The organism is Bradyrhizobium yuanmingense, assembly GCF_025200905.1.
Classification (GTDB): Bacteria; Pseudomonadota; Alphaproteobacteria; order Rhizobiales; family Xanthobacteraceae; genus Bradyrhizobium; species Bradyrhizobium yuanmingense.
Genome location: NZ_CP104173.1, coordinates 4150290 through 4206819, shown reverse-complemented (window position 1 = coordinate 4206819; position 56530 = coordinate 4150290). Strand labels below are relative to the sequence as shown.

The 56530-nt window shown below is 64.7% G+C and carries 54 protein-coding genes (2 of these 54 only partly in view); 24 read left to right on the top strand and 30 right to left on the bottom strand.

The features are described 5' to 3' along the window. From N2605_RS19775 to N2605_RS19765, 3 genes are all read left to right on the top strand, one after another. Positions 1-632: the 3' portion of an alpha/beta fold hydrolase gene (locus N2605_RS19775; protein ID WP_036015213.1), read on the top strand. It extends 229 nt beyond the left edge of the window; the window shows 632 of its 861 coding nt (coding positions 230-861); its start codon lies beyond the left edge, outside the window; the stop codon is at positions 630-632. Between the two features lie 144 nt (positions 633-776). Then, complete coding sequence (locus N2605_RS19770; RefSeq protein WP_036025619.1) at positions 777-1526, top strand: hypothetical protein; 750 nt, start codon at positions 777-779, stop codon at positions 1524-1526. Between the two features lie 70 nt (positions 1527-1596). Then, complete coding sequence (locus N2605_RS19765) at positions 1597-2322, top strand: DnaJ domain-containing protein (RefSeq protein ID WP_109143484.1); 726 nt, start codon at positions 1597-1599, stop codon at positions 2320-2322. Positions 2323-2553: 231 nt separating this feature from the next. On the opposite strand, the gene N2605_RS19760 is transcribed toward N2605_RS19765, so the two are convergent. After that, a complete protein-coding gene (locus N2605_RS19760; protein ID WP_260342209.1) occupies positions 2554-4404 on the bottom strand; it encodes a D-alanyl-D-alanine carboxypeptidase in 1851 nt (616 codons plus the stop codon). A gap of 386 nt (positions 4405-4790) precedes the next feature. On the opposite strand from N2605_RS19760, the gene N2605_RS19755 reads away from it, so the two are divergent. Next, positions 4791-5129 carry a phasin family protein gene (locus tag N2605_RS19755; protein ID WP_028135884.1) on the top strand — a complete coding sequence of 113 codons (339 nt, stop codon included), beginning with the start codon at positions 4791-4793 and terminating at the stop codon, positions 5127-5129. A 72-nt stretch (positions 5130-5201) separates the two neighbouring features. On the opposite strand, the gene N2605_RS19750 is transcribed toward N2605_RS19755, so the two are convergent. Then, positions 5202-6563, bottom strand: a complete 1362-nt coding sequence (locus tag N2605_RS19750) for a vWA domain-containing protein (RefSeq protein ID WP_074448011.1) — start codon at positions 6561-6563, stop codon at positions 5202-5204. A gap of 478 nt (positions 6564-7041) precedes the next feature. Between N2605_RS19750 and clpS the strand changes: the two genes are divergently transcribed. Together clpS and clpA are read left to right on the top strand one after the other, a co-directional pair. After that, positions 7042-7374: an ATP-dependent Clp protease adapter ClpS gene (gene clpS / locus N2605_RS19745; protein WP_036015195.1), complete on the top strand. Its 333-nt coding sequence runs from the start codon at positions 7042-7044 to the stop codon at positions 7372-7374. Positions 7375-7660: 286 nt separating this feature from the next. Then, complete coding sequence (gene clpA, locus N2605_RS19740; RefSeq protein WP_057029801.1) at positions 7661-10069, top strand: ATP-dependent Clp protease ATP-binding subunit ClpA; 2409 nt, start codon at positions 7661-7663, stop codon at positions 10067-10069. Positions 10070-10147: 78 nt separating this feature from the next. Here the strand turns inward: clpA and N2605_RS19735 are convergent, their stop codons facing one another. From N2605_RS19735 to N2605_RS19720, 4 genes are all read right to left on the bottom strand, one after another. Then, positions 10148-10597, bottom strand: a complete 450-nt coding sequence (locus N2605_RS19735; protein WP_260342199.1) for a PEGA domain-containing protein — start codon at positions 10595-10597, stop codon at positions 10148-10150. Positions 10598-10720: 123 nt separating this feature from the next. Beyond that, positions 10721-12142, bottom strand: coding sequence for an MFS transporter (locus N2605_RS19730; RefSeq protein WP_036025608.1), 1422 nt, complete (start codon positions 12140-12142; stop codon positions 10721-10723). 132 nt (positions 12143-12274) lie between these two features. Further along, positions 12275-13300 (bottom strand): aldo/keto reductase, encoded by a 1026-nt coding sequence (locus N2605_RS19725; RefSeq protein ID WP_036015181.1) that lies wholly within the window; start codon positions 13298-13300, stop codon positions 12275-12277. A 149-nt stretch (positions 13301-13449) separates the two neighbouring features. Then, on the bottom strand, positions 13450-14406 hold the full coding sequence (locus N2605_RS19720; RefSeq protein ID WP_260342197.1) for an AraC-like ligand-binding domain-containing protein: 957 nt from the start codon (positions 14404-14406) through the stop codon (positions 13450-13452). 194 nt (positions 14407-14600) lie between these two features. Here N2605_RS19720 and N2605_RS19715 point away from each other — a divergent pair, with 194 nt between their 5' ends. Further along, entirely contained in the window at positions 14601-15617 is a 1017-nt protein-coding gene (locus N2605_RS19715; protein ID WP_225150152.1) for a carbon-nitrogen hydrolase family protein, read from the top strand. A gap of 28 nt (positions 15618-15645) precedes the next feature. Next, positions 15646-16686: a phenylacetaldoxime dehydratase family protein gene (locus N2605_RS19710; protein ID WP_036025605.1), complete on the top strand. Its 1041-nt coding sequence runs from the start codon at positions 15646-15648 to the stop codon at positions 16684-16686. On the opposite strand, the gene N2605_RS19705 is transcribed toward N2605_RS19710, so the two are convergent. Beyond that, complete coding sequence (locus tag N2605_RS19705; RefSeq protein WP_225148399.1) at positions 16683-17321, bottom strand: HAD family hydrolase; 639 nt, start codon at positions 17319-17321, stop codon at positions 16683-16685. The genes N2605_RS19710 and N2605_RS19705 overlap by 4 nt on opposite strands. Positions 17322-17409: 88 nt before the next feature. On the opposite strand from N2605_RS19705, the gene N2605_RS19700 reads away from it, so the two are divergent. From N2605_RS19700 to tsaA, 4 genes are all read left to right on the top strand, one after another. Beyond that, the gene (locus N2605_RS19700; protein WP_109143489.1) at positions 17410-18363 is read left to right on the top strand and encodes a lytic transglycosylase domain-containing protein; all 954 of its coding nucleotides are present in this window, start codon (positions 17410-17412) and stop codon (positions 18361-18363) included. 157 nt (positions 18364-18520) lie between these two features. Further along, positions 18521-19261 (top strand): AzlC family ABC transporter permease, encoded by a 741-nt coding sequence (locus N2605_RS19695; RefSeq protein WP_225148400.1) that lies wholly within the window; start codon positions 18521-18523, stop codon positions 19259-19261. Beyond that, positions 19258-19608 (top strand): AzlD domain-containing protein, encoded by a 351-nt coding sequence (locus N2605_RS19690; RefSeq protein ID WP_036015173.1) that lies wholly within the window; start codon positions 19258-19260, stop codon positions 19606-19608. The genes N2605_RS19695 and N2605_RS19690 overlap by 4 nt, the downstream gene beginning before the upstream one ends. Before the next feature lie 32 nt (positions 19609-19640). Further along, a complete protein-coding gene (gene tsaA, locus N2605_RS19685) occupies positions 19641-20132 on the top strand; it encodes a tRNA (N6-threonylcarbamoyladenosine(37)-N6)-methyltransferase TrmO (protein WP_036015171.1) in 492 nt (163 codons plus the stop codon). Between the two features lie 142 nt (positions 20133-20274). On the opposite strand, the gene N2605_RS19680 is transcribed toward tsaA, so the two are convergent. The 4 genes from N2605_RS19680 to N2605_RS19665 all read right to left on the bottom strand — a co-directional run bounded on the left by N2605_RS19680 (position 20275) and on the right by N2605_RS19665 (position 23414). After that, positions 20275-20700, bottom strand: coding sequence for an HIT family protein (locus tag N2605_RS19680; protein ID WP_109143492.1), 426 nt, complete (start codon positions 20698-20700; stop codon positions 20275-20277). A gap of 53 nt (positions 20701-20753) precedes the next feature. Further along, a complete protein-coding gene (locus tag N2605_RS19675) occupies positions 20754-21995 on the bottom strand; it encodes a GNAT family N-acetyltransferase (protein ID WP_260342179.1) in 1242 nt (413 codons plus the stop codon). Between the two features lie 198 nt (positions 21996-22193). Continuing rightward, positions 22194-22940: a glycerophosphodiester phosphodiesterase gene (locus N2605_RS19670; RefSeq protein ID WP_260342177.1), complete on the bottom strand. Its 747-nt coding sequence runs from the start codon at positions 22938-22940 to the stop codon at positions 22194-22196. Positions 22941-22946: 6 nt separating this feature from the next. After that, entirely contained in the window at positions 22947-23414 is a 468-nt protein-coding gene (locus N2605_RS19665; protein WP_036015166.1) for a RidA family protein, read from the bottom strand. 230 nt (positions 23415-23644) lie between these two features. Between N2605_RS19665 and N2605_RS19660 the strand changes: the two genes are divergently transcribed. Together N2605_RS19660 and N2605_RS19655 are read left to right on the top strand one after the other, a co-directional pair. Continuing rightward, complete coding sequence (locus N2605_RS19660) at positions 23645-24490, top strand: cell envelope integrity EipB family protein (protein ID WP_225150144.1); 846 nt, start codon at positions 23645-23647, stop codon at positions 24488-24490. 224 nt (positions 24491-24714) lie between these two features. Further along, positions 24715-25116 carry a RidA family protein gene (locus N2605_RS19655; protein WP_018646938.1) on the top strand — a complete coding sequence of 134 codons (402 nt, stop codon included), beginning with the start codon at positions 24715-24717 and terminating at the stop codon, positions 25114-25116. A 101-nt stretch (positions 25117-25217) separates the two neighbouring features. Here N2605_RS19655 and N2605_RS19650 read toward each other — a convergent pair whose 3' ends face one another. Genes N2605_RS19650 through N2605_RS19640 form a run of 3 tightly spaced genes read right to left on the bottom strand, consistent with a single transcriptional unit; the run spans position 25218 to position 27222 of the window. Beyond that, a complete protein-coding gene (locus tag N2605_RS19650; protein WP_260342168.1) occupies positions 25218-25625 on the bottom strand; it encodes an ACT domain-containing protein in 408 nt (135 codons plus the stop codon). Next, on the bottom strand, positions 25625-26914 hold the full coding sequence (locus N2605_RS19645) for a DNA polymerase IV (protein ID WP_109143495.1): 1290 nt from the start codon (positions 26912-26914) through the stop codon (positions 25625-25627). The genes N2605_RS19650 and N2605_RS19645 overlap by 1 nt, the downstream gene beginning before the upstream one ends. After that, positions 26911-27222 carry a DUF3572 domain-containing protein gene (locus N2605_RS19640; RefSeq protein WP_036015155.1) on the bottom strand — a complete coding sequence of 104 codons (312 nt, stop codon included), beginning with the start codon at positions 27220-27222 and terminating at the stop codon, positions 26911-26913. The genes N2605_RS19645 and N2605_RS19640 overlap by 4 nt, the downstream gene beginning before the upstream one ends. Positions 27223-27464: 242 nt before the next feature. Here N2605_RS19640 and N2605_RS19635 point away from each other — a divergent pair, with 242 nt between their 5' ends. Both N2605_RS19635 and N2605_RS19630 read left to right on the top strand, forming a co-directional pair. Beyond that, complete coding sequence (locus tag N2605_RS19635) at positions 27465-27830, top strand: response regulator (RefSeq protein ID WP_008566616.1); 366 nt, start codon at positions 27465-27467, stop codon at positions 27828-27830. Between the two features lie 14 nt (positions 27831-27844). Further along, the gene (locus N2605_RS19630; RefSeq protein ID WP_036025582.1) at positions 27845-29218 is read left to right on the top strand and encodes a PleD family two-component system response regulator; all 1374 of its coding nucleotides are present in this window, start codon (positions 27845-27847) and stop codon (positions 29216-29218) included. Positions 29219-29564: 346 nt separating this feature from the next. On the opposite strand, the gene N2605_RS19625 is transcribed toward N2605_RS19630, so the two are convergent. After that, positions 29565-30173, bottom strand: coding sequence for a TetR/AcrR family transcriptional regulator (locus N2605_RS19625; RefSeq protein ID WP_311735306.1), 609 nt, complete (start codon positions 30171-30173; stop codon positions 29565-29567). Positions 30174-30303: 130 nt separating this feature from the next. On the opposite strand from N2605_RS19625, the gene N2605_RS19620 reads away from it, so the two are divergent. Together N2605_RS19620 and N2605_RS19615 are read left to right on the top strand one after the other, a co-directional pair. Then, positions 30304-31542 carry an MFS transporter gene (locus tag N2605_RS19620; protein WP_036025577.1) on the top strand — a complete coding sequence of 413 codons (1239 nt, stop codon included), beginning with the start codon at positions 30304-30306 and terminating at the stop codon, positions 31540-31542. A 435-nt stretch (positions 31543-31977) separates the two neighbouring features. After that, on the top strand, positions 31978-35370 hold the full coding sequence (locus N2605_RS19615; RefSeq protein WP_225113847.1) for an adenylate/guanylate cyclase domain-containing protein: 3393 nt from the start codon (positions 31978-31980) through the stop codon (positions 35368-35370). Between the two features lie 240 nt (positions 35371-35610). On the opposite strand, the gene N2605_RS19610 is transcribed toward N2605_RS19615, so the two are convergent. Continuing rightward, positions 35611-36519, bottom strand: a complete 909-nt coding sequence (locus tag N2605_RS19610; RefSeq protein WP_036025575.1) for a LysR substrate-binding domain-containing protein — start codon at positions 36517-36519, stop codon at positions 35611-35613. Between the two features lie 107 nt (positions 36520-36626). Here N2605_RS19610 and N2605_RS19605 point away from each other — a divergent pair, with 107 nt between their 5' ends. Together N2605_RS19605 and N2605_RS19600 are read left to right on the top strand one after the other, a co-directional pair. Then, entirely contained in the window at positions 36627-38000 is a 1374-nt protein-coding gene (locus tag N2605_RS19605; protein ID WP_036025574.1) for an FAD-binding oxidoreductase, read from the top strand. A 274-nt stretch (positions 38001-38274) separates the two neighbouring features. Continuing rightward, complete coding sequence (locus N2605_RS19600; RefSeq protein WP_260342135.1) at positions 38275-39003, top strand: GNAT family N-acetyltransferase; 729 nt, start codon at positions 38275-38277, stop codon at positions 39001-39003. A gap of 96 nt (positions 39004-39099) precedes the next feature. On the opposite strand, the gene N2605_RS19595 is transcribed toward N2605_RS19600, so the two are convergent. From N2605_RS19595 to topA, 8 genes are all read right to left on the bottom strand, one after another. Continuing rightward, positions 39100-39315 carry a DUF3551 domain-containing protein gene (locus N2605_RS19595; RefSeq protein ID WP_244429338.1) on the bottom strand — a complete coding sequence of 72 codons (216 nt, stop codon included), beginning with the start codon at positions 39313-39315 and terminating at the stop codon, positions 39100-39102. Positions 39316-39359: 44 nt separating this feature from the next. After that, the gene (locus N2605_RS19590) at positions 39360-39590 is read right to left on the bottom strand and encodes a DUF3551 domain-containing protein (RefSeq protein ID WP_074448008.1); all 231 of its coding nucleotides are present in this window, start codon (positions 39588-39590) and stop codon (positions 39360-39362) included. A 278-nt stretch (positions 39591-39868) separates the two neighbouring features. Further along, positions 39869-40036, bottom strand: coding sequence for a 50S ribosomal protein L33 (gene rpmG, locus N2605_RS19585; protein WP_007603295.1), 168 nt, complete (start codon positions 40034-40036; stop codon positions 39869-39871). Positions 40037-40161: 125 nt separating this feature from the next. Beyond that, positions 40162-41487 (bottom strand): LLM class flavin-dependent oxidoreductase, encoded by a 1326-nt coding sequence (locus tag N2605_RS19580; RefSeq protein ID WP_260342083.1) that lies wholly within the window; start codon positions 41485-41487, stop codon positions 40162-40164. Positions 41488-41734: 247 nt separating this feature from the next. Continuing rightward, positions 41735-42487 (bottom strand): NUDIX hydrolase, encoded by a 753-nt coding sequence (locus N2605_RS19575; RefSeq protein ID WP_036015119.1) that lies wholly within the window; start codon positions 42485-42487, stop codon positions 41735-41737. A 29-nt stretch (positions 42488-42516) separates the two neighbouring features. Beyond that, positions 42517-42957, bottom strand: a complete 441-nt coding sequence (locus N2605_RS19570; protein WP_036015117.1) for a DUF983 domain-containing protein — start codon at positions 42955-42957, stop codon at positions 42517-42519. Further along, on the bottom strand, positions 42951-45299 hold the full coding sequence (gene rnr, locus N2605_RS19565; protein ID WP_225187498.1) for a ribonuclease R: 2349 nt from the start codon (positions 45297-45299) through the stop codon (positions 42951-42953). The genes N2605_RS19570 and rnr overlap by 7 nt, the downstream gene beginning before the upstream one ends. A 20-nt stretch (positions 45300-45319) precedes the next feature. Next, positions 45320-48076 carry a type I DNA topoisomerase gene (topA, locus tag N2605_RS19560; RefSeq protein ID WP_225148407.1) on the bottom strand — a complete coding sequence of 919 codons (2757 nt, stop codon included), beginning with the start codon at positions 48074-48076 and terminating at the stop codon, positions 45320-45322. Between the two features lie 228 nt (positions 48077-48304). On the opposite strand from topA, the gene N2605_RS19555 reads away from it, so the two are divergent. Further along, positions 48305-48544, top strand: coding sequence for a hypothetical protein (locus N2605_RS19555; protein WP_036025554.1), 240 nt, complete (start codon positions 48305-48307; stop codon positions 48542-48544). A 156-nt stretch (positions 48545-48700) separates the two neighbouring features. On the opposite strand, the gene N2605_RS19550 is transcribed toward N2605_RS19555, so the two are convergent. Then, a complete protein-coding gene (locus N2605_RS19550; protein ID WP_057029781.1) occupies positions 48701-49168 on the bottom strand; it encodes a winged helix-turn-helix transcriptional regulator in 468 nt (155 codons plus the stop codon). Between the two features lie 119 nt (positions 49169-49287). Between N2605_RS19550 and N2605_RS19545 the strand changes: the two genes are divergently transcribed. Further along, positions 49288-50061 carry an SDR family oxidoreductase gene (locus N2605_RS19545; RefSeq protein WP_260342082.1) on the top strand — a complete coding sequence of 258 codons (774 nt, stop codon included), beginning with the start codon at positions 49288-49290 and terminating at the stop codon, positions 50059-50061. A gap of 61 nt (positions 50062-50122) precedes the next feature. Here N2605_RS19545 and N2605_RS19540 read toward each other — a convergent pair whose 3' ends face one another. Next, positions 50123-50731: an FMN-dependent NADH-azoreductase gene (locus N2605_RS19540; protein ID WP_260342081.1), complete on the bottom strand. Its 609-nt coding sequence runs from the start codon at positions 50729-50731 to the stop codon at positions 50123-50125. An 83-nt stretch (positions 50732-50814) separates the two neighbouring features. Between N2605_RS19540 and N2605_RS19535 the strand changes: the two genes are divergently transcribed. After that, positions 50815-51255: a winged helix-turn-helix transcriptional regulator gene (locus N2605_RS19535; protein WP_260342080.1), complete on the top strand. Its 441-nt coding sequence runs from the start codon at positions 50815-50817 to the stop codon at positions 51253-51255. A 142-nt stretch (positions 51256-51397) separates the two neighbouring features. Here N2605_RS19535 and dprA read toward each other — a convergent pair whose 3' ends face one another. Further along, positions 51398-52540 carry a DNA-processing protein DprA gene (gene dprA, locus N2605_RS19530; RefSeq protein WP_260342079.1) on the bottom strand — a complete coding sequence of 381 codons (1143 nt, stop codon included), beginning with the start codon at positions 52538-52540 and terminating at the stop codon, positions 51398-51400. 91 nt (positions 52541-52631) lie between these two features. Between dprA and N2605_RS19525 the strand changes: the two genes are divergently transcribed. Next, a complete protein-coding gene (locus N2605_RS19525; protein ID WP_036025548.1) occupies positions 52632-53876 on the top strand; it encodes an amidase in 1245 nt (414 codons plus the stop codon). Here the strand turns inward: N2605_RS19525 and N2605_RS19520 are convergent. The 3 genes from N2605_RS19520 to N2605_RS19510 form a co-directional block, all read right to left on the bottom strand. Further along, positions 53868-55058 (bottom strand): patatin-like phospholipase family protein, encoded by a 1191-nt coding sequence (locus tag N2605_RS19520; protein ID WP_260342078.1) that lies wholly within the window; start codon positions 55056-55058, stop codon positions 53868-53870. The genes N2605_RS19525 and N2605_RS19520 overlap by 9 nt on opposite strands. 310 nt (positions 55059-55368) lie before the next feature. Beyond that, complete coding sequence (plsY, locus tag N2605_RS19515) at positions 55369-55965, bottom strand: glycerol-3-phosphate 1-O-acyltransferase PlsY (RefSeq protein WP_036015094.1); 597 nt, start codon at positions 55963-55965, stop codon at positions 55369-55371. Positions 55966-56012: 47 nt separating this feature from the next. Next, a protein-coding gene (locus N2605_RS19510; protein WP_036015131.1) for a dihydroorotase crosses the window boundary here: on the bottom strand, positions 56013-56530 show its 3' end. The gene runs 784 nt beyond the window's last position; 518 of the gene's 1302 nt are visible here — the last part of the coding sequence; the start codon falls outside the window, past its right edge; it ends in the stop codon at positions 56013-56015.

The window sequence follows — 56530 nt, the reverse complement described above, 5'->3', positions numbered from 1 at the left end:
AGAACACCGAATACGGCTTCCTCGCCAACATCTTCGCTGCGCGCGGCTACATGGTCATGAGCCCGCAGCACGATCTGCCGACTGATCCTCCGATGGTCACCAAGCCCGGCGAGCTCTATGTCGGCCGGCTGCCGCAGATCCTGCGCGGCGTCGCCAACATCCATCTCGCCGTGCACGAGATGAAGAAGGTTCAGCCCAACGCCGATTACGACAAGGTTACGATGGTCGGCCATTCCATGGGCGGCGACATCACCATGTACTTCGCCAAGCAGTATCCGGATGAGGTCAAGAAGGTCGTCACCCTCGACAATCTGCGCGTGCCCTTCGTTACCGCGGGCAAGTTCAAGATCCTGTCGTTCCGCTCCCAGGATCCGCAGTTCAAGGCCGACGCCGGCGTGATTCCAACCGACGAGGAATGCGAGCAGGCAGGCATTCAGGTCGTGAAGACCGAGTTCCAGCACAACGACATGCGCGATACCGGTCCGGATGTGGCGAAAAGCTCGATCCAGAGCATGCTCGACAAGTTCCTGAGCGCGACCGACAGCGAGATCGCACCGGTCGACACGCAGTCCGCCCCGCCCAAGATCCTGGAGCCGGGCCCGGTCGCCCTGATGGCTCCTGCCAAGAGCTGACGTCCAAGAGCTTACCGAGCTGACGTCGTCGCAAGGCTGCACCAATCGTCGAAGCCTCCGCCGGCGCCCGCCCGCGGAGGCTTTGCGCATTGACCGGGCCGCATGCGCTGACCACATTAGCTGCTGACGCAAGGTGTAGCTGCGATGTCGGGCGAACCCATCAAACCGCGCGGCCGCGATACCGTCTCGGCGCGAGCAGACGGCGTGCTGCCGCAAGCGCAAACCTCGACCTCGGAAGACATCGCCGCGTTCGTTGCCAAGGCGCGGACCCTCTCGCCGCATGCCCCGGGCGCGAGGGGGCGGCTGATCTTCGCGCTGGATGCGACCATGAGCCGGCAGCCGACCTGGGACATGGCCTGCGCGCTCCAGGCCGACATGTTTCGCGAGACCGCAGCGCTCGGCAGTCTCGACATCCGGCTGGTCTACTATCGCGGCCTCAACGAGTGCCGCGCCACGGCTTGGATTTCAGACAGCGCCAGGCTGGCGACGCTGATGAGCAAGATCGATTGCCGCGGCGGCGATACCCAGATCGGCAAGGTCCTGAGCGAGGCTAGGCGCGAGGCAGTCGCATCCGGCGTGCGGGCCGTGGTCTTCGTCGGCGATGCCATGGAGGAAGACATCGACGAGCTCTGCGCCAAGGCCGGCGAGCTCGGCATGCTCAAGGTGCCCGTATTCGTCTTTCAGGAGGGCCATGACGCGGTCGCCGAACAGGCCTTCCGCGAGATGGCGCGGCTGACTGGCGGTGCCTGGTGCCGGTTCGATCCCGGTGCGGCAGCGCAGCTGCGCGAGCTGTTGCGGGCAGCTGCGGCCTATGCCGCGGGTGGACGTGAGGCGCTGTTGAAGCTGGCTGGAAGCGTGAGTGGCGCGGCGAAGCTGATCAGCCAGATGAAATAGCGGCCCGGCCGGTGCGGCTTGCGGCGCTGGGCGCCATGCTTTTTGACAACAGCACGACTATATTCCGGCCATGACCCTGATCGCCGGCGCTGTCGCCGTTATCACGCTGTACCTGCTGCTCCAGATGTTCCGCTCCGCCAATCCAGCGGTGCTGGCGCGCACCCTCAAGTTCGGCGGCGGCGTGCTGGCGCTGGTGGTTGCGGCCTTCACCGGCTTGCGCGGCGAGCTGGCGGTTGCGATCCCGCTCGGAATTTTCGGCGCGGGCCTGCTCGGCTGGACACCACTCGCGAATGCCGGCTTCGGCAATGTTGGCGGGCTGTTCGGCGGCGGTGCGACGCGCCCGTCCGGGCAGGCCTCGCGGGTGCGCTCGCAATTCCTGGACATGCGGCTCGACCACGATTCCGGCCAGCTTTCTGGCCAGATCGTTGCGGGGCCTCATGCCGGGCGCAATCTCGACGAATTCGATCTCGCCGGCTTGCTCGCGATGGTCCCGACGTTCGACGCCGAGAGCGTGGCCCTACTTGAAAGCTATCTGGACCGCCGGTTTCCCGCTTGGCGTCAGAACGCGCAGGGCGATACGGCAGGGCGGCAGCGCCGCACGGCGGCGAGCAGCAAAATGACGGCGGAGGAAGCCTATCAGATCCTTGGCTTGCAGCCGGGAGCGGGGCGCGACGACATCAGCCGGGCCCACAAATCCCTGATGAAGAAACTCCATCCCGACCAGGGGGGCTCGACGTATCTCGCTGCCCGGGTAAACGAGGCCAAGGATACTCTGCTTCGCACGCATAACGGCTAACTCCGGCACCAACGCTACAAACGCCCGTACCGCGTGAGCTCCGTTTGCTCTGTCTGCCGTCGCCCGCCCTTGTCGGCGTGGTCGATCCCCTTGAGCAAAGTTTTAACCGTAAATCCTTGACGAGAGGTTGTCGTGGAACAGCCTTGTCCGGAACAGCCTTCGCATCACCGCCTCACCAAAACGAAAATGCCCGCGCAAGGCGCGGGCATTTGGTCTGGAGCGGAGAAGAAATCAGTTGCGAACGGTGATGCAGGAGATCTCGGCACGTTTCAAGGTGCGGCAGACGGCTTCGGCCTGATCGCGCTCGAGCCCGGCGAAGCGGGCGCGGTAAAGCTTGCGATTATCCTTGGCGACGACGGGCTCGGTGAACGGGTCCGCCTTGCTGAGCAGGCCGCGGGCCGAGTTGCGGGCCGCGTCGATGCGCTGCTGAGCTTCGTTCTCGCTCTCGAGCGCACCGACCTGGACGATCCAGCCGCTGTGGATGACGGCGGGCTTGGTGGTGGCGCTCATCTGGATCGGCTGCGGCGCCGGGTCGGCCGAGGCGAGCTTCGGAGCGGCGGGAGCCGGTGCGGCGGGGGTTGCGGCCGGCAGCACGCCAAGGATGCCGTTGCCGGTACCGAAGCCCGCCGGCTGCCGCGGCAGTTCGGTGCGGGCCATCTCGGCCTTCGGCGCGTCCGGCTGGCTCACCGCCTCCGGCTTGTTGATGAGATCTGCCCTGGCGACGACGGCACCTGAGGTTTCCGCGACCTCGGAACGGGGCGGGACGGTGCTGGTGACCGGCGGCGCAACGACCTGGACACCACCCTGGGCCGGAGCCGCGGAGGCTACCTTCACGGCGCCGGCCTTGACCTGAACGGTCTTGACCCGAACCGGCTTCATCGGCTCGGAAGAGCCGGGGATGATGGAGAGCGGCTGGCTCGAGATCACGCCGTTGGTGAGCGGCGCCGGCTCCACCTTGGATTCCGTCGGACGAGCTTCGGGTTTGGAGTGAGCGGGTGGCATCGCCGCAGTCGCTGCGGCCAGCGTCGACAGACGCGAGGCAAGGCGCGAAGGGGCGGCTTCGGGAGCAGGGGCCGCCGCGGCCTGGACCGGCAGGGCCGGCCGTGCCGGCGTATCCGAGGCATCGGCGACATCGACGTTGGCTTCAGTGCCGTTGCGCTCCGTGACTGCGGCGACGGTGCGGACGGTCGCGCCCTTTTCGATGTTCTCCGCGAGCAGGTTGCGCATGATGGCGTCGCGCGAGCCACCGCTGCGGCCGCCGAGCACCACGCCGATCAGGTGGCGGTTGCCGCGGCGGATCGAGCTGACGAGGTTGAAGCCGGAAGCGCGGGTGTAGCCCGTCTTGATGCCGTCCACGCCTTCGACACTGCCGAGCAGGCGATTGTGGTTGCGGATCGACTGTCCGCGCCAATTGAACGTCGAGGTTGCGAAATAGCGATAGTAGCGGGGGAAGCGCTCCTGAATGGCGCGACCCAGCGTGGCCTGGTCGCGCGCGGTCGTGACCTGCTCGTCGTTGGGCAGGCCGTTGGCATTGCGGTAGACCGTCCTGGACATGCCGAGCGAACGCGCCTTGCGCGTCATCATCCGGGCGAAGTCGTCCTCGTCACCGGCGATCGCTTCCGCAATCACCACGGATGCGTCGTTGGCCGAACGGGTGACCAGGCCCTTGATCGCGTCCTCGACGCGAATGGTCTGGCCGGCACGCAGATTCAGCTTGGTCGGATCCTGGTCGGCGGCGTGCTTGGACACCGGCATTTCGGTGTCGAGCTTCATCTTGCCGGATTCGAGGCGCTCGAACAGCAGATAGAGCGTCATGATCTTGGTCAGCGAGGCCGGGTGGCGGATCGCGTCAGGGCTCGTCGCCTGGAGCACTGCGCCGGAATTGCCGTCGATGATGATGGACGCGAATTTCGAGCTGGAGCTCTCGGACACGTCGTGCTGCACCCGGTGGTGCGCGTAATGTCGACGATGGCGCCGTGCCTCGGCTGCATCGACGGTGAAGATGACTGCGGTGGTGACCGTAAGAAGCCCGAAAACGCCAACCCGCGCCCAGCGCGAGGCAGACAAGTTTTTACGAAGCATGGAACCCCGTCCCCGTTTCTGACTTGATCACCGGCTCGTGAGGCGAAATTGTGCCCGACGGACCCGGGATCATTACCTGCTCAGGCTGTCCCTCCGCTGGTGTTGGCCGCGGGGGACGTTGGACCCGAGCCGCTGTTCTGGCTAAGGTGATGTTCTCAAACGGCTTTTGGCCGCTCGCGGAAGTGACCACGTCCAGGGAATCAAGGTAGGGTGGCCCGGTTTCCAAAAGCTTAAGGAACCCTTGCGGGAAACCCCGGGAATCTCTGCGATTTGCGCCGGATTTGTGCGACGCACAAGATTCTTGACTTTTTTGTGCGTTGCACTAATTTTGGGCGGAGTCAGGGAGCCGGGGCTTCCCGACGCGAGCCAGGGAAAAGGATTCCGAAATGTTCAAGGTTGAAGACTTCCAGAGCTACGGGAAAGAGCAGTTCGAGCAGTGCGTTGCCTCCGCGACCTCGGTGCAGCACGGCCTCCAGGCGATCGCCAGCGCCTATGGCGACTACACGAAGAAGTCGTTCGAAGACACCAAGTCCTTCGTCGAGAAGCTTTCCGGCGTGAAGTCGCTGGACAAGGCGATGGAAGCGCAGACCGATTTTGCCCGTTCCGCCTATGAGACCTTCGTCGCGGAATCGCAGAAGATCGCCGGCCTCTACAGCGACCTCGCCAAGCAGGCGTTCAAGCCGGTCGAGACCATCGTGTCGAAGTTCACCCCGGCCGCTCAGTAACGTCTCGAGACATCCTGGAATCGAAAAGCCCGGCTGAACCAGCCGGGCTTTTTGTTGTGAGCGATGCGACCGTCAGCGTGCGACGCGCAGCTTCGACAGCGAAGTGCCGATATCCTTGAACACCGAGACCGTCTGGCTCGCCGAAGTGACCAGATAGAACTTGTCGCTGCCGCTGGCGCAATATTGCAGCACGCTCGAGGTCGGATCGCCGCCGGTGTTCACCTGCACCGTATAGATCGTGATGTTGTTGGGCTGGGCCTTGGCGTTGTCGCAGAGGACCTTCTGGCGAGCGTCGATCTGCGAAGCACCGCTGTACCAGCGGTTTTGCGTGTTGAGACCGTCGGAGAGCAGGACGATCGCATCCTTGTAGGTGTAGTTCGTGTCCTTGGCCGGGGCATTCATGGGGTCGCCCATCGACAGCGTCATCCAGCCCCAGGCAAGGCCGATGCCCTGGTTGGTGTTGCCGGTCGGAACCAGCTTGTCGATCAGAGATTTGAGCGAGGTCCAATCGTAACTGAGCGGCATGACCGGCTGGATGTAGGCCGAATTGCTGGAGTTGCAGTAGGAATATTGCTCGGCCGGGAAAAGCGTAGCCGAATTGCTGCTCACTGGAGTCGTGTTCTTGGTGTCATAGTCCTGGTCACGATCGGTGACGCACCCGTTCCACGTGTTGTGGTTCCTCGGTGTCCAAATCTTGCCGTTGTTAACGCAGGTCCACTGTCTCGTGTAGGATGTGTTGCTACAGGTCCCGTTCACGGCCTCCCAGTCGGACCAGTCGATCCAGCTCTTCGTGTAGTTGCTGCTGCCGACGTTGACGTCCTTGGCGAACGGCACGATCGAGATGTAGACGTCGCCGTTGGTCTTCGCGAGCGCGCTGAGCTGGTCGACCAGGTTCTTCGCGGCCGTTTTCATCGCCGGCATCTTGTCGTCGTACGCCATCGATCCCGTGACGTCGAGCACCAGGGCCACGCGCATGCGCGTCAGGCCCCAGGCGCTGGTGGATGAGGTGCCGACGTCGAGGGTCGGGAAGCCGGCGATCTTCATGAAGCTCGTCGTGTAGGTGCCGGTTCCGGTCAGCTGGATCGTCGAGCCGATACTGGTGCTCGCGTTGTAGGTGGCGCCGACGCTGACCGAGGGCAGGGTCTTGGTGTCCGTGAACAGGGCGTTGAAATAGGATTGGGCCTTGGTGGAGATCTGAGACGTCGAGATGGTGCCGGCGGACAGGTCCCGTGACAGCATCAGCGCGGTGGAATCGAGGGCCGACTGCATCGCGGTGCGCGCCTGGGCCGCGCGGCTATAGTCGATCGCCGCGCCGACGAAGCTCAGCACTGGAACGAGCGCAATGGCGAAGATCACTGCGATATTGCCTTGCTCGGCCGCTGCGAAACGGGCGAGTTGTCGACCAAGGCGGCTGACGAGGGGCAGACCAGACATGACGATCCCGAAATCTGTGTTTTGCCCGATTTCGCGCCATGCCATTGAATGGCAGGTAAATTGGACCGTAGAAAAACGGAGCGTTTTGCGGAAAACCGTCGCGGCCGGGTTAACGGCCGGGTTCCTGGTCAACACGTTCTAAACGTGCCGGGCGGAAATTTTTGTCAAATCGCTCCGGATTGATTAACCTGATCAGGATCGCCCGGACCGGGAATCGGGACTGCTGCGACCGCATGGGCTGAACCCCCGCGTGCTTGCGGCGGGCCGGGGGCAGGGCCATATTGCTGGCGAGCGATCCGGCCTCGACCGCATTTGCCGGGAGAGGCGATCCAAGGCGGTGCGCCTGCGCCAGGCTCCGAAGGGCGGGGTCGCGCGGTGACCGCCATTCGCTTCCGTGGGGAATTTGAACGCCTGTGCCATGCTGCAATTGACTTCCAGCCTCGATCTGTCCGCGCCAGCCGCTGCCGACGCGCCTCGCATGAGCAATGACGACAACCGTTCGGGTACTCCCTCGGGTCCGAGCACGTCGGTCATCACCAAGGTCAAGCCCAAGACCAAGCGGCCCAACCTGTATCGCGTGCTGATCCTCAACGACGACTACACGCCGATGGAGTTCGTCGTTCACGTGCTGGAGAAGTTCTTCAACAAGGACATCGAAGCCGCGACCAAGATCATGCTGCACGTCCATCATCACGGGATCGGCGAGTGCGGCGTGTTCACCTATGAGATCGCCGAGACCAAGGTGACGCAGGTGATGGATTTCGCCCGCAAGCACCAGCACCCGCTGCAATGCGTGATGGAAAAGAAGTAAGACGGCTTGCGGCGCGTTTGAAGCCGGCTCTTGTACAAGCCGCAGTGTGATTGTCGCGTTGCGGCTGCGCGCGGTGGGCTGCAGCCGGCAAAACTACGGAATTCTGCGCCGGCGCCGATCCCGCCCAAATCGGAACGGGTTTTGCATCGAAAATGCCGCAAGTGTGTCGCCGCCGAGTCGCGGAACCGGTCTTTCGCCGCGGTCTTGTATAACTATATGTGACAAAGGTTGTTGTTGCCTGACCGGGCGATGACGATCATGATGGTGGGGGCCATAGAGGACGCGAATGCCGACTTTTTCCCAAAGCCTTGAACAATCCCTGCATCGTGCGCTGGCGATCGCAAATGAGCGTCATCACCAATACGCGACGCTCGAGCATCTCTTGCTCTCCTTGATCGACGACTCCGATGCAGCCGCCGTCATGCGCGCCTGTAGCGTCGATCTCGACAAGCTCCGTACGAGCCTCGTCAACTACCTTGAGACCGAATTCGAGAACCTGGTGACGGATGGCGCCGACGACGCCAAGCCGACCGCCGGTTTCCAGCGCGTGATCCAGCGCGCGGTGATCCATGTGCAGTCGTCCGGTCGCGAAGAGGTGACAGGCGCCAACGTGTTGATCGCGATCTTCGCCGAACGCGAGAGCCATGCCGCGTATTTCCTGCAGGAGCAGGACATGACGCGTTACGACGCCGTCAACTACATCAGCCACGGCATTGCCAAGCGGCCGGGCGTCTCCGAGGCGCGGCCGGTGCGCGGCGTCGACGAGGAGACCGAGACCAAGGGTAACGAGGACGCCAAGAAGAAGGGCGAGGCGCTCGAGACCTATTGCGTCAACCTCAACAAGAAGGCGCGCGACGGCAAGATCGATCCGGTGATTGGACGCAATTCCGAAATCAATCGCGCGATCCAGGTGCTGTGCCGCCGGCAGAAGAACAACCCGCTGTTCGTCGGTGAAGCCGGCGTCGGCAAGACCGCGATCGCAGAAGGGCTTGCCAAGCGCATCGTCGACAGCGAAGTGCCGGAGGTGCTGGCGGCCGCCACCGTGTTCTCGCTGGACATGGGCACGCTGCTTGCCGGCACGCGCTATCGGGGCGACTTCGAGGAGCGCCTGAAGCAGGTGCTCAAGGAGCTCGAGGCGCATCCCAACGCCATCCTGTTCATCGACGAGATCCACACCGTGATCGGTGCGGGCGCGACGTCGGGCGGGGCGATGGACGCCTCGAACCTGCTCAAGCCGGCGCTGGCCTCGGGCACGATCCGTTGCATGGGCTCGACCACCTACAAGGAATATCGCCAGCACTTCGAGAAGGACCGCGCGCTGGTGCGGCGCTTCCAGAAGATCGACATCAACGAGCCGACGGTCGAGGACGCCATCGCGATCCTCAAGGGCCTCAAGCCGTACTTCGAGGACTATCACCGGCTGAAGTACACCAATGAGGCGATCGAGGCGGCGGTGCAGCTCTCATCGCGCTACATCCACGACCGCAAGCTGCCCGACAAGGCGATCGACGTGATCGACGAGTCCGGCGCGGCGCAGATGCTGGTCGCCGAGAACAAGCGCAAGAAGACCATCGGCATCAAGGAAATCGAGACCACGATCGCCTCGATGGCGCGGATCCCGCCGAAGAGCGTGTCGAAGGACGACGCCGAGGTGCTCAAGCATCTCGAGCAGACCTTGAAGCGCACCGTGTTCGGGCAAGATAAGGCGATCGAATCGCTCGCCGCCTCGATCAAGCTGGCGCGCGCCGGCCTGCGCGAGCCGGAGAAGCCGATCGGCTGCTATCTGTTCTCTGGCCCCACCGGCGTCGGCAAGACGGAGGTCGCCAAGCAACTCGCGGCGACGCTCGGCGTCGAGCTGCTGCGCTTCGACATGTCCGAGTACATGGAGCGGCACACCGTGTCGCGCCTGATCGGCGCGCCTCCCGGCTATGTCGGCTTCGACCAGGGCGGCTTGCTCACCGACGGCGTCGACCAGCATCCACATTGCGTGGTGCTGCTCGACGAAATCGAGAAGGCGCATCCCGACCTCTACAACGTGCTGCTCCAGATCATGGACCACGGCCGGCTCACCGACCACAACGGCAAGCAGGTCAACTTCCGCAACGTGATCCTGATTATGACCACGAATGCCGGCGCGGCGGATCTCGCCAAGCAGGCGTTCGGCTTCACCCGATCGAAGCGGGAAGGCGACGACCACGAGGCGATCAACCGGCAGTTCGCGCCGGAATTCCGCAACCGTCTCGATGCCATCGTCTCGTTCGGCCATCTCAGCGTCGAGGTGATCGGCACCGTGGTCGAGAAGTTCGTGCTTCAGCTCGAGGCGCAGCTCGGCGACCGCGACGTGACCATCGAGCTGTCCGAGCCGGCGAAGGCCTGGCTGGTCCAGCACGGCTACGACGAGCAGATGGGCGCACGTCCCATGGCGCGCGTGATCCAGGAGCACATCAAGAAGCCGCTGGCCGATGAGGTGCTGTTCGGCAAGCTGAAGAGCGGCGGCCACGTTCGCGTCGTGCTCGTCAAGGACGAGGCCGACGAGACCAAGGAGAAGATCGGCTTCGAATTCGTCGAGGGCCCGGTCACGCCGAAGCAGGAGAAGCTGCCCGGCACCCGCAAGCGCCCGCCGGGCAAATCCAAGCCGGGTGGCCCCGGCGGCTCGAAGGGGCCGACCTCCAAGGGGCCGCTGGTCAAGGTTTGATCGGCACAGGTGACAAATCGAAAAGGCCGGCTGCAAAGCCGGCCTTTTTGTTTGCACCGATGTCTGCGCGAGGAGGCCTTACGTTCCGGCCTGCGGTTCGCGCGGCGGCCGCGGCTTTCTCGGTGCGCGCGGTGCTGCGTGCAGGACCGACGGCTGCATCGTCACGATGACCGGATTCGGCTTGTGATCGGTCGCGGCTCCGGTCGCTGCGTCGACGCCCATGCCGACGATACCGCCCAACAGGAGATTGCCCGCAAAACCCGCGGCTCCGCCCGTCTGGACGTCCCGGCTGAGCGGAACGATTTGCGGCTGATAGCCTTCCTTCTGGAAGGTGATCGAGATGTCGGCGTTCCGCTTGACGACCACGGAGCAAGGGGTCGTGCAGGTGGTCGGAACGTCCATTCCGCTGACGACGGCTTCCACGCCTGATGGTGTCGATGAAATGCTGATATTCTCCGTCGTACCGCGCGTGACCGACGCGCAGCCGCCCAGCATGACGCTGAGCGCCACAATTCCAAATGAACGCATGAAATGCCCCTTGTCCCACCGCCACTATGCGCAACCGGGGCGGGAGGGCAATAGGCCATTGCTCCGAATAGTTAAGCCACGCGGAGGTTGTGCACGACTACGCGCGAACCGGGTCGGGTCCGGCTATTCACCCCGCAGGCGCTGATCGTCCTGCACGCGGACGTGCTCGGCACCGCGCGCGCCGGCTGTGGAAAGCCGCAGCATGCTCAGCATCGCGCCGCACAGCGCAAATCCAACGCCGACAAGGAGCGCCAGCCTGGTCCCCTCAAGCGGATACCGTCCGAGCAACAGCGCCACCAGCGCCGCTCCGGTGGTCTGGCCGAGCAGGCGCGCCGTCCCCAGCATGCCGCTGGCGCCGCCGGCGCGCTCGCGCGGGGCGGCTGCGATCATGGTGCGGTTATTGGGGGTCTGGAACAGACCGAAGCCGGCGCCGGCGAGCGCCATCCGCCAGATCACGTCGAGCGGCGTTGGCGTCGCCGGCAGGAAGGCCAGCGCGCCAAGGCCGCAGGCGAATAGCGTGAGCCCAATACCGCCGAGCAGGCCGGCCGGATAATGCTCGACCAGGCGGCCGGCGAGAGGGGCCGCAAACGCCAATGCGATCGGCCATGGCGTGATCAACAGGCCCATATGCACGGCCGAATAGCCGAAGCGGCTCTGGAGATAGAAGGGGATCGCGACGAAGGCCAGCATCTGCCCGCAGAACGATGCGATCGAGGTCGCAATCGACAGCGCGAAAACGGGGATGCGCAGCAGGTCGATCGGCAAGAGCGGCGAGGTCATGTGAGTCTCGCGATAGATCAGCAGCGCACCCGCGGCGATCGCGATGACGAATTGCACGAGACAAGTGATCGCGGCCTCGCCATGACCGACGTTGTCGACCGCCGCGATGCCGACGCCGAACGTGATCGCCGACAGCCCTGCGCTCTGCCAGTCGAAGGAGCGGCTCGCGGGCTTGGTGTGCGGCAGGCTGCGCAGGCCCAGCACCAGCGTCACCACGCCGAGCGGCACGTTGATCGCGAACAACCAGGGCCAGCTTCCCACCGCGAGGATGCCGGCGGCGAGTGTCGGGCCGATCGCGGCCGAGAAGGCGACGACGAGCGCGTTGAGCCCGATGCCGCGGCCGAGCAGGCTGCGCGGATAGGTGAAACGCACCAGCGCGGCGTTGACGCTCATGATGCCGGCCGCGCCAAAGCCCTGGAGGATGCGCGCGATCGTCAGCAGCGGCAGCGTGTGGGCCAGCGCACAGAAGGCCGAGGCCAGCGTGAACAGCGCCAACCCGACCAGATAGACGCGGCGATAGCCGACGATCTCGCCGAGCGAAGCCAGCGGCAGCAGCGAGATCGTGATCGCGAGCTGGTAGCCGCTGACGATCCAGATCGACAAGGCCGGGGTCGCATCGAGATCGGCCGCGATCGTCGGCAGCGCCACATTGACGATGGTGCTGTCGACCACCGCCATGACGATGCCGAGCGCAATGGTCAGCACCGCCTGATTGCGTTGCGGCTGCGGCAGGCCGTCGGCATGCTCAATGGTGACTGTCGACATCGTGAGCGGCGTATCGTTGGCGAATCGGACTCGGCCAAATGCCGAGTATTGCGCCAACAGGGCAGGGCCGCGATAGTTCCGGAACCGGCCGCCAGCGCGCCGGCTTACCCAAGCGCGCTTGATGCAGCTGTCCTACACCGCCGGTGGATTGCGGTCGCTGAAGGTCACGCGCTGGTGCCAGTAGGGATAGGGCAGCGTCACCGTGCTCGCGGCATCGAGCTTTGCGACCTGGTCCTTGGTCAAGGACCAGCCAACCGCGCCGAGATTTTCGCGCAGCTGGGTCTCGTTGCGTGCGCCGATGATCAGCGTCGAGACCGTCGGACGCTGCAGCAGCCAGTTCAGCGCGATCTGCGAGACGCTCTTGCCGGTCTCCTTGGCGATCTCGTCGATCGCATCGACGACACGGTAGACGTGCTCGTCCGAGACGGGCGGTCCGAATTCGGCCGTCTTGGGCAGGCGGCTGACTTCCGGTTTCGGCTGACCGCGGCGGATCTTTCCGGTGAGGCGCCCCCAGCCGAGCGGCGACCAGACCACGGCGCCCAACCCCTGGTCGAGGCCGAGCGGCATCAACTCCCATTCGTAGTCGCGCCCGATCAGGGAATAGTAGGTCTGGTTGGCGACGTAACGCGGAAAACCGTGCTTGTCGGCGACGCCGAGCGACTTCATCAGGTGCCAGCCCGAGAAATTCGAGACGCCGACATAGCGGATCTTGCCGGCGCGCACGAGCACGTCGAGAGTCGAGAGCACCTCTTCGGACGGCGTGAAGGCGTCGAAGCCGTGGAGCTGGAAAAGATCGATATAATCGGTGCCGAGCCGGCTCAACGAACCGTCGATGGCTTTGAGCAGGTGCTCACGCGACGAGCCGATATCGTTGGGACCGTCGCCAAAGCGGAAGGTCGCCTTGGTCGAGATCAGGACCTTGTCCCGGCGACCCTTGATGGCCTCACCGAGCACCCGCTCGGACTCGCCGAGCGAATAGACATTCGCGGTGTCGAACATCGACACGCCGGCCTCGAGGCAGATGTCCAGAAGACGCCGCGCCTCGGTCGCGTCCGTCGTGCCCCATGCCGCAAGGCGGCCGACGCCGCCGAACGTGCCCGTTCCCAGGCTCAAGGCAGGCACCATAAGGCCGGACCGGCCCAAGCGTCGGTATTCCATCGATCTGCTCCTTGGCTGGCCGCTGATGATCGTGGCGGCCTTGGCGGCGGAAGATACTGCAAGCAGGCGCCGTGTCCTATCACCTGCTCACATACCGGCCCTGCTCGGCATGACCTGATCGTGCAGATGACAGCCGACTGGAATGCACCTCAATGCCGCAACTGGCTCTGCCGGAAGTCGCGCGGCGACATCCCGAAATGCTCGCGGAAGACGCGGCCGAAATGCGAGAGGTCGTTGAAGCCCCAGGCGAAGGCGATCTCGCTGATGTGGCGATGGGCGAGCAGAGGCGAGGCGAGATCCCTCCGACATCGGGCGAGGCGTTCGGCAAGGACATGACGCTGGAAGGAGGTGTCCTCGTCTGCGAGAAGATCGTTGACATAGCGCGGCGAGATGCCGAACGCGGCTGCGGTTTCAGCGACCGAGAGATCGGGATCGGCGAGGTGCGCGCGGATGTGCGCCTTCACTCGGTAGAGCAGGGCCGAGCGGTGGGTCGAGGACGGCAGCGATGACTTGCCGAGCCGCTCGCTCAATGCCATCGCAAGCAGATCAACTGCCTGCTCCGACAGCGCCGTAGCCGTATCCAGAGCCAAGCTATCCGCATTTTGGCAGAGCCGGACAATGAAATCATAGGCGAGCCGCTCGAGCGGTGCGTCGGCGCCAAATGACATTGCTGTCAGCGTCTCGGTGCCGCCGAGCCGCCGCTGCAGCATCTCGCGTGGGACCTTGAAGATGGTCTGCGTAAATCTGTCGTTGAACTTCAGCTCGTACGGGCGCGTCGTGTCGTAGAGCGCGAACTCGCCGGGGTGGATCACGGTCTCGCGGCCGTCCTGTACAACGCCACCGTTGCCGCGATTGCCGAGTGCGACTAGGACGAAACCCTGATCCGAGCGCGCGATGCGCGACGGTGTGCGGAAGACGTGCTGGCGGTCCGAGCAGACCTCGGAGCACACGGCCTTGCCGAGCGAGGCCTGCGTGACCGAGCCATGAAAGGCGCTGCCGAGGTCGGACTTGCAGTCGAGCCCGACGAAGACGTCGCAGACGATGTCCTGCCAGAGCGCGAGCCGCCGGTAGCCGGGACTGCCGTCTGTCGTGAACTGGATTGGCATCAGGACAGCCTCCCTTTCACATCCTGCAAAACCGCATGTTGGCGCAGATCGAGCCTGACCGGAGGCAAATTCCGTACCGGGCGATCCCTTCCAGTCGAGTTTTTGTTCCGCCGTGGTCGAGCGCCTGGCCGCCCAGCTTGGCCAAATAGACTGCATCGGACGTGGCTTGCGATCAACCGGCAATGGAGGCGGCAATGGGCATCGAACATCCGAAATACAAGGTTGCGGTGGTGCAGGCGGCACCGGCCTGGCTCGATCTCGACGCCTCGATCGACAAGTCGATCGCGCTGATCGGGGAGGCCGCGGAAAAGGGCGCCAAGCTGATCGCCTTTCCTGAAGCTTTCATCCCCGGCTACCCCTGGCACATCTGGCTGGACTCCCCGGCCTGGGCGATCGGGCGGGGCTTCGTGCAGCGCTATTTCGACAATTCGCTGTCCTATGACAGCTCGCAGGCCGAACGCCTGCGCGAGGCCGTGCGCAAGGCAAGGCTCACCGCCGTGGTCGGCCTGTCCGAGCGCGACGGCGGCAGCCTCTACCTCGCGCAATGGCTGATCGGCCCTGATGGCGAGACCATCGCAAAGCGCCGCAAGCTGCGGCCGACCCATGCCGAGCGCACGGTCTATGGCGAAGGCGACGGCAGCGACCTCGCCGTGCATGTGCGGCCCGACATCGGCCGGCTCGGCGCCCTGTGCTGCTGGGAGCATCTGCAGCCGCTGTCGAAATACGCGATGTACGCTCAGAACGAGCAGGTCCATGTCGCGGCCTGGCCGAGCTTCTCGCTCTACGATCCCTTCGCGCCGGCATTAGGGGCCGAGGTCAACAACGCGGCTTCGCGCGTCTATGCGGTGGAAGGCTCCTGCTTCGTGCTCGCGCCTTGCGCCACCGTCTCGCAGGCCATGATCGACGAGCTCTGCGATCGGCCGGACAAGAATGCGCTGCTGCATGCGGGCGGCGGCTTTGCGGCCATCTACGGCCCCGACGGCAGTCAGATCGGGGAGAAGCTGGCGCCCGATCAGGAGGGCCTGCTGATCGCCGAGATCGATCTCGCCGCCATTGGCGTTGCCAAGAATGCTGCCGATCCCGCCGGACATTATTCGCGGCCCGACGTCACACGGCTGCTGCTCAACAAGAAGCGGTACCAGCGGGTCGAGCAGTTCGCGCTGCCGGTCGACACTGTCGAGCCTATGGACATTGCGGCGGCGGCAAGCTGAACGCGGCGATCACGGGGAGGGCATCGCTATGGAATCCGCAATTCCTGCGCATCTCGAAACGCCACGCACGCGCCACAAGCGCGTGCCGGACGATTACCAGCCGCCATATCCGTCCTTCGTGGCGCGCTACAAGCCTTCGGTCAGCCGGGTCGTGATGGCCTATTTCGGTGTTCAGTATGGCGGTGCGGCACCGGAGGCAGCAATTGACGCGTTGAAAGAACTCGCAGGACTGTTCGCAATGGATGGCGGTCCGTCGCATTGGGACCGGGCAAGCTATAGAGATCAGTCCGGCAGCGAGAATGTTGTCACGGTCGCTTATTGGGACGATCTCGCACGCTTTGATGCCTGGTTCGCGCAGGCTCGCGAGATGTGGACCGGGCGGCAACGCGAAGGCATCGGTACCTTCGTCGAGGTGCTGCGTCCTATTGTGGCCCGTCACGAGACGCTGTTCTCCTCGCCCGATCGGCCGGAAGGTGTCGCCGTCGTTGCGGAGGGCATGAGCGGCGAGGTGCAGGAGCACGCCTATTGGGGCGGGATGCGCGACCGTATCCCGCTGTCGCAGACTGATGCGATGGCGCCTGGTGGCGCGCCTGAGCTGATTTGCGACGGCCCGCGGCTGAGAGTCGTGGCGCACGATAATCTCTGCCTGATCCGGTCCGGGCAGGACTGGAGCGATACGGAAGCATCCGAGCGAAAGCTCTATCTCGACGACGTCGAACCGGTGCTACGCGAAGGCATGGACTTTCTGCGCGATGATGGCCTCGCGATTGGCTGCTATGCCAACCGCTACATGCAGGTGCTGGCGGCCGACGGAAGCGCGAGCGAAAAATCCTACGGGCAGAGCTGGTGGAAGAGCCTCGCCGCGCTCGAACGCTGGGCGGAGTCGCATCCGACCCATGTCAGGATCTTCGGCGCGGCCATGAAATATCTGTCGACGCTCGGGCCGTCAGCCAAGCTGCGGCTCTATCACGAAGTGACGGTGGCGGCCGCCGACGAACAGTTCTTCGAATATCTGAACTGTCACCCGAAGACAGGCATGCTAGCGGCGGTCGAAACTGTCAGCACCTAAGCGACACAATGGCCGAGCAGCTCGGGATGTGCCGCGCAGATGTGATGCGCGCCGGCCTCCCGCAGCTCGCTTTCGCTGCCATAGCCGTAGAGCACGCCGATGGCGGTCATGCCGTTGGTGCGGGCGCCGACCACGTCGTGGCTGCGGTCGCCGATCATGAGCGCGCTGTTCGCATCGACGCTGGTCTCGTCGAGCGCGTAGCGAAGCAGGTCGCGCTTGTCGACACGCGTGCCGTCGAGCTCGGAGCCGAACACGCGTTCGAAATACGGCTTCAGGCCGAAATGATCGACGATGCGGCTGGCGTAGACGGCGGGCTTGCTGGTCGCCACGAACATGCGCTGACGTGTCGCTGCGAGCGAAGATAACGTGTCCGTAATTCCGCTGTAAGCCTCGTTCTCGAACAGGCCGATATCGCTAAAGCGCTCGCGATAGAGCAGCAGTGCTCGGTCGGCGAGCTCATCGGCTCCGGTGAGCTTGCGAAGGCTGGCAAGCAGCGGAGGGCCGATGCACCAGGTCAGTTCGTCCTCGCTCGGCACGGGAACGCCGAGCCGTTCCAGCGCATATTGGATCGAGCGGGTGATCCCGGGCTTCGGGTTCGTCAGCGTGCCGTCGAGATCAAAAAAGATTGTCACCATCGGGCATGACCGGTGTTGATACTGCCGTCTGTTGCTAGTTGGCTCTGGTTCCAAGTCAAGGTCCGATTTGTCCGATAGCGTCAATGCCATGCGAATAGCTCGGGTCATTACTGTGTTGTGCCAGGCTTTGCTGCTGGCACCGGCGCTCGCGGAGGAGGCACCCTCCACCGATGCGCCTCCGAAGGCCGAGGAACCCGAGAAGCCAGCGGAGAAACCGAAAGATGCCCGCGAGAGCGACACGCGGGAGTCGATCTGCCTGATCGTGGAGGCGGCCGCGCGCGACAATAACCTGCCGCTGGAATTCTTCGCGCGCGTGATCTGGCAGGAAAGCCGCTTCCAGGCCGATGCGGTCGGGCCCATGACGCGCAGCGGCCAGCATGCGCAGGGGATCGCGCAGTTCATGCCGGGCACTGCCAGCGAGCGCGGTCTGCTCGATCCGTTCAATCCGGTGCAGGCTTTGCCGAAGTCGGCCGAATTCCTGAATGAGCTGCGCAACCAGTTCGGCAATCTCGGCCTTGCCGCGGCCGCCTACAATGCCGGCCCCCGGCGCGTGCAGGAATGGCTCGCCGGCACCGGGCCGATGCCGGAGCAGACCCGCAATTACGTGTATGCCATCACCGGCACCAGCGTCGATGCCTGGGCCAAGGCGGGGAGCACCGGCAAGGGACCACCGAGCTCGCCGACGACGAGCTGCCGTGATCTGATCGCGCTGCTCAAGCGTGCTCCCAATCCATTCGTCGCCGAGCTCGAGCAGCATGTCGAGCTTGCAGCCGCAAAGATCTGGGGCGTGCAGCTCGCGGCCGGCTTCGACCGCAACAGGGCGCTCGCGATGTATTCCCGGGCCGTGACGAAACTGAGCACCGTGATCGGCGAGCGTGATCCGAGCTTGCTCTCCTCGGTGATGCGCAGCCGTGGCACGCGCGCGTTCTATCAGGTCCGCATCGGCGCGGATACGCGCGCCGAGGCTGATGATCTGTGCAACCGCATCCGCAAGGCGGGCGGGGCGTGTTTCGTGCTGAGGAACAGGGGTGTGGCGGGGTAGGATGAGCCGTCATTCCGGGTTCGCGCCAAGTGCAGCGCCCCCGAATGACGGCGGTGAGCCTGGCTGTCATGCATGCCAGCCCCGCCGCGCCTTTCCTTGACGCGCGCACCCGTCTCGCTCGTTATGCGGGCACGATTCCTCACCGGCCAAAGCTCCCGTGGCGCTTCCTCCGCTCGATTCACCGCAATGGAATAGTCCCTGGCGCGCCTTCGCGTGGGGACTGCGCTCGATCACGCAGACGATCCTCACCATCGTGCTGTTCGTGACCTATCTCGGCATCGGTGCGCTCGCTCACGACACCCATTTCAGCCTGCTCTGGGCATTGTGCTCGACGCTGTTCGTCTGGGCAGGTCCGGCGCAGATCATCCTGATCACCACGCTCGGCTCGGGCGCCACCATCATCCAGTCGGCGATCGCGGTGACCGTCAGCGCCATCCGCCTGTTTCCAATGGTGGTCTCGGTGCTGCCGCTGATGCGCACACCCACGACCAAGCGGCGCGATCTGATTTTCGCCGCGCATCTCACCGCAGTGACGCTGTGGGTCGAATGCCACCGCTTCCTGCCGCAGGTGCCGCGCGAACGGCGGATCGCCTTCGTCCACGGGCTCGGCTGCGGGCTCGTCTCCGTGTGCCTTGTCGCCAATATCGTCGGCTATTTCCTCGCCGCCAACCTGACGCAGACGCTTGGTGCGGCGATCCTGTTGCTGACGCCGCTGTCGTTCCTGTTCTCGACGGCGCGCAACAGCCGCGAGGTCGCCGACGTCGTCGCGCTCGTGCTGGGCATCGTGCTCTATCCGCTGGCGGCGAAGATGAACTCCGGCCTCGATATCCTCGTCAGCGGCGTGGTCGCCGGGACGATCGCTTATGGCGTGCACTGGTGGCGGGAGGTACGCGCATGAGCTTTGCGCAAGCGATCGGCGACTGGCACGCGCTGGCCGTCCTGTTCGTCGCCGGCGTCGTTCCCAACCAGATCTGGCGCATGCTGGGCCTGTGGTTCGGCGGCGGCATCGACGAGGGCTCGGAGCTGCTGGTCTGGGTCAGGGCGGTCGCCACCGCGATCCTGGCCGGCGTCATCGCCCAGATCGTGGTCCAGCCGCCGGGGGCGCTGGCCAGCGTGCCTGATGTCCTGCGTTATGGCGCGGTCGGTGCCGGTCTCGTCGTTTTCCTGCTGACCCGCCGTTCGATCTTCGCAGGCGTGGTCACGGGCGAAGTCTTCATGCTGGCCGGCAAGTGGTGGTTGGGCTAAAACCGCCAGCGAACAGCCAGGGAACAGGACATATGGTTCGCGAACAGGAGCTCCGCGAGGGCGAGGTCGCCATCGAGCTGCCGCCGACGCAAGATGCCGGCCTCGTCTTCATCGGTCGTATCCGCACGCCCTGGTCGTCGCGGCTGGAGACGCCGCGGCAGGGACGTCAGGACGGTCCGATCTGCCGCCTCGAGATCTTCGAGCCGTTCGTGCCGGCCATCAAGGGCGTCGACTTCTACAGCAACCTCGAAGTGCTCTATTGGCTCGACCGCTCGCGCCGCGACATCGTCCTGCAGAGCCCGAAGAACAACGAGAAGACCCGCGGCACGTTTTCGCTGCGCTCGCCGGTGCGGCCCAATCCGATCGGCACCTCGATCGTCAAGCTGGTCGGCATCGAGGGCAATGCCATCCTGGTGCGCGGCCTCGATTGCATCGACAACACACCGCTGATCGACATCAAGCCCGACCGCTGCGAGTTCACGCCGCTGGCCGCGCCGCAAAAGGGTGATTTCGAGACGGGGTAATCCGTCATTCCGGGGCGACGCGAAGCGTCGAGCTACGGTGCGCAATTGCGCACCTGAGAATCCATCGGGCAGCAATGACGATGGTGAGATGGATTCCGGGTTCGCGCCAAGAGGCGCGCCCCGGAATGACGAGTTGATAGAGCTACCCCTTCAACGCCGCCATCAGCTTCGCCGCGTGCGCCTGCAGCACCTTATCGTCTTCCTTGCGGCTCGCGGGCGGCAGCATGGCGACGCCATCGTGGCGGGGCATCACGTGCATGTGCAGGTGAAACACCACCTGTCCGCCGGCGGGCTCGTTGAACTGCTGCACGGTGATGCCATCGGCGTCGAACGCCTTCATTGCGGCGGCGGCGATCTTGTGCGCGCCGCGGGCGACATGGGCGTAATCGTCGGGCTTGATGTCGAGGATGTTGCGGGCAGGAGCCTTCGGGATCACCAGCGTGTGACCGGGCACGCGCGGCATGATGTCGAGGAAGGCGAAGACGTGCTCATCCTCGTAGACCTTGTAGCAGGGCAGCTCGCCGCGCAGGATTTTCGCGAAGATGTTGTTAGTGTCGTAGGCGGTCATGGCGGCGGCTCCTCGGAAGATTTGCGCTTACTGTCACCAGCCGTGGCGAGGCGTCAAGGCGCCTCGTCGGCCGCTTTGCGGAACGGGCCGAGCTCGGCGAGCTCTCGTCCGGCTTCCGCGACATAGGCGCGCTCGCGCTTGAGGTAATCGTCGATGGCGCGGCGCAGGCCAGGATCGGCGATGAAGTGGGCGGAATGAGTGGTGCGCGGCAGGTAGCCGCGCGCGATCTTGTGCTCGCCCTGCGCGCCGGCTTCGACATGCTTCAGGCCGCGCTTGATCGCGAAATCGATCGCCTGGTAGTAGCAGACCTCGAAATGCAGGAACGGGTGATGCTCGACCGCGCCCCAGTTGCGGCCGAACAGCGTGTCCGAGCCGATGAAGTTGATCGCGCCCGCAATCCAGCGATTGTTACGGCGGGCCATCACCAGCAGCACGTCCTCGCTCATGGTCTCGCCGATCAGCGAGAAGAACTCGCGCGTCAGATACGGCCGGCCCCATTTGCGCGAGCCGGTCTCCATGTAGAATGCGAAGAAGGCATCCCAGGCATCCTCGGTGATGTCCTTGCCGGTGAGCCAGTGAATGGTGACGCCGGCGGCGAGTGCATCGCGCCGCTCGCGCTTGATCGATTTGCGGTGGCGCGAGTTCAGCGTCGCCAGGAAGTCGTCGAAGCTCGCAAAGCCCTCATTGTGCCAGTGGAACTGCTGGTCGGTGCGCTGGAGGAAGCCGTGCTCGGCGAGCAGCTTCCATTCTGACTCCCGCGCGAAGGTGACGTGGACGGAGGAGGCCTTGCTGACGCCGCACAGCGCTATGAGTCCACTCGCCAGCGCCTCGGTGATACGCTCGCGATCGACGCCGTCACGCACCAGCAGCCGCGGCCCCGTGGCCGGCGTGAAGGGAACCGAGACCTGGAGCTTCGGGTAGTAGCGCCCGCCGGCGCGCTCATAGGCATCCGCCCAGCCGCGATCGAAGACGTACTCGCCCTGGCTGTGCGATTTCAGATAGCAGGGCACGACGCCAGCCACGCGGCCGCCGAGCCGGGCGACCAGATGCCGGGGTCCCCAGCCAGTCCGGATCGTGGCCGAACCCGATTTCTCGGCCGCAGAGAGAAAGGCGTGGGAGACGAACGGGTTATAGGCGGGTTTTAAGATGCTGGCGGAATCGCCTGGAAGAGCGGATGAGGTTCCCGCGCCATGGCCATTACAAGCTTTGCCCGGATTCGCGCAGGCGTCCCAATCCTCGGGCGAGACTTCGCCGATGGACGGGACGGCCTCGAGCGTGATTTCGGATGATGGCATCGTGCCCAAGATCGTGCATTGCAGCAGCGACTTCAAGGGGTGGAGAAAGCTCGCTCTCGTGCCCCGGACGCAGCGCAGCGCTCCTTCAGCGGGCGCTGCAGAGCCGGGGCCCATGTGGCAGCGCGCTCGTGGAGAGATGGGTCCCGGCTCTGCGCCGCAACGCTGAAGCGTTGCAGCTTGTCCGGGACACGCGAGGTGCTACGGCACGAACCCCTCGAAGATCATCTGGTCCGCATACCGCCCGACCCGGCTCCGCTGCTCCGGGGTGCGGACGGTCCAGCCGAGCAGGGCGCAGCCGAACAGGTTGCGGGCGATCCAGGGGGCGGGGGCCGGCAGGTGGTCGACCTTGAAGGCGACGAAATGCGGCCGGGTTTGCAAGCCGTGGCGCAAGTACAGCATGCTGTCACGCTGCTCTTGGGTGAGGTTGGCCCAGTACTCGTCCTCATAGCTGCGCTGGGCGACGATGCCGCGCGGACGATTGGGCAACAGGTCACGTAGCGCCAGCACCTGGTCGGGATCGAAGGACATGCCGACGGCGGGGCCGTCATACGAGGCCAACACCTCGGCCATCCGCTTCACCAGCTTGCGATCGCCGCCGAAATGGCTCTTCACCTCGATTACCAGGGGCACACGTCCGGCGACCATGGCGCAGAGGTCGGCGAGCGACATCATCCGCTCGTCGGTGTCCTTGAACCTGACGGCCTTCAGCTCGGTCGCGGTCTTTGCGATCACCTCGCCGGTGGCCTCGGTGAGTCGGCCCAGGGCATGGTCGTGATGGACCATAGCCTCGCCGTCGGACGAGAGCTGGATATCGACTTCAATCGCGAAATTGCCTGATATCGCCGCCTGCACCGCGCCCGGCATGTTCTCGACGATGCCGCGCGAAATGTCATGCAGGCCGCGATGGGCGACCGGCCGCGCTGTCAGCCAATCCGGAGCGCGCATTTGGCGTCAGGCGACCTCGAACACGCCTTCGACCTCGACCGCCGCATCCGCGGGCAGCGAGGCGACGCCGACGGTGGTGCGGGCGTGGCGGCCCTTGTCCCCGAAGGCGGCAACCATCAGGTCGGAGGCGCCGTTGAGCACCTTCGGCCCATCCAGGAAATCCGGGGCCGAGTTGATGAAGCCGCCGAGGCGCACCACGCGTACGACCTTATCAAGATCGCCGAGCGCCGCCTTGACCTGGGCCAACAGGTTGACGGCGCAGCCGCGCGCGGCTGCGGCGCCGTCCTCGATCGAGACGCCGGCGCCCAGCTTGCCCTTGGCGATCAGCTTGCCGGCGGGGTCGAAGCAGACCTGGCCGGAGACGAAGAGGAGGTTGCCCGTGCGCACAAAGGGCACGTAGTTGGCGACGGGGGAGGGGGCCTCGTGCAGCTTGATGCCTTGCTCCGCCAGTTTCTGCTCGACCGTGCCCGCCATGTCCGACCTCGTTGTCCAAAAATCCTTCGCTCCGGCGCGTCCCCTGGATGGCCGGGCGCGCCCTGTTTCGCCCATCGTGCCGCCACATGCAAGCAACCGGAGGGGCTGCATTTTGTTGAGGCAGGCCAGCAGGTTCAACGTGGAGGGGCAATTTACGTGGACGGCCTCAGTTGCGGCGCAATGGAACGGTCATTAAAATGTCGAATCTGCGCTTTCCTCAGGGAACAGACATGGTGCATCTTTTCCGGACTTCGCTCGGTGTGATGGCGCTTGCCGCGGCAAGTGTCGGCCTTGGCGGCGTAGCCGAGGCCGCCAACGGTCCGTTTCTCGCGCACCAGGCGCTGTATGATCTCCGCCTCGTCAAATCGCGCACCAATTCGGTCAATAGCGCCCGCGGCCGGATCCTCTACAATTTCACGGGGAACGCCTGCGAGGGCTATACCTCGGAATTCCGCCAGGTCTCCGAGCTCGACAGCGGCGAGGGCAAGGTCACGCTCAGCGACCTCCGCTCCAACTCCTGGGAGGACGCCGCCGGCAAGAGCTACCGTTTCAAGATCGAGACGCGCATGAACGAGACGGATGCCGGCCGCGTCGACGGCTCGGCCGAGCGCGACGGCGACCACATCAACGTCAAGCTCAGGCTGCCGGCGCCGAAGACGTTCACGCTCGACGGCAAGATCGTGTTCCCGACCGAGCAGATCCAGCGCATCATCGCCGCCGCGAAGGAAGGCAAATCGCTGCTGGAGCTCTCCGTCTATGACGGCTCCGATGACGGCCAGAAGGTCTACAACACGCTGACCGTGATCGGTCAGCCGATCCCCGCCGACCGCGCCACCTCGTCCGATCCGTCGACTGCGGACGAGCACATGAAGTCGCTCAAGCGCTGGCCAGTCACCGTCAGCTATTTCGACCGCGAGGCCCAGCAGAAGGAGGGCGAGCAGACGCCGGTCTATGCGATGGCGTTCGAGCTCTACGAGAACGGCGTCTCGCGCCAGCTCATGCTCGACTACAACGATTTCGTCATCTCCGGCGCCATGGGCAAGTTCGACGTGAAGGACAGCAAGCCCTGTAATTGAGGGCTAGGTCTCTCGTCGCGAGCAGCGTCGTAGGGTGGGCAAAGCGGATCGTGCCCACGCTTTCTCTCGATAATCGTTAATAGATGGTGGGCACGGCGCAAGTGCGCCTTTGCCCACCCTACGAGATCTCTCTTGGTCGCTTCGCTCCTCGCAATGACGGGGCTAGCTCTCGTCACACTCTCCCGCTACGCTCCCTCCCAACCACAAATTCGGGGAGCCAGCCCATGCCGAAGCTCGACCATCTCCGCCCCAGCGGCCTGCATCACAATCCAGCCTATTCCCACGTCGTCACCGCGACGGGGGCGCGCACGATCTACATTTCCGGCCAGGTCTCGACCGACGAGGAGGGCCGGATCGTCGGCGAGGGCGATATCGCTGCGCAGACCACCCAGGTGATGCAGAATCTCGGCCTCGCGCTGAAGGCCGCGGGGGCGAGCTATTCCAACATCGTCAAGATCACGACCTTCGTGGTGAACTACAAGCCGGAGCTGCGGCCCATCATCGGCAAGGCCCGCTCGGCCTTCTTCGAAGGCATGGAGCCGCCAGCCTCGACGCTCGTCGGCGTCTCCGCGCTCGCTGCGCCGGAATGGCTGATCGAGATCGAGGCGGTCGCGGTTGCGGATTGAGGTTTTCCTGTAGCCCGGATGAAGCGCAAGCGTAATCCGGGAAGCCTGTCGCCACGGAGCACTGTCCCGGATTGCGCTCCGCTCCATCCGGGCTACAGCTGCTATGAGTGCTTCGCCTCTGACACCTCTTGTAGAGCCGCCATCGCTTCGTCGGCTCTGTCGGACGGTACGAAGAGATGGTCGTGGTGGAACGCCGACACGGCATTCACGCTGATGCCGGCGTCGGCGAGGCGCGCCGTGATTGCCGCCAGGAAGCCGACCGCATCGAGCGCGGAGTGAACCGTGAGCGTGATCAGGCGTGAGGCGAATTCGTAGCGCAGTCCTGCGCGTTCGGCATCCTCCAGCGGTGCTACGACGGTTGTGCCCTCCGGCTCGCGGAAGATCAGGAGCGGATCGACTGCTGCGGGAATAGTCTCGTCTGCCGCGATCGTGCAAAATACGAAGGTGCCCGGTCGCAGCTCCGGCTTCATCAGTCTCAGCAGCGCATTGAGATCGCGTTCACCCGTCATCACTCCTGCGCCTTCTCCGGGCCCTCATAGGCAATGCCGCGGATCACCGCGGCGCTGCCGAACTTCTTGCGCAGGCTGTCGACCGCGCGTTCGGCGTGGGCGGCGCGGCGGTCGAGCATGTCGGTGTCATCGATCGCCGAGCCCTCGCGCAGCGCGCTGACGCCGGCGCCCATCAGGCGGAAGGCGGTGCCGTCGATTTCCTTGGCCAGCATCTCGCGGCAGATCGAGAAGATCTTCGCGGCCAGCTGCGTCGGGGCGGCGATCGATTGCGAGCGCGTGCGCTGGCGGAAATCGGCGGTCTTCAACTTCAGCGTCACGGTGGAGCCGGCGAGTTCGCTGCTCTTCAGGCGCGACGACGTCTTCTCGCAGAGTCGCCACAGGATCTTCTCCAGCGTCGCGAAATCGCGGATGTCGGTCTCGAACGTCGTCTCGCTTGAAATGGTCTTGGCGCCGCGGTCAGGCTCGACGCGGCGGTCGTCGATGCCGCGTGCGAGCCGCCACAGCCTGCGGCCCTCGCTCGGAAACTGCCGCATCATCTCGATCTCGTCGGCCTTCTGCAGATCGGCGATGATGCGGAAGCCGCGCTGCACCAGGCGTTCCTGCGTCGCGGGACCGACGCCGAAGATGAAGCCGACCGGCTTTTCCGCCAGCATCAACCGCGCTTCCTCCTGGTCGAGCGCGGCAAAGCCTCTGGGCTTGTCGAGGTCGGAGGCGATCTTGGCCAGGAACTTGTTGCAGGACAGGCCGACCGAGACGGTGATGCCGATGTCGCGCTCGACGTCGCGGGCAAAGCGCGCCAGCACCTTGGCGGGGATCATGCCGTGCACCCGCTCGGTGCCGGAGAGATCGAGGAAGGCCTCGTCGATCGAGAGCGGCTCGACCAGCGGCGTCAGCGCCTGCATGGCCTGGCGGACCTCGCGGCCGACCCGGACGTACTTTGCCATGTCCGGGCGGATCACGGTCGCATGCGGGCAGGCTTCCAGTGCCTTGAACATCGGCATCGCCGAGCGAACGCCATAGGTGCGCGCGATGTAGCAGGCCGCCGACACCACGCCGCGCTTGCCCCCGCCGATGATGACGGGCTTGTCGGCGATGTCAGGGTTGTCGCGCTTCTCGACCGTCGCATAGAAGGCGTCGCAGTCGATATGGGCGATGGTCAGGCCGGCGAGCGAGCGGTGGCGGACGAGGCGGGGGGAACCGCAGGCCGAGCAGCGCCGCAGGCCCATATCCAGATCGGCCAGACAATCCCGGCAGAAGCAGCGGGGCCCGGCCGGCTCTGGGACGCTCACGGCACGTCGCGCTCCCAGGAGGGGTCACCGAGCGCATCGCCGAGGACCTGCCGCGCCGCGGCAACGTTGGTCGGGTGCAGCTCCGCCACCTTGGCAAAGGCCTTCACCGTGGCATCGTCCCGCATCACGAAATCGAGCACGCTGAGGAGGAAATTCGGGTCCGCGGCGGCGTTGCGCAGGGTCTCCGGACCGACCCCCGTCTCGGCCAGGAACAGGCCCAGCCGCTCAGGCTCGCCCGCGACGAAGGACAGGGCCTGAATCGCAACGATTTCAGCGACTTCGCGGGGGTTGTGAACAGGCTTTTTCACGGGGACAGTTTGCCTTTCCGTTAACTTTCGGTCTCTAATTTGGAATCATCATGCCCGAGTCTCGTGCTCAAGTCTTCCGGCCCCGGACAAGCAACTGGAAACCACATCGCAGAAAGTGGACCCTCGGGCTTAACGAAACTCAAGCGAATCTGAGGCTACTTTGAATCCAGTTTTCGAAACGCCGGGAAGCGGCGTCTGAGGCGTCACATGTACCGGTCCTTCGGACCAATCAGGAGGGCGGGATGGCTAAGACCGTCCTGATCGTGGAAGACAACGAGCTCAACATGAAGCTCTTCCGCGACCTGTTGGAGGCGCACGGGTACCAGACCTCCGGCACCAGCAACGGCTACGAGGCGCTCGACCTCGTGCGCAAGATGCGGCCCGACCTCGTGCTGATGGACATCCAGCTGCCGCAGGTCTCCGGCCTCGAGGTGACGCGCTGGATCAAGGACGATCCGGAGCTGCGCGCCATTCCAGTCGTCGCGGTCACGGCGTTCGCGATGAAGGGCGACGAAGAGCGCATCCGCGAGGGCGGCTGCGAAGCCTATTTGTCCAAGCCGATCTCGGTCGGCAAATTCATTGAGACGGTCCGGCGTTTTATCGGATAGGAAGTGAGTTCACAGTGTCCGCGCGTATCCTGGTCGTCGACGACGTCCCCGCCAACGTCAAGCTGTTAGAGGCCCGCCTTTCCGCCGAATATTTCGACGTGATGACCGCCGCGAACGGCACCGAGGCGCTCGCGATCTCAAGGCGTGCCGAATGCGACATCATCCTGCTCGACGTGATGATGCCCGACATGGACGGCTTCGAGGTCTGCCGCCGCCTCAAGACCGATCCGGCCACGCACCACATTCCCGTCGTGATGGTCACCGCGCTCGACAGCCCCGCCGACCGCAACCGCGGGCTCGAGGCCGGTGCCGACGACTTCCTGACCAAACCCGTCTCCGACGTCGTGCTGATCGCGCGGGTGCGCTCGCTGACGCGGCTGAAGATGATGACGGATGAGCTGCGCATGCGCGCCATCACCTCGCTCGAGATCGGCATGCAGGCGCCCGAGCGCAGTGCGATCGCCGACACCGGCAAGGGCGGCCGCATCCTCCTGGTCGACGACCGCCAGTCCTCCTACGAGCGGCTGGCGACGATCCTCGCTGCCGAGCACACCATCGACGTCGAGCCGAACCCGACGGAGGCGCTGTTCCACGCCGCCGAGGGCAACTACGATCTCCTGATCGTCTCGCTCGACCTCAACAATTTCGACGGCCTGCGCCTGTGCAGCCAGGCGCGCTCGTTGGAGCGCACGCGCCATGTGCCGATCCTGGCGATCGCCGACCCCGAGAACTCGACACGGCTGCTGCGCGGCCTCGAGATCGGCGTCAACGACTACCTGCTGCGCCCGATAGACAAGACCGAGCTCTTGGCGCGCGCCCGCACCCAGATCCGCCGCCGCCGCTACACCGATCATTTGCGCGACAATGTGCAGAACTCGATCGAGATGGCGATCACCGACGCGCTGACCGGCCTGCACAATCGCCGCTACATGGAGAGCCATCTGGCGACGCTCGCCGAGCAGGCCGCGACCCGCGGCAAGCCGCTGGCGCTGATGATCCTGGACATCGACTATTTCAAGTCGATCAACGACAATTACGGCCACGATGCCGGCGACGACGTGCTGCGCGAGTTCGCGGTGCGCGTGCGCAAATCGATCCGCGGCATTGATCTCGCCTGCCGTTACGGCGGCGAGGAATTCGTCATCGTGATGCCCGAGACCGATCTCCATGTTGCCGGCATGGTCGCCGAGCGCCTGCGCCGCTCGATAGCGGGTGAGCCCTTCGCGATCCACAAGGGGGCCAAGCGCATCGAGGTCACGATCTCGATCGGCCTCACCACGCTCGAGCGAAAGGGCGAGGCGGTGGCCGACGTCCTCAAGCGCGCCGACACCGCGCTCTACCGCGCCAAGCACGACGGCCGCAATCGCGTGGTGTCGCAGGCGGCGTGAGGGCCGTCCGCGCAAAGTTGCGAAAACAACCCCATGCACAGTAGCCGGCGCGAGCGGAATCAATGGGTTACGCGGGTGGCGAGATAATTTGCGCCGGCAGCGGCGTCGTTTGACCCGTCGGGCAAAACAGGAGCATATTGGTAGGGTCGCGAAATGGTCCTGACGGGTAGTCAGGCGCCCGCGCTTTCTCCATAAATCCCGGTGTCATTCCCCGCCTTGTGCGCAGTCGCGCACTGGAGCGGGGAATCCAGTACGCCGCAGCGTCTCGGGTCTAGCTTCACTGTCTCTGGAATACTGGATCACCCGCTTTCGCGGGTGATGACAGCGAGCGATCAGGCGACAGCGGTTAGTCTGGAGCGCGCTTGCTCCGTTTCTCCGCCGGGTTCGCATCCTCGCCCACATCCACCCCCGCATTCCGCAACAACACCTTCGCCGCTTCCTTCGCGGCTCTGGCCATCGCCGGATCATCGCGCACGAGGTCCTGCGCGATGGAGCCGTCGACCAGCAGCACCAGCTGCGTCGCGAGCGCGTCCGCTTCGGCAACGCCGAGCTCGGTCAGGCGGTCGCGAAACCAGAGGCGGCGGCTTTCCTTGAAGGCGATCGCGATCTTCTTCACGGCGCGGTCGCCGGGGCCGAGCTCGGCGACCGCATTGACGAATGGGCAGCCGCGAAAGTCTTTCGCCGCGAAGCGCCGCTCCAGCGAATCGAACGTCGCGAGGATCTGCTCGGCGGGCGGCTTGTCGGAGGGGCGTGCGCTGACGAAGCGGCGCTCGAGATAGGCCGCGATCAGCGCGTCCTTGGACGGGAAGTGATTGTAGAGCGTGCGCTTACTGATGCCGACCTCGGCCGCGATGGTATCGACGCCGATGGCGCGAATGCCTTGCAGATAGAACAGCTTGTCGGCGGTCTGAAGGATCCGCTCTTTCATCGTCTGTGGGAGGGGCGGGGGAGCCATGCAGCGGAATGCGTCCTGTTCGCTTGACAGCCGCTTCCATCTATAGCCTAAGTGCACAGGTCTGTGTACCCAAAAACATCGGCAAAAGCAGACGACGGCACGCGTGCCGCGCCCAAAAGGGAGAAGAAAAATGCCCCTGCTGCAGGTTCTGCGTCCCACCTTGCCGATCCTGATCGGCGCCTCGATCATGCTGACCTTGAGCATGGGGCTGCGGCAGTCGCTCGGTATCTTCATGCAGCCGCTGACGCGCGACATCCACATTTCGATCTCGGATTTCACGCTTGCACTGGCCGTGCAAAACCTCGCCTGGGGCTTCCTACAGCCGCCCGCCGGTGCACTCACCGTGCGCTACGGCTTCCGACCGATCATGATCGCGGGCGCGCTGATGTACATCGCGGGCCTCGCGCTGATGGCAACGGCGAATGGGCTTCTCAGCATCATGATCGGCGCCGGCGTGCTGATCGGGACCTCGCTCGCCTGCACCGCGGCGGCGATCGCGATGTCGGTGGCGGCACGTGCGGTGCCGGAGACGGTGCGCTCGACCGTGCTCGGCATCGTCTCCGGCGCGGGCTCGCTCGGCGCGCTACTTTCGGCGCCGATCGGACAGATGCTCAACGAGGGCTTTGGCTGGCGCGTCGGGCTCGCGGGCTTCGTCATCATGTCGGTGCTGATGATCCCTGCGGCCTGGTATGCCGGGCGCGTCGACAAGATTCCGTTGCCGAAGCCGGCGGCCGACGAGATCGATGATGCCACGGCTGCAGCCGCGGCGAGGACCGCGTTCGGCAATGCCTCCTTCGTGGTGATGACCTGCGCCTATCTCGTCTGCGGCATGCAGCTCGTGTTCCTCACCACGCACCTGCCGTCATATCTCGCGATCTGCGGCCTCGATCCGATGTTGAGCGCACAGACGCTCGGCATGATCGGCGGCTTCAACGTGCTGGGCTCGCTGTTCTTCGGCTGGGCCGGCCAACGCTGGAACAAGCTGGCGCTCTTGGGCGGGATCTACATCCTGCGCTCGCTCGCACTCGCCTGGTACTTCATGCTGCCGGCAAGCCCGTTCTCGACGCTGCTGTTCGGCGCGATCATGGGCTTTCTGTGGATGGGCGTCGGCCCGCTCGTCGCGGGCGCGGTCGCCGAGATGTTCGGCCTGCGCTGGCAGGCGATGATCCAGGGCCTCGCCTTCATGAGCCACCAGATCGGCAGCTTCCTCGGCGCTTACGGAGGCGGGCTGCTCTACGACGCGCTCGGCTCCTACACCATGGCCTGGCGCATCGGTGTCGCGCTCGGCCTTGCCGGCGGCATCGTGCAGGTCGCGTTCGCGCTTGTCAGGCCGTCGCAGCCGCCCACGCCAGTGCTGCGGACAGCGTAGGGCGGGGCGGGTGGTCGTTTTCCTTGGCCTTGCACCGCTGCCGTTCTCACAAATTTGCATTTGCCTCAAAGCGCTCGGTTGCTGACGTGCGAGAGAACTTTTCGTCGACTCGGCAGGCGGTCGTTCATGGGCTTGCCAATTTCGCGTTTGGGTCGTGTCAGGCTGTGGTCAGCCTTCTCAGATTGAAAATGGGCTTGAGTTGCAGAGTGTTAGCCAGTTCATAATCCTAATCGCGCCGGCCAGCTTAAGCTTTCGAGACAACCGCTCGGGAGGCAACGATGACGCCCGGCTGGCTCATTTTCCCTGCGACTATCGCCTGTGTCTACTTCCTGGTCATTGTGAGTTTGATCATGCTTGGCGCTTGGTAGGCGGCTGAGGGAAGAGAATCTTGAAAGAGCGCGCTTTCAAGATTCGCCGATAGACCGACGCGAACTCATGTCGGTCGGAATTCGATCGGGTGCGGCCATGGATTGCGCGAATTGCGGCAGAGTCAACCCGGAGGGAACGAAGGTCTGCGGCGATTGCGGCGCGCCGCTGTTCTTTCGCTGCCCTGCGTGCGGGGGCGACAATCCGACAGGCAAGAACTTCTGTGGCGACTGCGGTGCCGCGCTCACGCCGACCGTACCGCCGCAAATGACGAGAGGGGCCGGCGCAGCGACGTCCATCGTGCCACCGGTCACGGAGCGCGCAGGCTTGTTGGCCGCACCAAGTTCTTCCGCCGAGCGTCGTCAGCTCACAGTGATGTTCTGCGATCTCGTCGGCTCGACGGCACTTGCGACAAAGCTCGATCCGGAAGATCTACGGGACATAATTGCTGAGTACCGCGATAGCGTAGCGGCGGTCGTCCGCAAATACGGTGGCACCGTCAGCCGTTACATCGGCGATGGCATGCTCATACTATTCGGTCATCCTTCAGCGCATGAGGACGATGCCGAACGCGCAGTGCGCGCTGCGCTTGAGATCGCCGCGACCAGGCACGCGCCGGGAGCCCCAGCCGAGTTCGAGCTGCGGGTTCGTCTTGGGCTCGCGACTGGCCTCGTCGTCGTAGGTGACCTTATCGGCAGCGAAGCGGCGGAGGCGCAGGCCGTGCTTGGCGAGACGCCGAACCTTGCCGCTCGACTGCAAGCGCTCGCCGAACCGGATGGGGTAGTCATCCCTGAGGACACGCGGCGGCTCATCGGCGGGCTCTTTGACTACGAGAATCTCGGCGCCGTGACGCTGAAGGGCTTCGCCGCACCGGTGCAAGCCTGGCGGGTGCTTCGTGAGGGAACAGCGGAGAGCCGGTTCGAGGCGTTGCACCCTTCGGTCCTCGCCCCGCTGGTTGGGCGTGAGGAAGACCTCGCGCGGTTGGAGCGGAGCTGGCGCCATGCGCGGGCGGGTACCGGTCAAGTCATGCTGCTTGTCGGCGAGGCGGGGATCGGCAAGTCGCGCCTCGTTGCGGCTCTTCAGGAGCGTATCGAGCGAGAGCCGCACACCTGCTTGCGCTACTTCTGCTCGCCTCATCATCAGGAAAGCGCGCTTTACCCCTTCATCGCACAACTCCAGCGAGCGGCTGGCTTCGATCGTGAGGACACACCGACGACCAAGCTCGACAAACTTCGAGCGCTCCTGTCGCCTGCATTGTCGCCCAACGAGGACGCGGCGATCCTGGCCGAGTTTCTGTCGATCCCCAACGATAATCTATACTTACCGGTTACGAGTACGCCGCAACAAAAGAAGGAGAGAAGCTTCGCCGCTCTGGTTCGCCAGCTTGAAGCTCTCGCGCAAAGACGTCCAATCATGATCGTGTTCGAGGACATGCAATGGATCGATCCAAGCTCGCGCGAGCTGCTGGACCGAACCGTCGATCGCGTAGCAAGCCTGCCGGTTTTGGTCTTGATCACCTACCGTCCCGAGTTCCAGTTAGTATGGACCGGAAAGCCGCATGTCAGCTTGCTCGTGCTGAACCGGCTCGACCAGAATGCGGGCGCTGCGCTCATCCGGAGCGTGGCAGGTGGCCAGACGCTGCCGACCGAAATCGTCAATGAAATTGCTGAACGTACGGATGGTGTGCCGCTGTTCGTTGAGGAGTTGACCAAAGCGGTGCTCGAAACAAGCCCCCAGAGTATCGCGCGAGCGATCTCCTTCGCGCCGCTGCCCGGACTTGCCGTACCGGCCACGCTACATGCTTCGTTGATGGCGCGGCTCGACCGGATTGGGCCGATCGCCAAGGAGGTGGCACAAATCGGCGCAGCTATTGGCCGCGAGTTCTCCTATGATCTGCTGGCCTCGGTCGCACAGCGGTGCGACAACGAGTTGCGGGCGGCGCTTGACCGGCTGATCAACACCGGCCTCGTGTTTGGGAGTGTCGAGCCGCCCGACGCCAATTTCTTGTTCAAACATGCACTGGTCCAGGATGCGGCATACGGCACAATGTTGCGCGGCCAACGCCGCGAGCTGCACGCTCGGATCGCTGGCGCACTCGAGGAGAGGCTCGCTAGAGGCATCCAAGAGCAGCCGGAAATCCTCGCCCACCACTGCGGACATGCGGGCTTGGCCGAAAAGGCGATTTCCTATTGGCAGGAGGCTGGTGAGCGTTCAAAGGCTCGATCGGCAATGACAGAAGCAATCGCGCAGATGCGAAAGGCGCTTGATTTGCTATCTCAACTGCCGGATGCTCCCGGGCGCCAGCGCACCGAAACTGAACTTCAACTCGCGCTCGGCGGTGCACTGATCGCCGCGAAGGGCCACGCGGCCGAAGAGACCGGCAGGGCCTACGCCCGGGCGCGTTGCCTCTGCGAGGCACTCAACGACACGCCGAATCTGCTCAAGGCACTCTGGGGCGAGTTCGTGCATTATCACGTCCGTGGTGAAACGGACCGATCGCATCGCATCGCCGAGAATCTGCTCGATTTGGCCGGGCGACAGAACGATGCGGCCATTCTTGTCGCCGGTCATCGGGCAGTCGGCGATAGCTGGCTTCATCGCGGACAATTGGCCTTGGCGCGCACCCATCTCGAGCGGGGGCTCGCCCTTTACGATCCGGCGCAGCAGCGCTCTCTGACGGCCCTGTTCGCAGAAAACGCCCGCGTGGCGATGCTTTCGTTCCTTTCGCTTACGTGTGGCCTTCTTGGCTTCGCCGATCAGGCGCGCGTGCAGAGCAGTGACGCTCTGGCAGAGGCCCGCGATTCGTCGCACCCGATCAGCCTCGCATTCGCGCTGAGCGTTGCCTGCCGGTTGCATTTCGTGCTCGAAGACGCGGGCATGGTTGGGCAACGGGCGGACGAGCTGGTTGCGCTCACCACCGAGCAGCGCTTTGCCTTCTTTCTCGCGATGGGGACGGCATATCGCGGCTGGACGCTGGCCGAAGCCGGCGACCCCGAGGCCGGGGTGGACTTACTGCGGCGCGGCATCGAGGGATTCCAGGCGTCCGGCGCAGCATGGACTCTTCCGTTCTACCTTGCGCAGCTCGCAGCAGCCGAGGCAAAGAGAGCACGATATGAAACGGGGCTCGGCCAACTCTCCGACGCCTTGGCACTAACCCAGAAATCGGGGGTGCGGTGGTTCGAGGCCGAGCTGCATCGGCGCCGAGGCGAGTTGATGCTAAGGGCTCGGCCAGGCGCGGAGGCCGATGCGGAGGCCGAGTTTCGCCACGCCATTGCGATTGCTCACCAGCAGGAGGCGAAACTCTGGGAACTTCGCTCCGCCGTCAGTCTCGCCCGGCTCTGGCGTGATCAGGACAGGGGTGATGAAGCACGCGGTCTTCTCGCGCCGGTCTACGGTTGGTTCAGCGAGGGCTTCGACGTTCGCGACTTGAAGGAAAGCAAGGCGCTGCTGGAAGAACTCTGAGTGTAACGTGGAGCTTGTCGTAAGCGCGCTCCATTGGAGCTCCGTAACGTTCTCGGGTTTCGCGACTCCGCTGCACCCTAAAGAAACGTAAGGGCAACGGTGACCTGCTCGGCGCCGTCAATTCTCGGGTCGGCCCCGTCGCTCCGGTTCGCAGCTGGAGTTGGTCCGCGCTGCTGGTCGCGCTTCGGGTTATTCGCATGACCTCTCCCGGCTTCGCACTTTGTGCTGACCCGGTCCGGATCAGGTACTCGACCGCAACCACTGCGAAAAGACCCGAATGGTCCGCGCGCGCGGGTGGCTTGGCCTGCTGACCACATAAAAGCTGTAGCCGGGTAGGTTCAACGAGAATGCCTTCACGAGCGTGCCGGCGGCGAGGTCGTGTGCCACGAGCACATCACTGAAGATCCCGACGCCCTGCCCACTGATCACCGCCTCGATGGCGTGCAGTTCTTCCCGGAAACTCAAGTGCTGCAGGTCCTTGTATTGGGGCACCTCGCGCCACCGGCGCTGGGCCAAACCGAGCCATCTCTGCCACGTCGGTGGCTCACGATCGGCCGGCGACCAATAGGAGTGGATCAGAACGTGCTTTGCGAGGTCGACTGGTCTCTTCAGCCGTCCGGTTGAAAGCAAATCCGGATTGCAGATCGGCCAGAACGTATCGCTAAAGAGTTCATCGACGATTCCGTCTGTCGGCGGTACGCGGCTGGTCGCATAACGGATGGCAACGTCACTGTCTCCGGCCTGCAGATCGAGCACCGTGTCAGTGCCGATCACTTCCAATGGCACGTCAGGATGCAACTTCCGCCACAGGGGCAGGCGGGGCACGAGCCAGCGGCTAGCGAAGGCGTTGGTCGTCGTAACCCGGAGCGGCTGCTCGTCACCTTCCTGCTTGAGGGACGCAATGGCAGCGGCAAACGCCTCGAGTCCGCCGCGAATGGCGGGAAACAGCCGCGCGCCGGCATCGGTCAACGAAAGAGGGCGTGGTCTGCGCCGGAATAGAGCGCGGCCGCAATACTGCTCGAGCAATCCGATCTGGTGGCTGATCGCGGTCGGCGTGACGCCGAGTTCTGCCGCGGCTTTCTTGAAGCTCAGATGACGCGCGGCAGCCTCAAAAGCGCGGAACTCGATCAGGGGCGGCAGCTTGTGCATGCGGCGAGTGTAGGTGAAATCAGTTCATCGTCACCTGAATTCTTCGGATTTGCTCTGAGACAGCCCGCGATCGAGGATGTGGCGGGCCAAGCTAGGGAGCTCGTGTCATGTCCATCGCATCTGTTGCCAGCGCTGCCGCCGAACTTAGCGCCTCCTTCGGAGGAGAACTGCTCAAGCCAGCGGACGAGGGCTACGACGAGGCGCGCAAGGTTCACAATGGGCTGGTCGACAAACGGCCAGCATTGATTGCCAGATGTCGCAGTGCGGCTGATGTCGTGGATGCCGTGGCACTTGCGACCAAGCTCGGCCTCGAGGTCGCTGTTCGCGGCGGTGGCCACAATGTGGCCGGGCGCGCAACCATCGACGGCGGGATCATGATCGACCTCTCACCCATGAAGGGGGTCCGGATCGACGCGATCGGCAAGACCGTATGGGCGCAGGGCGGGGTCACCTGGGGCGAGCTCAATCGAGAAACGCAGCTTCACGGACTTGCGGTGACCGGCGGCGTGGTCTCGACCACCGGCATCGCGGGCCTGACGCTCGGCGGAGGACTGGGCTGGTTGATGGGCAAGTACGGCCTCGCGTTGGATAATCTGCGGGCTGTCGAACTCGTCACCGCCGATGGCAAGGTTGTGCGGGCCAGCAAGCAAGAGCAGCCCGATCTTTTTTGGGCCGTGCGCGGCGGCGGCGGAAACTTCGGGATTGCCACCAGTCTTGAATACGACCTCCATACGGTAGGGCCCATCATCACCGGCGGCCCGATCGTTCACCCTATCGAGCGTTCCCGCGACGTGCTGGAATTTTTCCGGACCAGCACGCGATCGCTCACGGACGAGCACATGCTGTTCGCATCCCTGACCCATGCGCCCGACGGGTCCGGCAGGGAGGTCGCGGCCCTGGTTACCAGCCACTGCGGTCCAGTCGCCGAGGCCGAACGAGCGATGCAGCCGCTGAAACAGTTCGGGCCTCCCATTCTGGATGCGGTCGGACCGATGACCTATTGCGAGCTCAACCGCATGCTCGACGCCAACTATCCGAAAGGCGCGTTCAACTATTGGAAGTCGAACTTCCTCACGGAGCTGAGCGATGGTGCGATCGCGACGATGATCGAATGCTTCGCCCGCTGCCCGACTCAGATGGGGCAGCTGCTGCTCGAGCACATCCACGGTGCCGCGGCCCGCGTGGGTGCCGGGGATACGGCATTTGTGCATCGGCAGGAGGGCTACAATTTCCTGATCCTCGCGCAATGGACGCAGGCCAGCGATACCAGCCGCAGCATCTCGTGGGCACGCGCAACCTATGAAAGGATGCGGCCCTTCTTTGCCTCAGGACGCTATGTCAATTATCTCGACGACGATGAGACAGGCGATCCGGTTGCCGCTGCTTATGGGCGGAACTACAGGCGCCTGCAGCAGATCAAAGCGAAATACGACCCTACGAACTTCTTCCGGATGAACCAGAACATCCGGCCGCTCGCCTGATTGCCGGCTGACGATTTCTCGCTCTCATCAAGATGTGAGTAGAAACTAAGCCGCGACCCGATGCATCGTGGGCGGGGCGAGCTGACGCCCGGGAGGGACTAGAGAATGGCGGTCGTGTGCAGGCCCGCTCGCATCGACGACTTGAAGCAGGCCGATGACATCGTGGTCGCCAGCATCAATGAGCTAACCGAACGGCGGGGGTTCGGGAAGATGGCATCCTCTCGTCCGCCGAATTTTCAGGCCTTCTCGCTCGCGGATGATCCCGGGCTTATGGGTGGCCGATGACGACGGAGAAATAGTCGGCTTCGCGTGGAGTTGGGTCTGTGGCGAGCTTTGGTTCCTGGCCCAATTGTTCGTCGCGCCTGATCGTCAGAGCGACGGCATCGGCAATCAACTCATCAACAAGGCATTCGCGCATGCAGAAATGCGCGGAGCACCCATCAAGGCACTGATCACCTTCACGTTCAACAACGTATCTCAAGGCCTCTACATCCGCCACGGACTGTTCCCGCGCTTTCCGATCTACATGGTCGGCGTCCATCGTGACCGCCTGGCGCCACGGTTGGCTGCGCCGCGGCTCCGTCTTGAATCTCTCACGGCCGACGCGATCCCATACGACAGGCTGGCGCAGATCGATGTCAGCGCAGTCGGCGTTTCCAGGGAGAAGCATCATCGATTTCTCCTTGGCGACAGCACGACGCGCGGATTCACCATCCACGCCGGCAATGAGTGCGTCGGGTACGTCTACATTTCGGGTGGACACATTGGTCCGCTTGCAGTCCACAGGCCAGATCTGGTTGAGTCCGCTTTCGCCGCTGCGTTGTCGTTCGCGGCCCAGAGCGATTGTCCGGCCATTTCGGCTTTTGTGCCGGGCGCGAGCGAGCCGGCGCTCAAGGCGGCAATCGACCACGGGATGCGGCTGACGTTCCCGATGCTGCTGATGTCAAATCGACCATTCGGAGATTGGGGTAGCTATTTCCCGCGCAATCCGGGTTTCATGTAGAGGATTCAACCGAGAAGGTCGACGTTGCGGGGCAGGCCGGAAGGCACGGAATGATGGCTGGATCGGCGCTCGTCACGGGCCGATCATGCTCTAGCCCTACCGGGGACGCGCGCTGCGGCCTGGAGGGGACGGCCGCTGCACATATGGGTTTTCCAGGCACATCGCCGAACGGCCCGCCGCGCTGGCTCTGCATTCGTCAAATGAACGATACTGGCAAGAGATGTAGGTGCCGCCGCCCCATTCCCACTCCTGCAGACATACCGGAAAATTGCCGCCGAACCGCTGCGCTGCCGCTGGACCGGGCGCGGACATGGTGATCAGGACGAAGAGCAGACAGGCAAGCGCGCGCATCATGATCAGCGCGGCCGCTGCGGAGCGTGCTGCTTGAACCTCACGCGCGGGTTCACATCGCAATAGGTGTTCGATCGCCCGGATGCCGAGGCCAGGCACTGTTCCCGCGTCGAATACATGCAGTCTCCGGAAGCGCCGAGCCCTCCGCCAAAAACGCACCAGGGATAGTCATACTGAGCGTTTGCTGCGGAAGAAAATCCGATGACCATAACGACAATGAGCAGAGCGATGCGCATGCGATTCTCCCATCAAGTCAGTTGAGCGGCAACGCAAGAGGTTCGCTCCGAAAGATAGCCGCTTGACGATGCTGGCTCAACAACCACGACTCAAGCGAGTTCCTCTCGTCACGCCGGAGTGTCCCAGTGTGATCTCGCAGAGCCGGTCCGGATTTGCTTCGCTGCGCTAAGCAGCGCAGCGCTGGGTAGCAGGGTACATGAGCAGGGACATGCGAGCCGAAACGACAACGGGGCCCGCAAGGGCCCCGCAAAAAACCTTAGCGCGCTACGCCGCGATCTTACTTGATCTTGGCTTCGCGGAATTCGACGTGCTTGCGCGCGACCGGGTCGTACTTCTTCTTGACCAGCTTGTCGGTCATGGTGCGCGAATTCTTCTTGGCAACGTAGTAGAAGCCGGTGTCGGCCGAGGACACGAGCTTGACCTTGATGGTGACCGCTTTGGCCATGTTCTGAACCTCAGAATATCAGGGGAATCTGGAGCCGGCCAAACGGCCCGCGTTGGCCGGCAACCTAGTCAGAAACGGCGGGAAGTCAAGGTTTCAGGCGGCGGAAACCGCTCAAATCGGGCCCATTAGGCCTCAAAGAACCGGTTTTTCGGCCGCGGCAGGCCCAGATTCTCCCTCAAAGTGGGCCCTTCGTACTCTTTGCGGAAAATCCCGCGCTTCTGCAGCTCCGGGACCACCTTGTCGACGAAATCGTCGAGACCGGCAGGCAGGAACGGGAACATGATGTTGAAGCCGTCGGAGCCGCGTCCGACCAGCCATTCCTCCATCTGGTCGGCGATGGTCTTGGCGGTGCCGACGAAGGACAGGCCGCCATAGCCGCCGACGCGCTGGGCGAGCTGGCGCACGGTGAGCTTCTCACGGGCGGCGAGATCGACCAGGCGCTGCCGGCCGCTCTTGCTGGCATTGGTCTCGGGGATTTCGGGAAGCGGCCCATCGGGATCAAAGCCGGAGGCATCGGTGCCGAGGATGACGGAGAGCGAGGCAATGGCGCTGTCGTAATGCACGCGGCTGTCGAGCAAAGCGCGCTTCTCCTTGGCCTCATCCACGCTGTCGCCCACGACGACGAAGGCGCCGGGGAGGATCTTCAGGTGCTCGGGGTCGCGGCCGATCTTCTCCATGCGGCCCTTGATGTCGGCATAGAGTTTCTGGCCGTCGGCGAGGCTGCCGCCGCCGGTGAACACTGCTTCCGCGGTCTCGGCGGCGAGCTGCTTGCCGTCGTCGGAGGCGCCGGCCTGCACGATCAGGGGCCAGCCTTGCACGGGGCGGGCGATGTTGAGGGGGCCGCGCACTTTGAAGTATTTGCCCTTGTGGTCGAGGGTGTGCATCCTGGCGGGATCGAAGAACAGGCCGCTCTCGACGTCGCGCATGAAGGCACCGTCGGCGAAGGAGTCCCAGAGGCCGGTGACGACGTCGTAGAACTCGCGGGCGCGCTTGTAGCGCTCGGCGTGCTCCATGTGATCGTCGAGGCCGAAATTCAGCGCCGCGTCCGGGTTCGAGGTGGTGACGATGTTCCAGCCGGCGCGGCCGCCGCTGAGATGGTCGAGCGAGGCGAAGCGGCGCGCGACGTGATAGGGCTCGTCGAACGTGGTCGAGCCGGTCGCGATCAGGCCGATGCGCTCGGTCACGGCTGACAAAGCCGACAGCAGCGTGAACGGCTCGAACGAGGTTACGGTGTGGCTGCGCTTCAGCGCGTTGATCGGCATGTTCAGGACGGCGAGGTGATCGGCCATGAAGAAGGCGTCGAACTTGCCGGCCTCGAGCTTTCGGATCAGCGTCTTGATGTGCGAGAAGTTGAAATTGGCGTCGGGCCAGGCCCCGGGATAGCGCCAGGCGCCGGTGTGGATGCTGATCGGGCGCATGAACGCGCCAAGCTTGAGTTGCCTTTGTGCCATCGCCCGGTGTCCGTTCTTGGTGACGCTCGCAAAGACATAGGCATGAGTGGAAACTCCGCCATTGGGGGAGGCGGGAAGAATTTTTTGTTTTTCGTAGCTCTCTCAGCACGTCATTCCGCGGCGACGCGGAGCGGCGAGCCCGGAATCCATAACCACCATCCGGAGTATGGATTCCGGGCTCGCGCCAAGAGGCGCACCCCGGAATGACGGAGGATAGACTTGATCGAACTACGCCCCAGCGCGCCAACTAGCTCAAAACGTCCTTCTGCATCTTGCCGGCGTAGAAGTGGAAGAACGGCACCGGCGCGTCGTGACGGAGCGGGCCGGTGGCGAGGCGGGTGTCGAGCTCGTTGAGCACGTTGCGCGTCATCGGATGCAGATCGGCGAGCGGTTTTGAGCCGAGCTCGACCCAGACCAATTCGACCAGCTCCGCATCGGCATGGATCACGCCTTCGACGCGGTGGGTGATCGCAGAGGCATCGGCGGTGAAGAAACGCGTGTCGAAGCGCTTGACGCGGCCGGGCGGGGTGATCGCGCGCGCGATCAGGAACAGGCTGGAGGGATCAGGCAGCAGGCCCGCATCCGCGAACGGCTGCCAGGGACCTTCGAGCTTCGGCACTTTGCCTTCGGCCTTGCGGCCGAGGCAGAGGCCGGTCTCCTCGCAGGCTTCGCGGATGGCGGCAATGGCGAGCGATTTCGCGCGCGAGGCCGGCGTCTTCGGGCTGCCCTTGGCGAGATTGGCTTCCAGTTCGGCGGTGATGGGCGCAGCGCAGGGCACGCGATAATCGGCCTTGTCGACGCGCCCACCCGGAAAGACGAATTTTCCCGGCATGAACACCACCTTGTCGTGGCGCTTGCCGACGAGCACTTTCGGAATGGCGCCGCTGCGGTCGACCAGGATCAGCGTCGCCGCATCCTTCGGGCGGAAGTAAGGATGATGATCGGCTTCCTTCTCCTCGTGAACCCTGGTCTTCTCCTCGGCCTGCGAAATATCGGTCATGTCCTCACCCGAACTGTTCTTTTACGTGTTTACACAGGCGGAATACCATCGGGAGGGTTGTCGTCAAACCCGTGCATGCGCAGAGCCCATTGCAAGCCGACCACAGCTCCCTTCACGGGCTGCAGCAGCGCGAGCGAGGCGACGAAGGTGAAGGGCAGATAGGCCGCGAAGCTGAGCCAGACCGGCGTCGAATAATTGGTCTCGATCCAGAGGATGGCCGGCACCACGATGTGGCCGACGATGACGATGACGAGATAGGCAGGCAGATCGTCGGCGCGATGCGGGGTGAAGTCGAGGCCGCATTTGGCGCAATGGTCGGCGGTCTTCAGGAAGGCGCGGAACAGCTTGCCTTCGCCGCAGCGCGGGCAGCGGCCGCGGAAGCCGCGCTTCATTGCTGACCAGACGTCGCGCTTCTCGACGAGACCGTTCTCGCGCGTCCAGATCTTTGGTGCCGTGCTCATCGTCACCATGCCTTGCCCTTCTTGCCCTTACCCTTGTTCTTTCCTTTGGCCTTCCTTCCCTTGCCGGACTTTTTCTTCTCCGGCTTGCGTTTTCGCTCCGGGCTGCGTCCGGGCTGCGGCTTGGACGATTTGCGTTGCGGACGGAGCGGCCTGCGCTGGCGCGGGCCGCTGTCGGTCTCGGACGACAGCAGCTCGAAACGCAGCGCGCCCGCGATGGGAGCGGCCTCGATCAGGCGGACGTCGACGACGTCGCCGAGCTGGTACATGGTGCCGCTGCGCGTGCCGACGAGGGCATGGCGGCTCTCGTCATAGTTGAAATATTCCGTGCCGAGGGATCGGATCGGGATCAGCCCGTCAGCGCCGGTCTCGCTGAGCTTCACGAACAGGCCGGCGCGGGTGACGCCGGAGACGCGGCCCTGGAAGCTGGCGCCGATGCGGTCGGCGAGGTGATGGGCGATCAGGCGGTCGACGGTCTCGCGCTCCGCCTTCATGGCGCGCCGCTCGGTCAGCGAGATATGCGCGGCGACTTCGCTCAGGCTTTCCGGCGTCTCGCTGTCGGGCAGGGCGCCTTCGCCAAGGCCAAGCGCACGCACCAGCGCGCGGTGCACGACGAGGTCGGCATAGCGGCGGATCGGCGAGGTGAAATGCGCATAGCGGCGCAGGTTCAGGCCGAAGTGACCGTAATTCTCCGAGGAATATTCGGCCTGCGCCTGCGCGCGCAGCACGACCTCGCTCACCAGCGGGTAATAGTCGTGGCCTTCGAGCTGGGCCAGCACGCGGTTGAACGTGGTGGGGCGCAGCGCGCCGGACTTGGCGAAGGGGACGTCCAGCGTCTCCAGGAATTCCGCGAGCGCGTGAACCTTCTCCAGGGTCGGCTCGTCGTGCACGCGGTAGATCAGCGGCAGCGATTTCTTCTCCAATGTCTCCGCTGCGGCGACGTTGGCGAGGATCATGAACTCCTCGATCAGCTTGTGCGCATCGAGACGCTCGGGGACCACGACGCGGTCCACGGTGCCGTCGCTCTTCAGGAGGATCTTGCGCTCGGGCAGATCGAGATTGAGCGGATCGCGCTCGTCACGCGCGCGCTTGGCGCAGGCATAGGCGGCATAGAGCGGCCTCAGGATCGGATCGAGCAGGGGGCCGGTGGTGTCATCAGGCCGGCCGTCGATCGCGGCCTGCGCCTGCGCGTAAGCGAGCTTGGCGGCCGAACGCATCAGGATGCGATGAAAACTGTGCGAGCGCTTGCGGCCGTCGGGGCCGAGCACCATGCGCACCGCCAGCGCGCCGCGCGGCTCGCCGGGCACCAGCGAGCAGAGATTGTTGGAGATGCGCTCGGGCAGCATCGGCACGACGCGGTCCGGGAAATAGACCGAGTTGCCGCGGTCGAGCGCGTCGCGGTCGAGCGCCGTGCCCGGCCGCACGTAGAAGCTGACATCGGCGATGGCGACGTTGACGATGAAGCCGCCCTTGTTGTTGGGATCCGGATCGGGCTCGGCATGCACCGCGTCGTCGTGATCCTTGGCGTCGGGCGGATCGATGGTGACGAGCGGGACGTCGCGCCAGTCCTCGCGGCCTTTCAGATTGGCGGGCTCTGCCGCTTCCGCCTCGCGCTCGGCGGCGGAGGAGAATTGCAAGGGGATGTCGTGGGCGTAGATCGCGATCAGGCTGATCGCCTTTTCCGACTTGACCGAGCCGAGCTTCTCTTTCACCCGGCCGGAGGCGAGGCCAAAGCCGCGGGTGCGGACGATGTCGACGCTGACGAGGTCGCCATCCTCAGCGCCGCCCGTATCGGTCCTCGCGATGTTCAGCTCGCGGTCGGCGAACTTCTTGTCGACGGGGACGAGCCGTCCGCCGCCCTCGGGCAGGCTGCGGAAGACGCCGAGGATGCGGCTCTTGGCCTTGTCGATGACCTTGATGATGCGGCCGCGATAGGCGGGACCTTCATCGTCATCGCTGCGTTCGACGCGCAGCAGCGCGCGGTCGCCGACGCCGGCGGCGGTGCCGGGCCTCGGCCGGCGCGGCATCTCGATGAGGATCTTTGGCGGCTCGCCGTTCTCGACCTCGTCCCATTCGGCGGGGGAGGCGATCAATTCGCCATCGGAGTCGCGGCCGGTGATGTCGGCGAGCAGCGTCGGCGGCAGCGCGTCCGGCTCGGAGACCTTGTGGCGCTTCTTCTTGATGGTGCCGTCGTCGGCGAGCTCGCGCAGCATGCGCCTGAGCTCGGCGCGATCGGCGTTCTTCAGGCCGAACTCGCGCGCGATGTCGCGAGTCCCGACCTTTCCTGGATTTGCCTTGATGAAGGCGACGATGGCTTGCCTGTCGGGAAAGCCACGGTCTTTCTTTGGTTTCACTTAACCTCTAATTCTTGATCTCAGGTCTTGCCGGCACTCTTCTTGGCCGGAGCCTTGGTGGCGGCTGCCTTGGTCGGCGACGTCTTTGCGGTCGACGGCACGGCGGCGCGCGCCTTGCTGGTGGATTCGGATTTGGATTTGGCCGCGGCTTTCTTCGCAGCCGGCTTCTTCGGCTTCGGTGCGGCGTCCTCGCCGTCCGCAGCCTTCTCTGACGCTTTCTTGGCCTTGGCCGGCTTCGCCGCCTTCTTGGCCTTGCCGCCGCCCTTGCCGCCACCCTTGGCGGCGCGCTCGTCGATCAGCGCGATCGCCTGCGGCAGCGTGATGGTGTCCTTCTCGAACTCGGCCGGGATCGTCGCGTTGACGCCGCCCGCGGTGACATAGGCGCCGTAACGGCCGCTCTTCACGGTGACGGTGCCAAGCGTCGGATGATCGCCGAGCGCCTTGCCGGGATCGGCGCCGAAGCGGCGGCTCGGGCCCTTGGCAACCTTCTCCGCGATCAGCGTCACCGCACGATTGAGGCCGATGTCGAACACCTCGTCGCCGGCCTCTAAGCTCGCATAGGTCTTCTCGTGCTTCACGAACGGTCCGAAGCGGCCGAGGCCCGCGGTGATCGGCTGGCCGGTCTCCGGATGCTTGCCGATCTCGCGCGGCAGCGACAGCAGCTTCAGCGCAAGCTCGAGATCGACGTCGCTGGGCGAGGTGCCCTTCGGAATGCCGGCGCGCTTGGGCTTCTCGCCTTCCTCATAATCCTTCTGCTCGCCGAGCTGGATATAGGGGCCGAAGCGGCCGGCCTTGACCCAGACATCGCGACCCGTGTCGGGATCCTGGCCGAGCGAACGGTCAGCAGTCGCCTCGCCATCGGCGGCGAGCTGACGGGTGTAGCGGCATTCCGGATAGTTCGAGCAGCCGACGAAGGCGCCGAACTTGCCGGCCTTGAGGTTCAGCCGGCCGGTGCCGCAGTTCGGGCACTGCCTGATATCGCCGCCATCGGCGCGGGGCGGATAGATGTGCTGGCCCAGCATGTCGTCGAGCACGTCGAGCACCTGGGCGACGCGCAGCTCCTTGATGTCGTCGACGGCGCCGATGAAGCCGGTCCAAAAGTCCTTCAGAACCTGCTGCCAGGAGATCTCGTTGTTGGAGATGCGGTCGAGCTGCTCTTCGAGGCTCGCCGTAAAGTCGTACTCGACATAGCGGGCAAAGAAGCTTTCGAGGAAGGCGACCACGACGCGGCCCTTGTCCTCGCCGTGCAGACGCTTCTTCTCCAGCTTGACGTAGCCGCGGTCCTTCAGGACCTGGAGGATCGAGGCATAGGTCGAGGGCCGGCCGATGCCGAGCTCCTCCATGCGCTTGACGAGCGATGCTTCCGAGAATCGCGGCGGCGGCTCGGTGAAATGCTGGGTGACGGACAGGCTCTGCCGTTTCACGGCCTCGCCCTGGCTCATCGCGGGCAGGCGGCGGGAATCCTCGTCCTCCTCGTCGTCGCGGCCTTCCTGGTAGAGCGCGAGGAAGCCGTCGAACTTGACGACCTGGCCGGTGGCGCGCAGCTCCAGCGTACGAGAGCCCGCCTTCGCCGTGATGTCGACGGTGGTCCGCTCGAGCTCGGCGGATTCCATCTGGCTCGCGATGGTGCGCTTCCAGATCAGCTCATACAGCTTGGCCTGATCGGCATCGAGCTTGCGGCTCATGCTGTCGGGGCGGCGGGAGAGGTCGGTCGGGCGGATCGCCTCGTGCGCTTCCTGGGCGTTCTTGGCCTTGGCCTGGTACTGGCGCGGGCTATCCGGCACGTAGGCGTTGCCGTAATCCTCGCCGATCACCTTGCGCGCCTGGGTGATCGCCTCGGGGGCGATCTGCACGCCGTCGGTACGCATATAAGTAATGAGTCCGGTGGTCTCGCCACCGATGTCGATGCCCTCATAAAGACGCTGGGCGATGCGCATCGTATGGGCCGGCGCAAAGCCGTATTTGCGGCTGGCTTCCTGCTGCAGCGTCGAGGTGGTGAAGGGCGCCTGCGGATTGCGACGGGCCGGCTTGGCATCGACCGCGGTGACGGCGTAAGTCGCCAGTTCCAGCGCCTTCTTAAAGTCTTCGGCTTCCGCGCCGGTGCCGATGTCGAGGCGCTGGATCTTCTTGCCGTCGGCGCCGACGAGGCGGGCCTCGAAGGCATCGCCCCGCGGGGTGAGCAGGGTCGCGATCAGCGACCAATATTCGCGGGCTACGAACTTCTCGATCTCGAGCTCGCGGTCGCAGACGAGGCGCAGCGCCACCGACTGCACGCGGCCGGCCGAGCGGGCGCCCGGCAGCTTGCGCCACAGCACGGGGGAGAGGGTGAAGCCGACCAGATAGTCGAGTGCGCGGCGCGCCATGTAGGCGTCGACCAGGGCGCCGTCGATCTCGCGCGGATGCTTCATCGCCTCCGAGACGGCCTGCTTGGTGATGGCGTTGAACACCACGCGCTCGATCTTCTGATCCTTCAGCGCGCGCTTCTCCTTCATCACCTCGAGCACGTGCCAGGAGATGGCCTCGCCCTCGCGATCGGGGTCGGTGGCGAGAATCAGGCGGTCGGCGCCCTTCAGCGACTTCGCGATATCGTTGAGCCGGCCGGCCGCCTTGGGGTCGACCTCCCAGATCATCTTGAAATTGGCGTCGGGATCGACGGAACCATTCTTCGCCGGGAGATCGCGGACATGGCCGAACGAGGCCAGAACCTCATAGGACGAGCCCAGATATTTGTTGATCGTCTTGGCTTTCGCCGGCGACTCCACAATGACGATATTCATTTAGTTCCAGTGGCTTACGGGAAAATCTTGGGCCGAAAACGAAAGGACTCGGGTCGGCCGTTTCGACCCGAACATGGGTGGTGAGCGGCCCCCTGTCAAATCGTGGGGTGTTGAAAGGCGCCGCAATGGGAAAAGTTTCATATCGAAAAAGTTGCAGAATACCACCTTGGAGTTGCGGTTGATGTGGGCGTAATGTCCTGTCGGGGCATGGATTCGGGTGGGGTACTGGTGACCAAGCCAGGAAAAAAACGGGCGCGCGCCGGATCCGGCGCGCCGGGGGGCACGCGTCACGAGGAACCGGGGGAGGGCGGTGCCGACGAGGCCGTGGCCTTCATCGCCGAGCAGACCGGGGCCTTACGCAAGCTGGCCGAGCGCCACAAGCTGGACGTGCTGCATTATCTCTTAGGCATGACCAAGCTCGAGGCCGACGAGCACCTGCGGCTACGGACCAAGCGCAAGCTGTCGTGAGAGTGGCTCCCCGGTGATCGTGAGAGACTTGAGCGCCGCTCTCTCCCCGTCATTGCGAGCGAAGCGAAGCAATCCAGAGTCTTGCCGCGGTGGGATTCTGGATTGCTTCGTCGCAAGGGCTCCTCGCAATGACGTCGTGGGGGCGGTGCGCCACAATCACGCCGACCGACGTCGCGACGACGGTCGTGGCTTCAGCGTGGTCTCCGCCGGCGTGAGCAGGCGGCCATCCTCGGCGCGCATTTCCAGCTTCTTCACCGGACGGCCCTTCTCGCGATCGACCAGCATCGTCGCAATCTCCTCGGGACGGTCGTCGAACTCCTCGCTCCACTGCCGCAGCGCGACCAGGATCGGGAAAGTGCCGCGGCCCTTGGGCGTCAGCACATATTCCTGATAGGCACTGCCGTCGGAGGCGGGGGCGGTTTCGAGAATGCCGTGGTCGAGCAGCGATCGCAGCCGCGCCGCCAGGATGTTCTTGGCCATGCCGAGCTTGTTCTGAAACTCGCCGAAGCGGCGGACGCCGAACAGCGCTTCGCGGATGATCAAGAGCGACCACCAGTCGCCGAGCGCCTCCAGCGACCGCGCGATCGGGCAGGCATCACCCTCGAAGCTCGTCCGTTTCACCATCGTTCGTCCCTTCGCATTCACACGCCGCCAGCGCCGATCACGCGCTTGTGTGGTTGCATCATAAAACCAAATGGCCTAGATGGCAACTTAGTTTCATTATGCAACTACTGGAGGCGAGCGTGAGACTGAAGGACAAGACGGCCCTGATCACCGGCGGCAATAGCGGCATCGGGCTGGCGACGGCAAAACTGTTCGTGGCCGAGGGCGCCAGGGTGGTGATCACCGGGCGCAACAAGGAGACGCTGGCGGCGGCCGCGAAGGAGCTCGGGCCGAACGCGCTTGCGCTGCCAGCCGACGCGACGGACATCGCGGCGACGGAAGCGGCGATCAAGCAGGGCGCCGAGAAGTTCGGCAAGTTCGACATCGTGTTCGCCAATGCCGGCATCGCCGGCGGCACGCCGCTGGGATCGGCGACACCAGAGATATTCGAAAAGGTGATCAGCACCAATCTGACCGGCGTGTTCTTCACCATTCAATCCGCGCTGCCCCATCTCAACGACAACGCCTCGATCATCCTCAACGGCTCGGTAATCTCGGTGCTCGGCATTCCCGGCTACTCGGCCTATGGCGCGGCGAAGGCCGGCGTGCGGGCGATGGCGCGGATCATGGCTTCAGAACTGTCGCCGCGCGGCATCCGCGTCAACGTGGTCGCGCCGGGTGCGATCCGCACCCCGATCTGGGGGCCTGCGACCGCGACGCCGGAAGCCGAGAAGGCGTTCGAGAAGCGGATCGCACTGTCGACGCCGCTCGGCCGCATCGGTGAAACGGATCACGTGGCGAAGACGGTGCTGTTCCTCGCCTCCGACGATTCCGCGCATGTGCAGGGCCAGGAGATTTTCGTCGATGGCGGCGCGGTGGCCTCGCCGAGCGGCGCGCCGATCTATCGCGGCTGATCAAATCAAGCGAACCTGCTCGGGCGCAACATTCGCGTTGCGCCCGAAGTGTTAGCCACGGCTAGGCCGCGCTCAGGCTTGTTGCCGATTGGAGCGCACCAGCGATCGCCTTCTCGCGGTGCTCCGGCCCGAGTTGGATGCCGTCGGCCGGGATGAATTCGACGCCGGTGATACCCATGAAGCCGAACACCCAGCGCAGGTAGGTTTCGAGATGCTCGCCGGCTGCGTAAGGCGTCTCTGCTCCGTAGTGGCCGCCGCGCGAGATGGCCACGATCACCCGCTTGCCGCCGGCGAGCCCCTCCGGCCCGGCCGCGCCGTACCTAAAAGTCTTCCCCGCCACCAGGATACGGTCGATCCAGGCCTTGAGCTGGCTCGGAATGGTGAAATTGTACATGGGCGCGCCGATCACGACGATGTCGGCGGCCAGGAACTCCTCCAGCGCCGCCGCGCTTGCGGCAAGGTCGGGCCCGAGTTCCGCCGGCGCGGGGGCGCCTTGCGCGGCCGCCAGATGCGAGGCGGAGAGGTGGGCGAGCGGAGTCTGGGTCAGGTCGCGGTAGACGACTTGAAGCGAGGGCGCCGCCTGCCGGAGCCGGTCGACGATGGCGGCGGAAACCTGCCGGCTGACGGAGTGGGGGCCGAGCACGCTGGAGTCGACATGGAGGAGTTTCATGTGGGGTCACCCTGGTATAAGTTTGTAACCAGCGCTACATGTGTGACTATCGAAATCCCCGCAAGAACGCACTTTTTTGAGCCATGGGCACATCATTGAAACCTGCGCACACCGAATTGCCCGCAATGCTGCGGCCAAATCCGAGACTGGATACCAGGCCCATGCCGGATCCCAACCATGCGGATTGCCGTGGGGTCGCCTCCGTGCTGTCCCGCGTCGGCGACAAATGGAGCGTGTTCGTCATCATGATGCTGAGCGACGGGCCAAAGCGCTTCAACGAGCTCAAGCGCATGATCAACGGCATCTCGCAGCGGATGTTGACCCTGACGCTGCGCGGCCTCGAGCGCGACGGCCTCGTTACGCGCACGATCTTTCCGACCATCCCGCCGCGGGTGGACTATGAGCTGACCGATCTCGGCCACGGCCTCCAGCAGCCGGTGAAAGCGCTTGGAGAATGGGCCATCGCGCATCTGGAGCAGATCGAGGCCGCGCGCACGAAGTTCGACCAGCGCAACGACGGCTAGCGTTGCGCCTCGATAGTTCATCCCGTCATTCCGGGGCCTGAGCGAAGCGAGGGAGCTCGGAATCCATTTGGCCACAGATCAAGTGGATGAACGGATTCCGGGCTCGCGGCTTCGTCGCGCCCCGGAATGACACCTGGGGAGGCTAAACCAGCGACACCAATCCGCCGCCCTGGCGTTCGAGCTTGCCGGCGAGCTCGAGCTCCAGCAGCACGGTGCGCACGATCGCGGGCGAGGCGCCGGACATCCGGACGAGGTCGTCGATCGTAACAGGGGCAGGGCCGAGCAGGGCGGTGATCTGGTCGCGATCATGGCTTTGCGGATCGCTCTCGAACGGCTCGCTGTCGGGCTCGCCCGCGGGATGCATCAGCGGCCGCTCCATGATCGGCTGAACCGCGTTGACGATGTCGGCAGCTTCCGTGACGAGCGTTGCGCCCTGCTTGATCAGGTCGTTGGTGCCGGCGGCGCGCGGATCGAGCGGCGAGCCCGGGACGGCGAACACTTCGCGGCCCTGTTCGGCCGCCATGCGTGCCGTGATCAGCGAGCCCGAGCGGTGCGCCGCCTCGACCACGACGACGCCGAGCGAAGCGCCCGAGATCAATCGGTTGCGCCGGGGAAAGTCGCGGGCGCGCGGCTCATGGCCGAGCGGCATTTCGGAGATCGCAGCGCCGGCGTGGTCGAGGATCGCGGCGAGCAGGTCGCCATGCTCGGGCGGATAGATGCAGTCGTGGCCGCCGGCGAGCACCGCGATCGTGCCGCTCTCGACGCTGGTGCGATGCGCGGCCTGGTCGACGCCGCGGGCGAGCCCGGAGATGACCACGAAGCCGGCTTCGCCGAGCTCGCGCGCGAGCTGGCCGGCAAATTTGAGGCCGGCGCCGGAGGCGTTGCGTGAGCCGACGATCGCGATCATCGGCCGCATCAGGGATTTGGTGTCGCCGCGCACCGCGAGCAGCGGCGGCGCATCGTCGATCATCGCCAGCCGCTCCGGATAGCCGTCCTCGCCGGGCGCGCGCCAGGCGATGCCGAACTTGCGGCTCGCGGCGAGCTCGGCCTTTGCTTCATCCGCGCTGCAGATGCGCGCCGATCGCGCCGCGCCGCCGCGGCGGGCGAGATCGGGCAGCCGCTCCAGCGCGGCGCGCGGGCTGCCGAAATGATCGACCAGCGAGCGGAAGGTGCGCGGCCCGACATTGTCGGAACGGATCAGCCGCAGCCGGTCGATCCGCTCAGCCTCGGTCAGCTCCACGCTTGAATTGATGGCGTCCACGGCGTCTCCTTGCAGGGACAGCATGGAACAACCAGAGGGCGTTGCGCAACAGGGACGTGCGCTTGCACGACCTCGCTGCGATGCTAAAAGCGATGCCAATAAGAAGGATGTTGTCATGATCTCACTCGCCGACCTCCAGCGCCGCATTGAAGCGGGGGAGCTTTCGCCCGACGCCGCCATCGCTCAGTCGCATGCGGCGATCGAAGCCAAGGAGAAGGACGTTCAGGCTTTCGTCCGGCACGACAAATCCGCGAGAGCGCAAGCCTCGGGCCCGCTGCGCGGCATTGCCGTCGGCATCAAGGACATCATCGACACCGCTGACATGCCGACCGAGATGGGCTCGGAGATCTATCGCGGCTGGCAGCCGCGCGCCGATGCGCCGGTCGTGATGATGCTGAAGCGAGCCGGGGCCACCATCATCGGCAAGACCACCACGACTGCGTTCGCCTCGAGCGATCCGACGCCGACGCTCAATCCGCACAATACGGCGCATTCGCCCGGCGGCTCGTCCGCGGGTTCGGCGGCGGCCGTCGGCGCCGGCATGATCCCGCTGGCGCTGGGCACCCAGACCGGAGGCTCGGTGATCCGGCCGGCGGCCTATTGCGGCGCTGCCGCGATAAAACCATCGTTCCGGATGCTGCCGACCATCGGCGTGAAGTGCTATTCGTGGGCCCTCGACACGGTCGGCCTGTTCGGTAGCCGCGCGGAAGATCTCGCGCGCGGATTGCTGGCGATTACCGGCCGCACTGAATTCGACGGCATCGGTCCAGCCAAGGCGCCGCGCATCGGCGTGGTCAGGCAGGAATTTGCCGAAGCCGTGGAGCCGGCGGCAGAGGAGGGTTTGCTGGCTGCGATCAAGGCGGCCGAGAAGGCCGGCGCCCGCGTGCAGATCATCGATCTGCCCGAGGCGGTCAAGGAAGCCTGGCGCATCCATCCCATCATCCAGAACTTCGAGGCGCATCGCGCGCTGGCCTGGGAGTTTTCCGAGCGTCACGACGAGATCGCGCCGCTGCTGCGCGCCAGCCTCGATGAGACGGTCGGACTGACATCGAAGGAATACGACGATGCGCGCCGCATCGCCCGCCGCGGCCGCCGCGAGCTCGGCGAGCTGTTCGAAGGGTTCGACGTGTTGCTGACCTATTCGGCGCCGGGCATAGCGCCAGCCAAGGAGCTCGCCTCGACCGGCTCGCCCCGTTACAACCGGCTGTGGACGCTGATGGGCAATCCTTGCGTCAATGTGCCGGTGCTGAAGGTTGGCGGCCTGCCTGTTGGCGTGCAGGTGATCGCGCGCTTCGGCAATGATCCTGTCGCGCTGACTTCTGCCTGGTTCCTGGAGGACGCGCTGGCGAAATCACGCTAGCGCAGGTTCGGAGGGAGCACGGGCCTGAGCGGGCGCTGAGCCGGCTCTTGCACGTTGTCCAAGCCAACGTTCCGCGGCCTCGCGACCGCTCCGGTGCAGCAGGCGAATGAAGCCGCGGCCGAGATCGGTGGATGAGCGCTGCGCCAGGCCGTCAAGGGAGTCTTCCGCCGCGATCCTGGTGAGCCGCAGCGGAGAGGCCATGTGCGACTGCGCCCATTCGATCGCGGAGATCTCGGCATTGAGCGCGGCGTTCGCCGCGATCTGGTCGAGCCGGCGGTCGATCGCGGCGAGCGTGATCGGCACATAGCTGTCGCGCGTCGGCGTCACCTGGACCAGCAGCAGATCCGTTGCCGCCGTGTCCTGCACCAGGCGCAGCAGCGGCGGATTGCCGCCGAAGCCGCCGTCCCAATAGGCCTCGCCATCGATCTCGACCGCACAATGGACCAGCGGAGGACAGGTCGAGGCCAGCGCGACGTCGGCGGTGATGGCCTCGTTGCCGAAAATCTGCTGCTGCCCGTCGCGGATCCGCGTCGCCGCGATCAGCAGTTTTGGGCACCGCGCATGGCGCAGGACGGAAAAATTGATGTCGCGGGAGACCGCCTGCCGCAGCGGATCGAGATCGAACGGATCGAACTGCCCGGAGCGCAGGGTCGGGCCGAACGCGACCGAGCTTCCCGCCGGCGAAAAGCCGCCGATCAGCATCAGTGAGCGGAACGAGGCCTCGTGCATCAGCCGGACCCAGAACCGGTTCAGCCGGGAGCGTGCGCCTTCACGGCCGCCTTCGGCCAGGCCGCAAGCGAGGAGCAGCGCATTGATGGCGCCGGCGCTGGCGCCGCTGACGGTGTCGATCTCGATGGAGGTCTCTTCGAGCAGGCGCTCCAGCACGCCCCAGGTGAAGGCCGCAAAGGTGCCGCCGCCCTGCAGCGCCAGCGAAAGCTTTCGCGGCGGCCATTGCTCGGAACGCGCCCGCGCGGGCGCGACCGGTGCAGCCTTGGCGACGGCGACATCGAGCGGAGCGTCAGGCTTGACTGCAGGCTCCGGCTGCGGCGCTGGCCGTGCAGCGGGCGCGGGCAGCGGCGCGTCGGACCAGATATTGGTCGCCGAGAGCAGCCGGCTTGCTGCAGTGCCGGAAGCACCGAGCGAGCCGATCCCGTCATTCACGCCGACAATCTTCTCGCTCATTCTGAGCAACCGCCTAACGCCGTTTCCCGTATCAGGATGACAGGCATGGAACCAGTTCGCTACAGCCTGCCGTGACTCGCAGGAGAATTGCGAACAGGATTTGGCATATAATGCGGAAGGGGTGCGGCGGTATCCGTACTTTTTCCGACCTCAAATTCTTGTTTGAGGCGTTGTCGCGACGCGAACCGGAATCCAATTCGCTCGAAAACGCTCTAAAGCGCGATGCGATTAGGAATCGTCATCACGCTTTAGGTTATTGTTTGAGCATGATCTTTTCGGAAAACCGCTACGCACTTTTCCGGATCATGCTCTAGGCCTTCTCGCCGATCCGGCTTTCCTTGCCCGCTTGCAGGCGCTTGATGTTCTCGCGATGCGCGTAGAACAACAGCAGGGTCAGCACGGCGGCGAGCGCCGACAATGCGAGATGACCGAACCACCAGAGGAACATCGGTGTGATGAACGCCGCCACCAGCGCCGAGAGCGAGGAATAGCGGGTGGTGAAGGCGGTCGCCAGCCAGAGCAGGCAGAACACGACGGCGCCCGGCCAGAACAGCCCCAGCAGGATGCCGATATACACCGCGACGCCCTTACCGCCTTTGAACTTCAGCCAGACCGGGAAGAGGTGGCCGAGGAAAGCGCCGAGCCCGGCTACCATTGCGGCGTAGGGGCCTGCGATGTAGCCGGCGATCACCACCGCCACGGTGCCCTTGAGCGCGTCGAACAGCAGGGTTCCCGCGGCGAGGCTCTTGCGTCCGGTGCGCAGCACGTTGGTGGCGCCGATGCTGCCGGAGCCGATCGAGCGGATATCCTGGGTGCCTGCGAGCCTGGTCAGGATCAGCCCGAACGGAATCGAGCCGAGGAGATAGCCGATGACGAAAGCCACCGGCAGAAACGGTTCAAGTGCCATGGCGGCATCTCCAAAGGCCCATTCTCCACGTCGAACGAAGCCGCACGTCAGACATGCTCATATACCGTTCGTCCGCCGACAATGGTGCGCACCACCCGGCCTGTAAAGCGGGCCTCGTCGAACGGGGTGTTCTTGCAAGGCGACTTGAGGTCGGCGGGATCGACCACCCAGGGCACGTCGGGGTCGATCACGATGACATCCGCGGGGCTGCCGGCGCGCAGGGTTCCGCCCGACAGGCCGAGTAGCTCGGCCGGGCGGGTCGACATGGCGCGGATCAGCGTCTTCAGCTCGATCTCGCCATTGTGCACCAGCCGCAGGCCGGCCGGCAGCATGGTCTCGAGCCCGACGGCGCCGGGCGCGGCTTCCGCGAACGGCAGGCGCTTGCCCTCGACGTCCTGCGGATTGTGGTCGGACATGATGACATCGAGCAGACCGGAGCCGATCGCCGCCACCAGGGCGCGGCGGTCGTCCTCGGTGCGCAGCGGCGGCGACAGCTTCAGGAACGAACGGTAAGGACCGATGTCGTTCTCGTTCAGCGCCAGATGATTGATCGAGACCGAGGCGC

Coding starts and splice junctions, on each gene's coding strand:
- N2605_RS19735 (WP_260342199.1), bottom strand. CDS start 10,597: ATGCGTTCATTTGGAATTGTGGCGCTCAGCGTCATGCTGGGCGGCTGC.
- rpmG (WP_007603295.1), bottom strand. CDS start 40,036: ATGGCCAAAGCGGTCACCATCAAGGTCAAGCTCGTGTCCTCGGCCGAC.
- N2605_RS19655 (WP_018646938.1), top strand. CDS start 24,715: ATGCCGAAGCTCGACCATCTCCGCCCCAGCGGCCTGCATCACAATCCA.
- N2605_RS19750 (WP_074448011.1), bottom strand. CDS start 6,563: ATGTCTGGTCTGCCCCTCGTCAGCCGCCTTGGTCGACAACTCGCCCGT.
- N2605_RS19535 (WP_260342080.1), top strand. CDS start 50,815: ATGGGCACATCATTGAAACCTGCGCACACCGAATTGCCCGCAATGCTG.
- N2605_RS19525 (WP_036025548.1), top strand. CDS start 52,632: ATGATCTCACTCGCCGACCTCCAGCGCCGCATTGAAGCGGGGGAGCTT.
- N2605_RS19710 (WP_036025605.1), top strand. CDS start 15,646: ATGGAATCCGCAATTCCTGCGCATCTCGAAACGCCACGCACGCGCCAC.
- N2605_RS19665 (WP_036015166.1), bottom strand. CDS start 23,414: ATGGCGGGCACGGTCGAGCAGAAACTGGCGGAGCAAGGCATCAAGCTG.
- N2605_RS19660 (WP_225150144.1), top strand. CDS start 23,645: ATGGTGCATCTTTTCCGGACTTCGCTCGGTGTGATGGCGCTTGCCGCG.
- N2605_RS19730 (WP_036025608.1), bottom strand. CDS start 12,142: ATGTCGACAGTCACCATTGAGCATGCCGACGGCCTGCCGCAGCCGCAA.
- N2605_RS19715 (WP_225150152.1), top strand. CDS start 14,601: ATGGGCATCGAACATCCGAAATACAAGGTTGCGGTGGTGCAGGCGGCA.
- N2605_RS19725 (WP_036015181.1), bottom strand. CDS start 13,300: ATGGAATACCGACGCTTGGGCCGGTCCGGCCTTATGGTGCCTGCCTTG.
- N2605_RS19620 (WP_036025577.1), top strand. CDS start 30,304: ATGCCCCTGCTGCAGGTTCTGCGTCCCACCTTGCCGATCCTGATCGGC.
- N2605_RS19570 (WP_036015117.1), bottom strand. CDS start 42,957: ATGGTGACGATGAGCACGGCACCAAAGATCTGGACGCGCGAGAACGGT.
- N2605_RS19700 (WP_109143489.1), top strand. CDS start 17,410: ATGCGAATAGCTCGGGTCATTACTGTGTTGTGCCAGGCTTTGCTGCTG.
- N2605_RS19690 (WP_036015173.1), top strand. CDS start 19,258: ATGAGCTTTGCGCAAGCGATCGGCGACTGGCACGCGCTGGCCGTCCTG.
- N2605_RS19765 (WP_109143484.1), top strand. CDS start 1,597: ATGACCCTGATCGCCGGCGCTGTCGCCGTTATCACGCTGTACCTGCTG.
- N2605_RS19760 (WP_260342209.1), bottom strand. CDS start 4,404: ATGCTTCGTAAAAACTTGTCTGCCTCGCGCTGGGCGCGGGTTGGCGTT.
- N2605_RS19720 (WP_260342197.1), bottom strand. CDS start 14,406: ATGCCAATCCAGTTCACGACAGACGGCAGTCCCGGCTACCGGCGGCTC.
- clpS (WP_036015195.1), top strand. CDS start 7,042: ATGAGCAATGACGACAACCGTTCGGGTACTCCCTCGGGTCCGAGCACG.
- N2605_RS19650 (WP_260342168.1), bottom strand. CDS start 25,625: ATGACGGGTGAACGCGATCTCAATGCGCTGCTGAGACTGATGAAGCCG.
- N2605_RS19680 (WP_109143492.1), bottom strand. CDS start 20,700: ATGACCGCCTACGACACTAACAACATCTTCGCGAAAATCCTGCGCGGC.
- N2605_RS19580 (WP_260342083.1), bottom strand. CDS start 41,487: ATGGCACAAAGGCAACTCAAGCTTGGCGCGTTCATGCGCCCGATCAGC.
- N2605_RS19770 (WP_036025619.1), top strand. CDS start 777: ATGTCGGGCGAACCCATCAAACCGCGCGGCCGCGATACCGTCTCGGCG.
- N2605_RS19625 (WP_311735306.1), bottom strand. CDS start 30,173: ATGGCTCCCCCGCCCCTCCCACAGACGATGAAAGAGCGGATCCTTCAG.
- tsaA (WP_036015171.1), top strand. CDS start 19,641: ATGGTTCGCGAACAGGAGCTCCGCGAGGGCGAGGTCGCCATCGAGCTG.
- N2605_RS19670 (WP_260342177.1), bottom strand. CDS start 22,940: ATGCGCGCTCCGGATTGGCTGACAGCGCGGCCGGTCGCCCATCGCGGC.
- N2605_RS19675 (WP_260342179.1), bottom strand. CDS start 21,995: ATGCCATCATCCGAAATCACGCTCGAGGCCGTCCCGTCCATCGGCGAA.
- N2605_RS19615 (WP_225113847.1), top strand. CDS start 31,978: ATGTCGGTCGGAATTCGATCGGGTGCGGCCATGGATTGCGCGAATTGC.
- N2605_RS19520 (WP_260342078.1), bottom strand. CDS start 55,058: ATGAGCGAGAAGATTGTCGGCGTGAATGACGGGATCGGCTCGCTCGGT.
- N2605_RS19540 (WP_260342081.1), bottom strand. CDS start 50,731: ATGAAACTCCTCCATGTCGACTCCAGCGTGCTCGGCCCCCACTCCGTC.
- N2605_RS19605 (WP_036025574.1), top strand. CDS start 36,627: ATGTCCATCGCATCTGTTGCCAGCGCTGCCGCCGAACTTAGCGCCTCC.
- N2605_RS19590 (WP_074448008.1), bottom strand. CDS start 39,590: ATGCGCATCGCTCTGCTCATTGTCGTTATGGTCATCGGATTTTCTTCC.
- N2605_RS19755 (WP_028135884.1), top strand. CDS start 4,791: ATGTTCAAGGTTGAAGACTTCCAGAGCTACGGGAAAGAGCAGTTCGAG.
- N2605_RS19595 (WP_244429338.1), bottom strand. CDS start 39,315: ATGTCCGCGCCCGGTCCAGCGGCAGCGCAGCGGTTCGGCGGCAATTTT.
- N2605_RS19575 (WP_036015119.1), bottom strand. CDS start 42,487: ATGACCGATATTTCGCAGGCCGAGGAGAAGACCAGGGTTCACGAGGAG.
- N2605_RS19550 (WP_057029781.1), bottom strand. CDS start 49,168: ATGGTGAAACGGACGAGCTTCGAGGGTGATGCCTGCCCGATCGCGCGG.
- clpA (WP_057029801.1), top strand. CDS start 7,661: ATGCCGACTTTTTCCCAAAGCCTTGAACAATCCCTGCATCGTGCGCTG.
- N2605_RS19610 (WP_036025575.1), bottom strand. CDS start 36,519: ATGCACAAGCTGCCGCCCCTGATCGAGTTCCGCGCTTTTGAGGCTGCC.
- N2605_RS19705 (WP_225148399.1), bottom strand. CDS start 17,321: ATGGTGACAATCTTTTTTGATCTCGACGGCACGCTGACGAACCCGAAG.
- plsY (WP_036015094.1), bottom strand. CDS start 55,965: ATGGCACTTGAACCGTTTCTGCCGGTGGCTTTCGTCATCGGCTATCTC.
- N2605_RS19635 (WP_008566616.1), top strand. CDS start 27,465: ATGGCTAAGACCGTCCTGATCGTGGAAGACAACGAGCTCAACATGAAG.
- topA (WP_225148407.1), bottom strand. CDS start 48,076: ATGAATATCGTCATTGTGGAGTCGCCGGCGAAAGCCAAGACGATCAAC.
- dprA (WP_260342079.1), bottom strand. CDS start 52,540: ATGCTGTCCCTGCAAGGAGACGCCGTGGACGCCATCAATTCAAGCGTG.